Source organism: Paramicrobacterium fandaimingii (genome assembly GCF_011751745.2).
Lineage (GTDB): Bacteria > Actinomycetota > Actinomycetes > Actinomycetales > Microbacteriaceae > Paramicrobacterium > Paramicrobacterium fandaimingii.
Genome location: NZ_CP061170.1, coordinates 2566369 through 2622835, shown reverse-complemented (window position 1 = coordinate 2622835; position 56467 = coordinate 2566369). Strand labels below are relative to the sequence as shown.

The following is a 56467-nucleotide window of genomic DNA, read 5'->3' as shown; positions in this document are numbered from 1 at the left end:
ACGCCCCGAGGGCGCCCGGATGCTGAGGGGCGATCAGATGCGGGGCGGTCAGCGACCGTCGGGCGGTGGCGCCGTTGTCGCCCTCTGGATCAGTGACGTGGCGAGGCGAATGTGTGCGGCATCCGTCGTCTCGCCGTTCATCAACGAGAGCAGCAGCGTCACCGCCTCGCTGCCGAGGCGCTGCATTGACTGGCGAACCGTCGTGAGCGGCGTGCTGATCTGCGACGCTTCGGGAATGTCGTCGAAGCCGACGACCGAAAGGTCGCGGGGAACGCTGAGGCCCATGCTCGCTGCCAGCTTGAGAACGGCGATCGCCGAGATGTCGTTTGCCGCGAAGATCGCCGTTGGCGGATTCGGGTTCGCCAGAAGCGTTGTTGTGTGTTCCCTCGCTTCGCCGGGTTCGTAACGCCCGACGCGCACGAGTTCTGGCGTGAACGGAATGTCTGCCTCGCGCAGCGCCTGTCTGTAGCCTGCCTCGCGCAGTATCGACGAGCGCAGGTCGGGTCGCCCGGCGACGAAGCCGATGCGTCGGTGCCCGAGCTCGATCAGGTGACGTGTCGCCTGCAGCGCGCCGCCGAAGCTGTCTGACTCGACAGTGGGCAGGTCGGCGCGGCCGGTGTGCGGGTCGACAGCGACGATCGGAATGTCGGTCGACGCGCTGAGCACCGTCGGCGTGACCATGATCGCGCCATCGATGAGAGTTCCGCTGAGCCTGCTCAGCGATCGGCGTTCCCAGCCTTCGCTCTCACGCTGCCTCGTGCCGCTGTACGCCAGAAGATCAAGCTCCGAGTCGTGCAGGGCGGCACCGACTCCCTTGAGAATCTCGGCGCTGAACGGCTCGAAGTCGGCGACGAGCACGCCGACGACTCCGGTGCGGCGAGAACGCATGCTGCTGGCGACAAGACTCGACTCGTAGCCGAGCCGTTCGACCACCTCCATGACGCGCTTGATCGTCGCCGGAGCAATGCCGTAACGGCCGTTGACCGCTTTCGATACGGTGGCGACGGACACACCGGCTTCCGCTGCCACATCGTGAATCGTCGCGCGTCCTGTCATGGGCAGACAGTAGCACGGAAAAGGATTTCGAAAACGTTTGACAACGTTCTGAGGTCTTGTCAGTATCGGTCTACTCGCATCGTGTGAGCACAGCAGCGAAAACACGATTCGTGTGGCGACAGCACCCCAACGCTGGCGCAGCACCGCGTCCTCCCTTCCCATGAGGGACGTCGCTCAATGAAGAGAAAAGGTGAGACATGAAGACCAAGCGATGGCTCGCCGCGTCCGCGTCACTCGCGGCAGGTGCACTCCTGCTCAGCGGCTGCAGTGGAACCGGCGCAACAGACGATGGCAGCACAGAGATGACTCTGTGGCACAACTCCACGACCGGAGCGGGAAAGCAGTTTTGGGTCGACACTGCCGCGGCATTCGAAAAAGACCACGACAACGTCACGATCAAGATCCAGGCGCTTCAGAACGAAGATCTCGACGGCAAGCTCCAAACAGCGCTCAACTCGGGCAATGCACCCGACATCTTCCTGCAGCGTGGCGGCGGAAAGATGGCGGCGATGGTCGAAGCAGGCCAGCTGATGGACATCACGGGCGAGCTCTCCGACACCGCTCAGAACGAGATCGCAGACGCCGCGTATTCGGCCGAGACTCTCGACGGCAAGATCTATGCAATGCCGGTAGCGGTTCTGCCCGGAGGCATGTTCTATAGCCAAGACCTCTTTGAGGATGCGGGAATCACCGAGACGCCCAAGACCGTTGACGATCTTGTCGGCGCCGTGGAGAAGCTCAAAGATACAGGCGTCGCACCCATCGCGCTCGGGGCGAAAGACGCGTGGCCCGCGGCACACTGGTACTACTTCTTCGCACTGCGCGAGTGCTCGTCAGACACCATGTCGCAGGCGGCAGACGACATGGACTTCAGCGACGGATGCTGGCTGAAGGCAGCCCAGGACCTCGAAGACTTCGCGTCGAACGAGCCTTTCAACGAGGGCTTCCTCACGACATCCGCCCAGCAGGGCGCCGGCAGCTCGGCCGGTCTCGTTGCAAACCACAAGGCGGCAATGGAGCTCATGGGTGCGTGGGATCCGGGCGTGATCGGATCGCTCACTCCAGACGAGAAGCCTCTTCCTGACCTGGCATGGTTCCCGTTCCCAGAGCTCTCGGGTGGCAATGGCGAATCCGGCGCAATGATGGGCGGCGTCGACGGATACTCCTGCTCGGCAGATGCACCACCAGAGTGCGTTGAGTTTCTGAACTACCTGGCAACATCCGATGTTCAGGAGAACTACTACAAGGCATTCAACGCGCCCCCGGTGAACACCGTTGCGCAGGAGGCAGTGACCGAGCCCTACCTGAAGCAGATCCTCGAGGCCTACAACGAAGCACCGTTCGTCTCGCAGTGGCTCGACACGGTATACGGGCTCAACGTCGGAAACGCGCTGAACGTCGCCGTCGTCGATCTGCTGGCAGGCAATGGCACGCCAGAAGGCATCATCGATGCTGTGACCGCCGCCGCGAAGAAGGGCTAAGGCGCAGACATAATGACCATTCGAACGCACTCACCGTCACGACGACGCGTGAACGCAATCGATGAGTCGACGGGGGCCGGCGCGATTGTGCCGGCCCCCGCACGGCGCCGCTCGAAAGGGCAGAGCTGGAGGACTCGGCTCGAGATCACCGTTCTCGTCGGCCCTGCCCTCGTCATGTTCCTCTCCTTCGTGATCTTCCCCGTCGTGATGGCGGCCTATTATGGCTTCTTCCGGTGGAAGGGCTATGGCCCGCCAACCGACTTCGTCGGGCTGCAGAACTACCTCACGATCTTTCAGGACACTGCATTTCTGGAGGCGCTGAGCCACAACGGCATCATCGTCGTGCTCTCGCTTGTTCTGCAGGGGCCCGCCGCAATTCTGCTGGCGCTGCTGCTCAATCGCCGCATGCGGGGGCAGTCGGTCATTCGCGTGCTCATCTTCATTCCCTACGTGATCTCTGAGGTCGTCGTGGGAACCGGGTGGGGCCTGATGCTGCAGTCTGCAGGCGCGCTGAACGGCATGCTCGAGAAGATCGGCCTCGGCGCGTTGGCGCAAGACTGGCTCTCTGACCCGGCGATCGCCATGTGGACGCTGATGCTAATTATCACGTGGAAGTACATCGGCTTCGCCGTCATCATCTTCCTTGCCGGACTCCAGGGAATCCCAGACGAGCTCACCGAGGCCGCTCAGATCGACGGCGCCTCCTTCTGGCAGATTCAACGCCGCATTACGCTGCCGCTGCTCGGGCCGACGCTGCGCATCTGGGCATTCCTGTCGATCATCGGATCGCTGCAGCTCTTTGACCTTGTCTACATCGTGTGGGGCCAGTACATCGCGTCGACGGCTGGAACATCGACGATGGCGACGTACATGGTTGCGAGCGGCCGAAACTCGGGCAACTACGGCTTCGGCAACGCCGTTGCCGTCGTCATGTTCATCATTTCGCTTGTGATCGCCCTGCTGTACCAGCGCTACGTCATGAGACGCGACACCGAGGGCGCGATCACGGAAGGAGAGAAGTGATGGCAACGACAACGACAACGCTTCGCCCCGCTCTATCTCCCCGCCGTTCAGGCGAGAAGCTCCGCTGGGGAAACCCGGTCGTCTATTTCATCGCGCTCATCGTCATTGCGCTGATGCTCGCTCCGATCGCCTACATCATTCTGGGCGGCTTCCGCACAAACGCGCAGATCACGACAGACCCGTCCGGGTTCCCCGCACCGTGGGAGATCGGCAATTACCTTGACGTGCTGTTTGGCTCGGTGTTCTGGAGCCAGGTGCTCAACTCGACGATTGCCGCTGTCGCGACGACGCTCGGCGCCGTTGTGCTCGGTGTGATGGCGAGCTACGTCATCGCCCGCTACCCGTTCCGCGGTCGCGGCATCCTGTACTCGCTCTTCGCCGCCGGCCTGATGTTTCCCATCACCGTCGCGATCACACCGCTGTACATCGTGATCAAGAACCTCGGGCTGATGAACTCGCTCGTCGGAGTGATTCTTCCGCAGATCGCCTTCGCCCTGCCCGTGACGATCATCATTCTCGTTCCCTTTCTCCGGGCAATTCCGAAGGAGCTCGAGGAAGCGGCATTCATCGACGGATGCTCGCGAATCGGGTTCTTCTGGCGCATGGTCGTTCCGCTGGCGACACCGGGAGTCATCACGACAGGCATCCTCGCCTTCATCGGCAGCTGGAACGGCTACATCCTTCCGCTGTTCATCTTGAATGATCAGGCGACATTCACGTTGCCGCTTGGGGTGCAGGCGTTCGCCTCGCAGTATGCCGTCGACACGGCGAAGGTGCTTGCCTTCACATCGCTGTCGATGATTCCTGCGCTGGTGTTCTTCAGCCTGTTCGAACGGCGCATCGTTGGCGGCCTCACCGGTGCCGTCAAGGGGTAGACAGCGCTGTCACGGGCGAGCCCGCGCGCACTGACGATACCGACAATATTGACGTTGCTGACGTTTACGCATCACAGCAGAGAAGAGAAGAAGAAACATGGTTCACTCCGGGATGCCGGAGCTGTCGGCCCGTGTGCGTGCACTGCATGCTCGGATGACGCTCGAAGAGAAGCTTGCTCAGCTCGTAGGGTTCTGGGTTGACCAGGGCGGCGAGGTTGTGGCACCGATGGCCGATGAGATGGCGACGTCGGGCAAGTATGAAGAGGCGACCAAGCACGGCATCGGGCACCTCACGCGGGTGTATGGCACGAGACCGGTGGATGCCGGGGAGCGCGCGGCGTGGCTTGCCGGTGAGCAGAAGCGTCTGCAGACGCAGACCCGCCTCGGCATTCCAGCCCTCGTGCACGAGGAATGCCTCACGGGGCTTGCCGCATGGAAGGCAGCGACGTTCCCGACGCCGCTCGCGTGGGGTGCCGCCTTCGATGAGCAGCTCGTCGAGGAGATGGGGCACCGCATCGGCGAATCGATGCGCGCTCTCGGCATCCACCAGGGTCTCGCTCCCGTTCTCGATGTTGTGCGTGACCCGCGCTGGGGCCGCGTCGACGAGTGCATCTCCGAAGACCCCTATGTTGTTGGAATGCTCGGCACGGCATACGTTCGCGGACTGCAGGCCGAGGGCATCCACGCGACGCTCAAGCACTTCGTCGGGTACTCGGCATCCCAGTCGGGCAGAAACCACGCCCCCGTGCACGCCGGGCCCCGCGAGATCGCCGATGTGCTGCTTCCCCCGTTTGAGATGGCCGTGCGCGACGGCGGCGTTCGCTCGGTGATGAACTCGTATGCCGAGATCGACGGCGTTCCCGTCGCCTCGGACCCTGCCCTCTTCGAGGATCTGCTGCGCGGGCAGTGGGGCTTTGACGGTGTCGTCGTCTCTGACTACTTCGCCGTGGCGTTCCTTCACCTGATGCATGGAATCGCCGGGGGAAAGGGGCAGGCAGCCGAGCTTGCGCTGACAGCGGGCATCGACGTCGAGCTTCCCACAGGCGACGCGTACCTCGAGCCGCTCGCCGAGCGGATTCGGACGGGCGTCACGGACGATTCGATCGTCGACCGTGCCGTTCTGCGCGTCCTCGCGCAGAAGGAAGAGCTCGGCCTGCTTGACGACGACTTCTCGTTCACCCCGGAACCCGTCGATCTCGATTCTCCCGCGCACCGCGACGTCGCACGCCGACTCGCCGAAGGCTCCATCGTTCTGCTCACCAACGACGGAACGCTGCCGCTGGCACAGACCGAGGGTCGACGCGTCGCTCTCATCGGGCCGAACGCCGACTCCTCTGAAGCGCTCATGGGCTGCTACTCGTTCGCGAATCACGTGCTGGCCCACCACCCTGGGGTGCCGATCGGCTTCGAGATTCTGACGGTCGCCGACGCGATCACCGACGAGCTGACGGGAGCCGACATCACTCTCGTTCACGGAAGCGATGTCACAGGAACGGACAGCTCGGCGATCGACGAGGCCGTCGCTGCGGCACTCGACTCCGACGTCGCGATCATCGTTGCGGGCGACCGCGCCGGGCTGTTCGGCCGCGGCACGGTCGGCGAAGGCAACGACACCGAGAGCCTCGAGCTTCCGGGTGTGCAGCGTGAGCTCGTTGAGCGGGTCGTCGCCACCGGAACTCCCGTTGTGCTCGTGCTGCTGACCGGCAGACCCTACGCCATCGACTGGGCGATCACGGGACCCTCGCGACCGGTTGCCGTCGTTCAGGCGTTCTTCCCCGGCGAAGAGGGCGGCGCTGCGATCGCCGGTGTGCTGTCTGGGCGTGTGAACCCCTCGGGCCGTCTGCCGGTGTCGCTTCCCCGTTCGGCCGGAGCGCAGCCATACAGCTACCTGCACCCGACGCTCGGGGGAACGACAGACATCACCTCCGCGGCGAGCGACCCCGTGCTGCCCTTCGGCCACGGACTCTCGTATGCGTCGTTCGAGCACACGGCGCTCGCCGTCGACGACATGGTTGTCTCCACAGATGCCACGTTCTCTGCCCGCGTCACTGTGCGCAACACAGGCGAACGGCGCGGTGCCGACGTCGTGCAGCTGTATGCACACGATGAGCACGCAAGTGTGACGCGCCCCGTGGCGCAGCTCGTCGGCTACGCCCGGGTCGAGCTCGACGCAGGCGAGACCGCCGAGGTCTCATTTCAGGTGCCGCCGACCCGTCTCGCGTTCTCAGACAGGGCGCTGCGCAAGGTCGTCGAACCGGGGCGCATTCAGCTGTGGGTCGGATCGTCGTGCGCCGAGCGTGAGACAGAGACGAGCATCGAGCTCACGGGCGAGATCTACGAGACCACAGGCGAAGACGCGCGCGTCGTGCGCACTGAGGTGACGAGCGTCGTCGCCGTGTAGTCTCGCGCTCGCCACTGATCAGAGGACAATCATGACAACGGCCACAATTCTTGCCGACCCCGCGAACGTCGTCGCACCCATCAACCGCCGCATCTTCGGATCGTTCGCCGAGCACCTCGGACGGTGCATCTACGACGGAATCTCTGAGCCAGGGCATTCGACGGCGAACGACGACGGCTTTCGTCTCGACGTCGTCGACCTTGTGAAAGAACTCGGCGTCACAACGGTTCGCTACCCGGGCGGAAACTTCGTTTCGGGGTTTCGGTGGGAAGATAGCGTCGGGCCGCGCGCCACGCGCCCCGTGCGCCGCGACCTCGCGTGGCATTCGCTCGAGACGAACCAGGTGGGCCTCGACGAGTTCTCGCGCTGGCTTTCCCTCACCGGCTCAGAGCTCATGATGGCCGTCAACCTCGGAACCCGGGGAATCGAAGAGGCGCTCGATCTGCTGGAGTATTCAAACCACCCGTCGGGAACCGCTCTCAGCGACAAGCGCATTGCCTCGAGCTCGTCGTGTGCGGATCATCGGGATCGGGCATGCCCACGTTCGGCGACTGGGAACGCACGGTGCTTGAGCGCACCTATGAGCACGTCGACTTCATCTCGTGCCACGCGTACTACCAGGAGCGCGGGGGTGACATCGATTCGTACCTCGCGTCGTCGATCGACATGCAGTACGTCATCGACACTGTCGTCGCGACGGCCGACCACGTGGGAAGCAAGCTGCGCAGCTCGAAGAAGATTCAGCTCTCGTTCGACGAGTGGAACATCTGGTACCTCGACGAGCACAAGGAGTCCGACGAGGTGAACGACGAGTGGCGGTACGCGCCACGGCAGCTCGAAGACGTCTACTCTGTCGTCGACGCCGTCGTGCTCGGCAATCTCTTGATCACGCTGCTGAAGAATCACGACAGGGTGACGATCGATGTCTCTGAACTCGGCGTCTCGCGCATCAGCGAGGCTGTCACGCTGCACGATGACGACGTGTATGCGAAGAACACGCTCGCCGATCAGAATCGCGTTGGTCTTCGGCCGCTCGAGGGCGGGCAGATCGACGACGGACGCGTGCGCGTCACGCTGCCTCCGGTGTCGTGGTCGGCACTCGACCTTCGGTGAGTGGGGTGCGGATGCCGCGGTGCGTCCATCGGCTGGCAGAATTGACTCATGTATCGAACCCGCGATGACGCACTGCTTGCACACGCGAAGATTCGGCGGCTGTGGCCGCTGATCGGAGTGCTCGTCGCCCTGCTGCTCGTCGGCGCTCTCAGCTGGCTCGTGCTGCTGCACGGAACGCCGTTTGAAGCGGACACCGAATGGATGGCCTCGGTTCGCGAGAACCCGAACAGCTTTCTCATGTACGTGAGCTTCGTCATGAACTTTCTCGGCGGCGGCGTCATCGCGTGGGCGGTCATTCCCCTCGGTGGGGCGGCCGCCTTCTTCTTCGCGCGCAAGCCGGTCGCCGCGGTCTACTGGCTGATCTCGCTCGGGCTGAGCGCTGCAGCGGTGCAGGGCGTGAAGCAGCTGGTCGGGCGCGCCCGCCCCCTCGACATGCTCGTGATCTCCGATCATGGCTCATTTCCATCTGGCCACACGGCAAATGCCGCGACTGTCGCCGTCGTGCTCGGCATCGTGCTGCGCCGAACATGGGTCTGGGTCGTCGGGGTGCTCGGCATCGCCGTCATGGCGTTCACCCGCACATATCTCGGAGCGCACTGGATCACCGACACCCTCGCCGGCACACTCATCGGCGCGTGTGTCGCCATCATCGTCTGGGCGCCGTTCGGCGTGCCGCTGCTGAGAGAGCAGCTGAGACCGCACCATCAGAGGAGCTAAGCGTTGACACTCGACATCGGAACAAACTGGGCGGGCAACCTCGCCTATGGGGCGCAGCGCATCGTCGCTCCCGCCAGCATCGCCGAGGTGCAGGTGGTGCTCGCTGACGCAACGCAGGTGCGCGCCGTCGGCTCACGACACTCGTTCAACACGATCGCCGACACGACGGGCGTGCTGCTCGCGACATCGCGCCTTGACTCGGCGCCCGTGGTCGACGAGGCGGCTCGCACTGTCACGGTCGGGGCGGGCATGCGGTACGGCGAACTCGGTGCCGAGCTGCAGCGCGCGGGCTGGGCGCTGTCGAACCTCGCCTCGCTTCCGCACATCTCCGTTGCGGGGGCCATCGCAACGGGAACGCACGGGTCGGGCAATCGTGTGCCGTCGCTCGCCGCCGCCGTCGCAGGGCTCGAGCTCGTGACAGCATCCGGTGACTGCGTCACTCTGCGCCGGGGCGACGCCGATTTCGATGCCGCCGTCGTCTCGCTCGGTGCGCTCGGCATCGTCACGCGGGTGACGCTCGACATCGAGCCAACGTTCGAGGTGTCGCAGCACGTCTACGAAAAGCTTGCGCTCGATCGCGTGCTCGAGAACGTCGACGCGGTGACGAGCCTCGGCTACAGCGTGAGCATGTTCACAACATGGCGTGATGCCGACATGCTCGACCAGGTGTGGGTGAAAAGACGAGCGGATGCTGACGCGCCAGCGCCCGCGGACGTGCTCGGCGCCCAGCCGGCCACCGTCGCCCGCCACCCGCTGCCCGGCATCTCTGCAGAGTTCTGCACGGTGCAACTCGGCGTGCCTGGCGCCTGGATCGACAGGCTGCCGCACTTCAAGCTCAACTTCACGCCGTCAAACGGCGATGAGCTGCAGACCGAATACCTCGTGCCGCGCGCCCGCATCGCCGAGGCGCTCGACGTGATGCGCGACATGGCTCCGCGCGTTGCTCCGCTGCTGCAGGTGAACGAGATTCGCACCGTTCCCGCAGACGACCTGTGGTTGAGCCCGGCGTACGGGCACGATGTCGTTGGCCTGCACTTCACGTGGCTCCCCGCGCAGGCCGAGGTGGAGAAACTGCTCGCCGAGCTGGAAGAGCGGCTGCTGCCGCTCGGCGCGCGCCCGCACTGGGGCAAGCTCGCTGTCGCCGACTCGGCGGCGCTGCACGAGGCATACCCGAAGCTCGCCGAGTTTCGGGCCGTTGCCGAGCGCTACGACCCGAACGGCGTCTTTCGCAACGCCTTCGTGAACCGCGTCTTCGGCGACTCCTGACTCTTTCAGCGCCGCCGACCCGCAGAATCAGGGCGTGCCACTTTTTGCTGCTTTGACCGCGTCATCGTCGCCAGAAGTGGCACCCGACACGGAGCGTCACGGCGCGGCCGGAGCATCCACCTGCCACAGCACACCGAAGCTGTCGCGCACCTGCCCGTAGGTGTCGCCCCAGGGCGCCGCAAGAAACGGTATCTCGACGGTGCCGCCTGCCGCTGTGAAGGTGTCGATGAGCGCTTCGCCCTCGGCGACAGAGCCGACGGTGACGATCAGCGAGTAGGTGTCAGAGGTCACGGGCGACGGCTCGTCGCCGATGCTGTCGCCGGCCCGCAGGTCGAGGGCGCCTCCTGTGAGGCTCGCGTGTGCAACGGCATCCGGTTCGGGCTTCACGGGGAAGCCCTCGGTCGACATGCTGTCGTAGGTCAGCATCTCAAGCTCGCCGCCGAAAATGGATTGATAGAACGTCATTGCCTCGGCGGTGGTGCCGGGGAACGAGATGTACGGCGCTGTCGACAGTGACATGAGAGATCCTCTCGCGAAAGTTTTCTCCATCGTTGCACGATCTGGCCGCTCAAAAAGAAGCGAGCGTGAAGAGGTCAGAGGGAAAATGTGCCCTGCTCGATGCGCGTGGTGCGATCCGCGTTGCGCGAGGCTTCGAGAACGATGACGAGTGTGACCATGCATGCGGCGGCGACCGGCAGTGAGAAGGGAACCAGAGCAGACAGCCCGATCAGCGCTGCCAATGCCACGATGACGATGTTCGTCGCACGGCTCAGCACATGGCGCAACGTGAGCGCCCACGTGCCGAGCAGAAAAAGGCTGACAGGCACGGTGAGTGTGGCTGCCGCAGCAACACCTGCGACGTCGGCGGCGTTGGTATCGACGTCGATCGCCACCTCGATACCCGCCGACAGCGCGCCGGCAGCGGCGAAGACGACGAAGTGCCCGTAGCCGAAGGTGAGCGACGAGCCGAAGCTCGTGATGCTGTCCGAATGCTCGCGCGCAAAGTACGTCCACCACATTCCCGCGGCGAGAATGAGTCCGCACACCGCGACAATGATCAGCGAGGGCAGGTGCGCTGTGTGCTCCACGGAGTCGATCACGGCATTCGCGGAGGCCAGCACGGACTCGCCGATGAGAATAAGAGTGAACAGGCTGTAGCGCTCAGTGATGTGCTCGGGGTGCCACGGTGTGTGACGACGACGCTCGGCGATGATCGGCACGGTAAGCTCCCCGCCCATCAGCACGAGGAACGACACGACTCCTCCCTGCTCGGGCAGCCAGAGGCGGGCAATCCACAGCACCTGCATGATCGTGATGCCCACCGCATAGACCAGCGCTGTCTGGCGCAGATGGGGGACGGATGCTGCGGCACGCAGCCATTGAGCTACCATCGGCAGCCGCATCACGACGTAGCCGAGAGTCATGATCGTGAAGTCGCCCTCGGTCATAGCGCTGCCGGTGCCGGCAGCGAGAACGAGAGCTCCCGACATCTGCACGATCGTCAGCAGACGGTAAAACCAGTCATCGGTATCGAACGCTGTGGCGAACCAGGTGAAGTTCATCCACGCCCACCACACGGCGAGAAGCACCATGAGGTACGAGCCAACACCAGAGACGATGTGCGCGTCGGATTCTGCCGCATGAAGGTGGGACGACGACAGCGAGACCGAGACGACAAACACCAGGTCGAAAAACAGTTCAAGCGGACTCGCCACACGGTTCGGCTGCGACGGATCGCGTGGGTTCATGCGAATGAGGCCGAAACGAGTGCGCATGACGAACATTCTCGCGCAGGTTCGTCCGCGTCCGCGGTGGCCACGCCCGTAGACTCGCTGTGTGAGCAGCATCCGCCCCTATCGTGCCTCTGACATCGACGACGTGTATGACATCTGCGTGCGCACCGGCGACTCTGGCGGCGACGCGACGGGCAAGTTCTCACGGGGCACGCTGTTGGTCGACGTATACGCGGCGCCGTATCTTCGCCACGACCCAAGCCTCGCGTGGGTTGTCGATGACGGAGAACGGGTGATCGGGTACCTCATCGCCACGGCAGACACACGCGCGTTCGCGCGTTGGTTTGCCGACACCTGGTGGCCCGAGGTCGCGGGGCGCTACGAGCCGAACGAGAGCGAGAAGCCGGGGGAGCGTGGGCTGATCGATTCGGCCGCCGACCCCGATCGGCTGCTCGTGAGCGACGTCGACGCGTACCCCGCGCACCTGCACATCGATCTGCTTCCTGTCACGCAGGGGCAGGGCCTCGGGCGACGGCTCATCGACACGCTCGTCGCTGAGCTGACCGCGCGGGGAGTCACCGGTCTTCACCTGACGGCGGGGTCAGCGAACGCGGGGGCAATCGGGTTCTACGAGCGCATCGGGTTTCACCGTCTTGAGCGCGACGAGGGCAGCGTCACCTTCGGCATGAGGCTATGAAGCGGCTGCGCCACGTTCGCGTTCGGAGCCGCGCTGAGCTCGGAGCGAGCTAGTAGCTGCGCTGCGGACGCCGCTCGAACCACGTGAGCATGTCGGGGTTCGAGCGCTGAAGCTCGTCGAGCGTCACCGTGTTCTGCACATGCTCGACGGGGGCCGTCACCAGACGGGACGCAACGCGGTTGATCGACTCGTCCGTCCAGAATTCACCGCGCATGCGCAGCAGCAGGGCACCCTCACCGTCGAGCACGAACATCTGCAGAACGGGTTCGGTCGCGCCGGGGCGACGCAGGCGCAACACAATGGCGCGGGCGACGTCGATCAGCTCGACGTCTCGACTTCGGGGAAGAAACGGCACGACTCCCAAGCGTGATGCCGAGATCGACACCTTCATCATCGCGAAGCGCACGCCGACAACGACGAGAACCGCCATCAGCAGAACCTGCGCCGCGAGAACCCACCAGCCGGCGCCGACCGGAACGGCGAGCCAGTAGAGAGTGAGCAGAAGCGGTACCGCGATGACCGCCACGACAAGCAGCCCCTGCCACAGCAGAGACCGTCGTGTCCGCACGACGGTCGAATCCATCAGCGCCGTTTCCCCCATCAATCCTCCTTGTCTATCTTGGTACGGATCGACGCTCCTGTCGTGTCCTCACTTTGGAGGACACACAGGTACGCAATGTCATCTGCACGGGGAATGGAGGCAGACGACGATGAAAATGCTATTTCTTCTTATTGCCGGGCTGAGGTGCCGGGTCGGTCGACGTCGATGCTTCCACTCGCTGTGACGAGCGTTTTGAGGCCGAACGTGCAGTGATTCGACGCAACACGAGGAAAGTGACGAAGATCGCGCCGGCGACAAGGGCAACGAGCGCAACGGGACTCGTAGCGAAGATCGTGAACGATCCGTCAGATATGAGAAGGCTTCGACGGAAGTTGGACTCGAGAAGCGGGCCAAGAACGAATGCCAGAGCAAGAGGCGCGGGTTCGAACCCGTACTTCTTGAGGACGTATCCGACGATTCCGAAGCCAAGTGCGACCCAGACATCGAACATCGTGTTGTTGACGCTGTACACACCGACGAGCGTGACGACAAGCGTAATCGGAGCAAGATAGCGCAATGGTGCACTGAGGAGTCGCGTGAAGATCTTCACAAGGGGGATGTTGAGGGCAAGAAGCACGATATTGCCGATGAACATCGACACGATCACGCCCCAGAAGACTTCAGGGTGGCTACTCACCAGGAGCGGACCAGGAGTGATTCCCTGCAGGAGAAGTGCCCCGAAGATCACGGCCATCGTTGTGTTTGCGGGAATCCCCAGACTGAGTAGCGGGATGAACGAGGAGTTTGCTGCCGCGTTATTCGCTGTCTCCGGTCCGGCCACGCCTTCAATCGCGCCTTGCCCAAAGCGACTGCGATCCTTGCCGAGTCGCTTCTCGAGCCCGTACGACGCCATCGATGCAATTGTCGCACCTCCGCCAGGAAGCACTCCGAGCAAGAATCCGATAATCGACCCTCGCGCGATGGGCCCACCCGATGCTCGCATCTCCGCGCGGTTCGGCAACACACGTCCGTAGCCCAGTGCGGTCTGCGACGTGCCTTTTGACCCCTCGACCGTCGAGATAAGCTCGCCGATTCCGAAGAGACCCATGGCTACGGCCGCGAACGAGATTCCGCTGGCAAGGTCGGGAACGCCGAAAGTGAAACGGTTCGCGCCCGTCACGGGATCCTGCCCGATTGTCGCGAGGAGAAGGCCGAGGCCGGCCACGAGGGCTCCGCGAAGAAAGGCTCCGTTGGTGAGATAGGAGACGAGGATGATTCCTGCGAAAGCGAGAAGTGCATATTCGGGCGGTCCGAACTCGAGAGCAAGCTTTGCGAACGGAGCCGCGAGGAACAGCAGTCCGATGATGGCGACGGTTCCTCCGATAAACGAACCGATGGCCGAGATGCCCAGAGCCACGCCGCCCTGGCCCTTCTTCGCCATTGCGTGGCCGTCGAAGGTCGTCACGATTGTTGTTGCTTCGCCTGGGATCTTCAGGAGCACCGACGTGATTGTTCCGCCGTACGCGGAGCCGTAGAAGATCCCGGCAAGCATAATGATTGCCGATTCGGGAGGCAGCGCGTATGTGATCGGAAGGAGCAGGGCGATGGTTCCTGCTGAGCCGAGGCCCGGCAGCACTCCGATGAGGTTCCCCGCAAGAACCCCAATCAGCACCATGAGAAGGTTCTCTAGTGTTAATGCCGTTTGAAGGCCGATAAGAAGTGAGTCGAGCACGAAGACCTCAGAACTGAATAGGTGGAACGCCAGTCATACGCGCGGTGTTGGAACGCCGAGCAAGATGAAGAAAAGGAACCAGCAGGCGGCCGATGTGATGACTGTCACGGCGGTGATTTTGATCCAACTCCGCTCGCCCGCAAGAATCTGTCCGATCGTCAGGAGGAATGCCGACGCGACGATGAAGTGAACATAGGTCATGAGAACGATGAACACTGCCACTGCACCGATGAGGCTGATGCCCGTGAGCGAATCGCGGCTGAAGCGCTCGCCTTTGCCATCCCGGTTCACCACGACGAAGACGATTGCAGCGGCGATGATGCTCAGGCCAAGCACGAACGGCCAGAACCCGGGGCCAGGCGCATCTGGTGTTCCGATTCCAATCGAAACAGTCCAAGCACACGCGCCGGCCCCGAGAATGGTGAAGCCGATTGTCGCGGCGAGACGGCGAGGCATTTCCCCAGAGCGCGACTGAGCGGACTGCGCAGAATCGACCACGTCGCTCGTGTCCTCGCTTGATGAGGCTATGTTCTCGCTTCGCTCGCTGCTGTCAGACATGGGTTAGAGAAGTCCCAGCTCTTCAAACAGCGTTTCGTTGGTTTTCCGTTCCTTCTTGAGCTGCGAGATCATGTCGCCCGTCGTCGTCGCTGCGCGAGCAGAGTAAAGCGAATCGAGGGTTTCCGTAAACTCATCAGATGCAGCGGCCTTCTCGAAGATGTCCGTGAGCTCTGTCAGCGCGGCCTTCTCGAGTTCGTCATTGACGTAGAGTCCCTTCCAGATCGACATATTGACATCGACGTCTTGCTCAAGCGCTGTGGGGACGTCTTCGAGATATTGTGAACGTTCCTCGCTGAATACCGCGACGGCCGTGAGATCTCCCGATTCGATGTACTGAAGAACCTCGCCCGGGTGGGCAGCGACGACGTCAACCTGATTTCCGAGGAGTGCAGTGAGCGCGGGGGCATTTCCCTCAAAGGGAACTCCTGTTGCGTCAAGGCCCAGTTTGTCGAATGTCTGGGCTTGAGCCAATTGGGTATAGCTGCCTCCTCCTGTGGTGCCGTAGTTGAAGCGATGCGATTTGTCCGAAGCAAGGTCGTCGAGTGATGTCCATCCGCTTTCGGAATTCACGACGAAGACAATGTCTTCCTGGTTGAGGGACGCTACAGCCGCAAAATCGTCTGGCGTGAACTGCACGTCCTGGAAGAACGGCATTGATGTGAAAGGGCCATTCGGAAGCATGATGGCTTCGCAGGCTTTTGGCTTCTTCTGCGCAACCTTGGTTGCCGCTGTGGTGCCGTTGGCTCCCGGTTGGTTGATCACGTTTACGGTGATCCCCGATTCATCTTCGGCAATCTTCGCGAGGGAGCGACCCGCCGTGTCGGAGCTTCCACCGGGGGAGTAAGGAACGATCAGATCAATCTGGTCGCAACCGGAATCTGATGCGCTTCCCGAACCTGATGCGCAGCCAGCAAGCACACTGACCAGGGCGCATGCTGCAAATGCTGCACCGGCCTTCTTGTGCCACTGCCGTGAAACGGGCGCTCCGCTCGCTGCGGTATATCGCGAGACATAACTACCGGAAATAATCTTCATCATCGAAGCTCCTGACCTGAATGCTGTTCTGAGTACTGAACGTTAGCGAATGAAACCCGCAATATCAAGCCAACTTGAATTTGTGTCCAGTATGCTGAATAGTGTTCAGGAATATTGGTCTTCGACGAGGAAGTGTAGAGAAATGACGGACGGACGACCGAACGTAGTCTTCATCATCACCGACCAGCAGCGGTTCGACACCATCGCGGCACTCGGATATTCGCATGCGAAAACGCCGAATCTTGATCGATTGGTGAAGGAAGGTACCGCGTTCACGCGCACCTACGTGACAGCACCGTCATGCGCGCCGTCCCGGGCAAGTCTCTTCACTGGCCTGTATCCGCATACGACGGGGGTGCTGAGAAACGATGACCCCTGGAATCATTCATGGGTTGAGCAGCTTGCCGAAGCGGGGTATCGCTGCGTGAATGTCGGCAAAATGCACACCTATCCGTATGAGACGTCGGTGGGATTTCACGAACGACATGTTGTGGAGAACAAAGATCGGTCGAACCCGAAGCTTCCGTTCTTTCTGGATCAGTGGGATAAAGCGTTCATGGCGCGAGGGCTGATCAAGCCTGACCGCAGAACAAAGTATCGCGCGATGCCTGACTACGAGGATCGCCTCGGCGCATTCGTGTGGGAAGCCCCCGAAGATCTTCATGCAGACAATTTTGTTGGCGGGTTCGCCGTGCATTGGCTCGACACGTATCCAGGAGACGAGCCCTTTTTCCTTCAAATTGGATTCCCCGGACCGCACCCTCCCTACGATCCGACCCCTCGGCACCTTGATGCGTACGAGGGTGAACGAATGCCAGAACCTGCAATGACGGAGACCGATATCGAGAGCCAGCCTCATGCTCTCAAGGAACTTCGGCAGGACCATCTCGATATCGATCACGACGGCGTCGTTCATCTCGAGCACCCCACTGACGAGCAGACGCAGAGACAACGGCGGCATTACATGGCAAATGTCTCGATGATCGACGAACAGGTGGGTCACGTCATTGATGCGCTCGAGAAGCGCGGCGTTCTCGAAGAGACAATCATCATCTTCACGTCAGACCACGGGGACTGCCTGAATGACCACGGGCACTCGCAGAAGTGGACGATGTACGAGCCAAGTGTTCGCGTTCCTGCAATCGTGTGGGGGCCAACGGTGGCACCGGGTCAGGTTCTCAACGGACTCGTCGCTCACATGGATCTTGGTCCGACGGTTCTCGAGCTTGCGGGGCTTGAGCCTCCGGCGTGGATGGAAGCTGAGTCACTCGCGCCGGCGTTGAGAGGAGAGGCTTGGCGAGGCAGAGAAGCTGTGTTCTCAGAGCATGCTCGTGATGTCATTCTCTTCGGCACTGAATTGATGACGATGGTGCGCGACGATCAGTTCAAGCTCGTGGAATTCATTGATGACGACTACGGTCAGCTCTTCGATCTGCATGCAGATCCGAGCGAGGAGGTGAACCTGTGGGATGACCCGACGCATCATGCGACGCGATCCAGACTCAGTACGGTGATCTCCCGATGGCGGGCAGAGAGCGAGCTCAAGACCTCTACCTGGGCAAAGGCCTTCCGGTGACGGAGGCGTCATCGCCGATTGCATCGATAACGGTCATCAGGTGCCACAATGTTGTAACAAGGTCAGTATGCTGAATCAGTTTCTCTTGACGGAAGGGGCATTGTGAAGGATGCTTCCACTTCGCGCTCGGTGGTGCCCGCGCTCTCCAAAGCGATCTCGATCCTAGATTTTCTCGCTGAGTCGAGAGGTGGAAAGAGCCTGACGGAGATTGCGGAGGCCATCTCATCTGCGAAATCGACAACGTCGAATCTCTGCAGGGAGCTTGAAGAAAGTCGTCTCATCACACGAGTTCCTGAAGGCTACGAGTTGGGCAGACGCACGGTTGAGCTTGGTGGAGCATATTTGTCCAACTATGACCAACTTCGTGACTTCTATGCTGCATGCTCGGAACTCCCGCATATGCGCCACGAGCTCGTCAAGGTGGCGGTTCTCGACGGCACGGACGTTCTCTACCTGGCTCGCCATGAGGGTCGGGCGCCGCTGCGTTTGTCGGCGAGCATCGGCGACCGATTTCCCGCAGCATCGACGGCCGTCGGGAACGCGCTTCTCGCAGAGCTTTCGACGGACGAGGTGGAGAGACGCTTCAGCGCAGACGACGCCTTCCCGGCGTGGACAGGACTGAGTACTCGGAATCTGGAGGATCTGCAGGGGAAGCTCGCGCTCGTTCGCGAACGAGGATTCGCCGTGGAAGATGGTGCTGTACTTCCTGGCGTACACGGTATTGCCGTGAGCCTTCCTGCCGGCAGGGTCGGGCAAGCCCCACTCGGGCTGGGAGTTTCGTTTGTCGGCGCAACAACAGCAGCCGAGACGCGTCAGGAACTCCATGACGAACTTCTCGAACTTCGAGCGCGCCTTGTCAACCCTCTCCACATACTCTCGAACAGGGTGACAGCCGAACGTGGAGAGTCACCTGACGCTTATCGAGCTTCGTCTGCCTGAGTGCGACGAATGATCTCTCGTGCGACAGTGGCGGCATCGTCCCCTTGCCTTCGCTGCACATGGTGAGCAAGGTCGAGGTGAAGTCCAACATCCTCCATGCTCGCATGGCTTTCGCTGAGGATATTCATGTTGCGCTCGTGCAAGCTTTCGCGAATCACGCCCGACAGCCTGAGAAACATCGAGTTGCCGGAAGCGTGGAGGATGAGGCGGTGGAAGAGTGCATCGTTGCGCGAGAACTCGTCAGCGTTGCCCTCGATGCCGCATGTCCACAACGCGCCGGCCACGCTGATGATCTGCCCGGCGAGCTCGGCTGATCCGGTCTCGCTTGCCAGTCGTGCTGCGTCGGGCTCGATGGCCAATCGAACATCGAGCAGCTCTCGAATCTGCCGGGCTCGGTCTGAGGATTCGAGTCGCCAACGGATGACCTGTGGATCGAAGACATTCCACTCGCTTTCCGGCAAGATCCGAAGACCCACGCGTTTTTTCGCCTGAAGGAGTCCAAGCGAACCGAGCACTCGAGCAGACTCGCGTACGACGCTCCTCGACGTGCCCGTGGCGACTTCGAGATCGTCAACTGTGATCACTGCGTTCTCACGAAGACGACGATCGCAGATTGCCTTCCCGAGAAGTTCGTGGACGTGAACGTAGGACGTCGCAAGGCTGGACTCAGGGGTGTTGTCGGGAAAGAGCGATCGTCGGAGATCGACGGGGGACACCCTCCCACCAGTAGGCCGTGCCGCGCGGCTCACGCGGCACTCACGGGAGTGATTACCAGCTCGTTCAGGCAGATGTTCTGTGGAGCGTCGAGCACGAACTGCACGGTCATAGCAATGTCGTCTGGAGTGAGCATCGTGGCCCGTTCCTCCGTGCCAGGCACGTTTGGTCTGAGCGAGAGGAAGTCTGTGTCGACGACACCGGGGCACAGGTGGCATGCGCGAATCCCCTGACTGTTGAGCTCCCCGTTGAGCGTCTTGGTCAAGGAGCTGACTGCCGTCTTGCTTGCACTGTATGCGACACCGGCATCTTTCGCGTATCGCCAGCCGGCAACGGAAGAGATGAAGACGATTGTGCCGTGACCGATCTGCCGCATGCCGGGAAGCACCGAATCTACGACCAGTGCGGCCCCGGTCAGATTCGTCTGAACCACCGACGTGAATTCCTGCATCGATTGATCTTGCCAGTAGCGTTGCACGCTATTGAGACCAGCCGACAGCGCAACGTGAGTCACGGTGCCCCATTCCCTCTCAATTGTTGAGTGCGCATGCTTGACGCTCTCGGGGTCGGAGGTGTCCATCGCGACAGTCAAGCTCGTTCCTCCCCGCTCGGAGACTATCCGAGCGACGCCCGCAAGCGAGGCGAGGCGGCGCCCAGAGAGAGCAACCTTGTAACCGCGCTCCGCCGCAGCGAGAGCGATCGCTCGACCCATCCCGCTTCCCGCACCCGTGACCCACAAGACCGGTGTCGACGCTTCCGTATGCATTGGTTTGCTCTCCTTCATGGCTCTCCAGCATCCTATAAAGTATGCTTTTATTAGAGCATAACTATATAAAGTAAGAGTTATTCAAATTTACGTGGATCGTGACAGAAGGAGCAGTACGCCTCATGCAGATTGATTTCACGGGCAAGGTCGTTGTCATAACGGGGGCAGCGACGGGTATCGGGCGAGAGATCGCGAGACGTTTCAAGGGTGAAGGTGCCACTGTCGTTCCTCTCGATGTGAACGTCGACGGATTGCGCGCGTTGGCAACAGATTTCCCTGGCGAGGGGTGGGACAACGCTGGCGTTGTTTGTGATGTGCGAGATACAGACGGTGTTCACGAGGCCATCGACGGCATTGTCGCCGCGCATGGGCGAATCGACGTTCTCGTCAACAACGCCGGGGTGAACGCCGTGGGTCTCGTGGAAAATCTGGAGCGCGACGTCTGGGATCGCTGCTTCGACATCAACGTGCGGGGCGTGTTCAACACATGCAAGGCTGTCGCACCCGTGATGAAGAATCAGAACTACGGCCGCATCATCAACGCTGCATCGTTCGCAGCGATAATGCCAAGCATCGGCGCGTCGGCGTACGCTGCATCAAAGGCCGCCGTCGTTCAGTTCTCGCGAACGTTGGCGGGTGAGCTTGGTCCGTGGGGGATTACGGTCAATTCGTATGCCCCGGGAATGATTCCGACGGCAATGAATGGCTTTGCCGACCTGCCAGATGGCGAACAGTCGAAGCGTCTGGACATGCTTACTGTTCGTCGATGGGGCAAGCCAGATGATATTGCTGATCTTCTGTGTTTCCTTGCCAGCGACTTCGCCGGGTACATCACCGGAACGCTGACAGATGTCAGTGGTGGAAAATTCAGCACACAAGCGCCGAGCCGCGCTTATGGCGAAAACTGAGATGAGCATTGACGACGGCTCGGCTAGCGAGCGACGTTGCGTCAACGAGTACTCGCAGAAATTTGGCGGAGAATGGGGTGTCTGAGGTCAGGACATCGTTCATACCTGTCTCGCGACATCGTTCATAAGAGATAGTTCCGCGATGTTTCACGACATCGTTCTCTAGAGACAGTTCACCGGTGTCTCACGACATCGTGCACTCGCCTTCGCCATGGCCCGGAAAACCGGAGAACACGCGGCCTGGCCGACCTTGCAACCGAGCACCGCTAACTGCCTCAAACGCCTGTGAGACAAGCACAGAGAGGCGTGCGATCGCCTTGGACCGATGTCATCGCGAAGTGTGACCAGCGCCGGTGAGAGCTCGCCTGCTCCTCAGCGAATCAACACCGGGGGCGAGCTGATCCGGTACCGCCGAAACCACCCTGACAGCAAGCCAGAAACACAATTAAGTGAACGATGTCTCGCGACATATAGGAACTATGTCGCGAGACATCACAATGGCGGAGAATGGGGGATTCGAACCCCCGAGGGCGTTAACCCAACACGCTTTCCAAGCGTGCGCCATAGGCCACTAGGCGAATTCTCCACGGCCGCGAAAAGCGGCCTTGGTTATCTTACCCGAGACCGAGCGGTGGTGCCGACCACGCCGTGTGCGGGGCCGGTTCGACGGCACGGTTTCGGTCTGTACAATGGATGCTGGCTCCTCGCGTGGCGCCATCCAGGCCAAATCCCCCAGGACGGAAACGTAGCAAGGGTAACCGGGCTCTGGCGGGTGCGCGAGGGGTCACTTTTGTCTGAGGCGCAGAACAGGCTAGAAGCGCTTTTGCTTCGGCGTCTTCTCTGGCAGGTTCGAGCCCTCCCAGCCGCGGCGGATCGACCGCGAACCGCGGTGCTCGTCGCGTGAGCGGTACACGATGTACGGCCGGAACAGATAGCCGATCGGTGCAGAGAACACGTGCACGAGGCGCGTGAACGGCCACAGGATGAACAGCAGCGTGGCGCTGATCGCGTGCAGCTGGAACAGCAGCGGTGCGTCGATCATGAGCGCCGGGTCCGGTTGAAAGAAGAGGATGCTGCGCACCCACGGCGAGATGGTCTCGCGATAGTTGTAACCCCCGCCGATGATCTGATGCGCGATCGTCGCCGCGGTGCCGATCGCGATGGTGAGCGACAGGAACACGTACATGACCTTGTCCATCACTGTCGTGGCAAGAAACACTGTGCCCACCGTGCGGCGCCGGAAGATCAGAATCGCCAGCCCGGCAACGAGCATCGCTGCTGCGGCAGAGCCGAGTACAGTCGCTCCCCAGTGGTACATGTGCTCGTCGATGCCGATGGCGTAGAGCCACTCCCGGGGAATCAGAAGCCCGACAATGTGCCCTCCGAGAACTAACAGCGCCCCGAAGTGGAACATGGGCGATCCCAAACGCAGCAGACGGGTCTCGTACACCTCGCTCGAGCGGCTCGTCCAGCCGAACTGGTCATAGCGGTACCGCCAGATGTGCCCGACGATAAAGACAGCGATGCCCGCGTAGGGCAGCGCGACCCAGAGAACGAAGTCGAGGGCGTTCATGCCCCGACCTCCTCGCGTGCGGAGTAGGGCTTCAAGTCGCCGAGGAAGGTCAGCCCGACCAACTCGGTCGGCGGTCCGTCGTTGACAAGACTCAGGTAGCGATCGCGCGTTTCGGCGTCGATCTCGGGCAGCGACGCCGCAACCGCCTCGATCAGATGCCGGTAAGGGCTCTGCATGCCGGTGAGCGCCGCCCGCAGCACCTCGATGCCGTCGCGGTGCGCCGCCAGCAGATCGATCGCAATGTCAGACGCGCTCGCCGCCGAGAACTCCAGCACGGCGGGGAGGTAATCCGGAAGCTCCTCATCGCCCGGCTCGCAGCCGGCGGCCCGGTACGCCTCGATGAAGCGCACGAGGGCCATGCCGCGCTTGCGCGTGTCTCCGGCCGCGTAGTACGTGAGGTACATGGCGCACTTGCGCTTCAGATCGAACGTGGCGACGTAGTTTTGCTCCAGCTCTTCGGCCTCAGCATCCGCCATCGCCGTCAGAAAATGGAGAAACCGCTCAGCGATCGAGATCGGGAGGCTCCCGACGGCGTCGGCGACGGCAGGCCAGGCCGCACGCCGTTGCGCATCGGGGTAATCGAGCAGAATGGATGCCGCCATATGGGCGATGCGCCGCTGGTCTGGCGTGAGTTGCAACGGCGGAACAGGCTCGGGCAGCGGCTTGACGGGACTCATTGCTCGTCTTTCTTCTTGTCGGGCGGGAACATGCCGTCTGGGCGGCCATTGCCGTCCCAATTGAGTAGGTTCACCCGGCCGGGCGATGATGGCCGGTCGGCCGTCTGGCGATCCTTCAGCACATGGAAGTTCTCGACGGCGACGGGCTCGGGGCCGTGGCCGCTCGAGAGGCCGAGCGGGCCCGCCCCGCCCATTCCAGGGCCGCCCTCGTAGTCGAGCGAGCAGGCAAGCTCGTCGAGCTCGCGCGCCTGCTCCGAGTGCGCCTGCGGAATGACGTAGCGCTCCTCGTACTTTGCGATCGCGAGAAGCCGATACATTTTCTCCATCTCGGTTCCCGTCATGCCGACAGCTTCGGCGATCGACTCGTCTCGCCCCTCGTCGAGGTTGATGCCGCGCATGTACGAGCGCATGGCCGCCAGCTTCTGCAGCGACTCCGTCACGGGGCCCAGGTCGCCCGCGCTGAACAACCCGGCGAGGTACTCCATGGGAATGCGCAGCTGGTCGATGGCGGCGAAGAGGTTGTTCGCGTCTTCGCCGTCGTTGCCGCTTCCCGCGACGACGTCGACAACGGGTGACAGCGGTGGGATGTACCAGACCATCGGCATTGTGCGGTATTCCGGATGCAGCGGCAGAGCGACGCGGTACTCGTTGATGAGCTTGTAGATCGGGCTGTTCTGAGCTGCCTCGATCCAGTCCTCGGGAATCTCTTCTGCACGCGCCGCTTCGATGACGGCCGGGTCGTGCGGATCGAGAATGATGTCGCGCTGCGCCTCGAGAAGATCTTTCTCATCTTCGACGCTCGCGGCGTCGAGAACGCGGTCGGCATCGTAGAGCACGAGCCCGAGGTAGCGCAGCCGCCCGACGCAGGTCTCGCTGCACACGGTGGGCAGCCCCACCTCGAGGCGCGGGTAGCACAGCGTGCACTTCTCCGCTTTGCCTGTCTTGTGGTTGAAGTAGACCTTCTTGTAGGGGCACCCCGACACGCACATGCGCCAGCCGCGGCACTGATCCTGGTCGACGAGCACGATGCCGTCTTCGCTGCGCTTGTACATGGCGCCAGACGGGCACGAGGCGACGCACGACGGGTTGAGGCAGTGCTCGCAGATGCGCGGAAGGTAGAACATGAACGACTGCTCGAACTCCATGGCGACGTGGTCGCTCATGTGCTTGAGAATCGGATCGTTCTGCACCGTCTCGGGCGAGCCGCCCAGGTTGTCGTCCCAGTTGGCCGACCAGCCGATCTTCATGTCATCGCCGGTGAGCAGCGACTTCGGCTTGGCGACGGGCGTATGTTCGCCCGCAGGGGCGTTCAGCAGCATGTCGTAGTCGTACGTCCAGGGCTCGTAGTAGTCCTCGATCTCGGGCAGCTTCGGGTTGTAGAAGATGCTCGCGAGCTTCTGAATGCGCCCGCCCGAGCGCAGCTTGAGCCGCCCGCGCTTGGTGCGCACCCAGCCGCCGCCCCACTTCTCCTGGTCTTCGTATTCGCGCGGATATCCGACGCCGGGTTTCGTCTCGACGTTGTTGAACCACACGTACTCGACACCGGTTCGGTTCGTCCACGCCTGCTTGCAGGTGACAGAGCAGGTGTGGCACCCGATGCATTTGTCGATGTTCATCACCATTGACATCTGAGCCATGACGCGCATCAGTATTCGACCTCCTGGCTGCGACGGCGAATCACCGTCACCTCGTCTCGCTGGTTTCCTGTTGGTCCGAGATAGTTGAATGCAAACGAGAGCTGCGCGTAGCCGCCGATGAGGTGGCTCGGCTTCAGCAGCACGCGTGTGAGTGAGTTGTGGATGCCGCCGCGCAGACCGCTCGTCTCGGTCTTCGGAACATCCACCGTGCGGTCCTTTGCGTGGTACATGAACACAGTGCCTTCCGGCATCCGGTGCGACACGATGGCGCGGGCGACGACGACGCCATTGCGGTTGTACGACTCGATCCACTCGTTGTCGCGCACGCCGATCTTGTCGGCATCCTGAGGCGACATCCAGATGGTCGGGCCGCCGCGGCTGAGCGAGAGCATGAACAGGTTGTCTTGGTACTCGGAGTGAATCGACCATTTCGAGTGCGGAGTCAGGTAGCGCACCGCGACCTCGGCCCTCCCGTGGGATCCCGGAGCTCCCGTCGGTGCCGTCGACCCGACCTGAGAATCGCCGTACAGCCGGTAGAGGTCGAGCGGCGGACGGTAGATCGGCAGCGCCTCGCCGAGCTCGAGCATCCAGTCGTGATCGAGGTAGAAGTGCATGCGTCCCGTGAGCGTGTGCCACGGCTTCTTGTGCTCGACGTTCACAGCGAACGCCGTGTAGCGGCGCCCGCCGTGCTCGGAGCCCGACCACTCGGGGGAGGTGACGACGGCCACAGGTCGCGCCTGCACGTCGGGGAACGTGATGCGGGTCTCTTCCGACCCCGCTGCGAGCTCCTCGAGGCTCGACTGCCCCGTGTGGGCACCGAGCTTCTCGAAGCCCTGCAGCGCGAGCCTGCCGTTCGTCGTTCCCGAGAACGCCAGCACCATCTCGCACGCGCGCACATCGGTGTCGAGGCGAACACTGCCGGCAAACGGGCCGTCCTGCACGAGTCCGTTCACGCGGCCGAGCTTCTCGATCTCGGGCGTCGGATCGTAGGTGATTCCCTTCGTCTGCATTCCCAGCTTCGCCGTGAGCGGCCCGAGGGCGCTCATCTGCTCGGCGAGCTTCGTGTAGTCGCGCTCGACGACGATGAGCTTCGGCATGCTCACGCCGGGAACGAGCGGCGCATCATCGGTGACCGTGCCGTTTGGCGTCGCCATGGCGTCTGCCGTGTCGTGCAGGAGCGGGGCGGCGACGAGGTCTTCGCGCACGCCCAGATGCGTGACTGCCATGTCGCTCATCTTCTTCGCGAGCGTGTGGAAGATGTCGAAGTCAGTGCGCGTCTGCCACGGCGGCTGAATTGCCGGGTTGAACGAGTGCACGAACGGGTGCATGTCTGTCGACGAGAGATCGTGCTTCTCGTACCAGGTGGCTGCGGGGAGCACGACGTCAGAGAACAGCGTCGTGCTCGTCATGCGGAAGTCGGCGGTGAAGAGCAGATCGAGCTTGCCCTCCGGTGCTTCGTCGTGCCACGTCATTGTGCGCGGGCGCCTGTCGCCCTCCGCCTCGGGAGCGCGCACCGCGGCATCCGTTCCCAAGAGGTGCTTGAGGAAGTATTCGTTTCCCTTGCCGGAGGAGCCCAGAATGTTTCCGCGCCAGATGCTGAGAACTCGGGGAAAGTTCTCGGGGCTGTCTGGGTCTTCGCAGGCGAAGTGCAGGCTGCCGTCTTTCAGGCTGTCGATCACGTACTGCTGCGGTTCGACGCCTGTGGCTCGAGCCTCGTCGACGATGTCGAGCGGGTTCTTGTCGAAGGTGGGGTAGCTGGGCATCCACCCGCGCTTTGCCGACTCCACCATGCAGTCAGCCGTGGTGCGATCGGCGAACTGGCCTTTCGCGAGCGGCGAGGCAAGCTGATCGGCCGGCAGTCCGTCGTAGCGCCACTGGTCTGTGGCGAGGTACCAGAACGCTGTGCCGATCATGTTGCGCGCGGGGCGCACCCAGTCGGCGGCGAGCTGATACTGGTTGTAGCCGGTGAGCGGCCGCACCTTCTCCTGCCCGACGTAGTGTGCCCATCCGCCCCCGTTGACTCCCTGGCATCCGGTGATCGTCGTGAGCGTGAGGAAGGTTCTGTAGATGGTGTCCGAGTGGAACCAGTGGTTGGTGCCCGCGCCCATGATGATCATGGAGCGGCCGTTGCTGCGCTCGGCGTTGTCGGCGAACTCGCGGCCGATGCGGGCGACCTGCTCGGCGTTCACCGAGGTGATCTCCTCTTGCCACGCGGGGGTTCCGGGGGTTGACGGGTCGTCGTACCCTGTGGGCCACTGACCGGGGAGGCCGTCGCGCCCGACGCCGTACTGCGCGAGCAGCAGGTCGAACACCGTCGTGACCGTCTGACCGGCGATGGATGCTGTCGGCACGCCGCGGCGCACGACTCCGGAGCCGCCTGTGTGCGCGTCGCTCGCGCTGTCTCCATTGTCTGTGCCGAATGTGTTGCCTGTGCCGTCTGCCGCGCCGTCTGTCGGCGTCAAATCGAACCGCGGCAGGTCGATCGCCGCGGCTTCTCCCGACCAGGCGGGCGAATGCATGATCGACAGCAGCGGGTCGACGTCGCCGAGGTCGAGGTTCCACTTTCCGGTGTCAGCCTCGCTGAAGCGGTGACCGAGCGAACCATTCGGAACGACGGGGGAGCCGCTCTGATCGAGCAGCACCGTCTTGAAGGCGGGGTTCGCCGTTTCGGCATCCGCCCCACCGAGATCGGCGGCAGTGATGAACTTGCCGGGAACCCAGGCGTCGCCGCGTTTCTGCAGGGCAACGAGATACGGCGCATCGGCGAAGCGCTTGAGGTAATCGTTGAAGCGCGGCGTCTCGCGGTCGACGAAGAACTCTTTCAGAATCACGTGGCCCATGGCCATGGCCAGAGCCCCGTCGGTTCCGGGGTGCGGTGCGAGCCACTCGTCGGCGAACTTCGAGTTGTCTGCGTAGTCGGGCGAGACGGTGATCACCTTCTGCCCGCGATACCGCGCCTCGGTCATGAAGTGCGCGTCTGGCGTGCGGGTGACCGGCACGTTGGAGCCCCACATCATGAGGTAGGCGGCGTTGAACCAGTCAGCCGACTCGGGAACATCGGTTTGGTCGCCGAAAACCTGCGGGCTGGCAACGGGCAGGTCGGCGTACCAGTCGTAGAACGACTGCATCGTGCCGCCGATGAGATTGACGAAGCGGGCGCCGACGCCGTGCGAGACCATGCTCATCGCGGGAATCGGCGAGAACCCGGCGACGCGGTCTGGGCCGTACTTCTTGATCGTGTGCACGTGGGCTGCGGCGATGATCTCGGCAGCTTCGTCCCACTCGGCGCGCACAAGACCGCCCTTGCCGCGTGCCCGCTTGTAGGTCTTCGCCTTCTCGGGGTCGCTGGTGATCTCGTCCCACGCGGCGACCGGGTCGCCGAGGCGCTGCTTTGCCTCCCGGTACATCTGCAGCAGCACACCACGCACGTAGGGGTAGCGCACGCGCGTCGGCGAGTAGGTGTACCAGCTGAACGCGGCGCCTCGGGGGCATCCGCGTGGCTCGTACTCGGGCATGTCGGGGCCGACAGACGGGTAATCGGTCTGCTGGGTCTCCCACGTGATGATGCCGTCTTTCACGTACACCTTCCACGAGCAGGAGCCCGTGCAGTTGACGCCGTGCGTCGAGCGAACGACCTTGTCGTGCGACCAGCGATCGCGGTAGAAGGAGTCGCCGGCGCGCCCGCCCTTCAGATACACGGAACGCAGATCGTCTGACACCTCGCCCGGGCGAAGGTAGCGCCCGAGGTTCACAAGCGAGTCGGCGAGCGGCCCGTCGGTGCGGGCTCCGCTGTCGACCCGGTGCGGTGCGGTGCGTGTGCGCTTCGCCATCTGATCCTTACCTTTCATCGTTCGTCGTGCCCGAGCATCCGGTGCTGGCTTCTGCGTGCCTCAACTCGGCTTCTCCGCCCCGGGTCTCGCGTAGTACCACCAGGCGAGCCCGGTGCAGAAGCCGCACCAGGCCGCGCAGATGATGAAGAACGTCGTGGGGCTCATCACCGAGAGGGCCATGCCGACGAGAAACGGACCAAACGAGCCAATGGATGCTGTCCAGCCGATCGTTCCGCCCGCCTGCACCTTCGTGAAGATCATGGGCATCTGCTTGAACGTTCCCGCGTTGGCGAAGCCCGAGAAGAAGAAGACGAGCAGCATGCCGGTGAGGAATCCCCAGAACTCGTTCACGCTCGACGGCGAGAGGAAGAACAGGGTGACGATGGTGCCCGCCGTCATACCGAGGCCGCCGGTGAATGTGAACTTCGCACCGCCCCACTTGTCACAGAGCGGCCCGCACGCGGCGCGGACGCCGGCGCCGAGCAGCGGGCCGATCCATGCCCACGCGAGGGGGTTCGGCGCGTTGTCGAAGCCGCCGAAGACGTCGCCGATGATGAGCCCAGTCTGCGCGGCGAGGCCAGAGAACGCCCCGAACGACATGAGGTAGAGCGCCGACATGATCCAGGTGTGCTTCAGCCCGAAGATGTTCATCTGCTGCCGAAAGTTCGCTTTCACCGGAACCCGGCGCAAGAACACGATCGCGGCGATCGCGGCGAGCAGCACCCACGGCACCATCACGAGGCCGCCGTTGTGCAGCCAGACGAGGGTGCCGTCTGTCTGCGACTGCGGCGTCAGCGCGGCGGTGCCGAGCAGGCCGAAGCCCACGACCCAGGGCACGAGAAACTGAACGATGCCGATGCCGAAGTTGCCGATTCCGGCTTGCAGTCCGAGCGCTGTTCCCGAGAGACGTTTGGGAAAGAAGTAGCTCGTCGAGGCCATGAGGCCGCTGAAACTGCCTCCGCCGACACCGGCGCTGAACGACAGAAGCATCAGAAACCAGAACGGAATCGTCGGGTCGCGCACGACCACCGTCCACCCGAGCAGCGGAATCAAGAGAAGAAACGCCGACAGGGCGACGATGGTGCGGGTGCCGAGAAGCGGCGGAAGAAACATGAACAGCAGGCGAATGAGGCCGCCCGCCAGCCCGGGGAGCGCGACAAGCCAGTAGAGCTCCTGGTCGGTGAGCGAGTAGCCAATGTCGTTGAGGCGCGGCGCGATGGCACTCACGAGATACCACGTGGCGAACGCCAGGATCATCGTGAATGTCGTGATCCAGAGGGTGCGCCAGGCGCGTGCGCTGTCCCAGGTCTCGGGCTGCTCAGGATCCCAGTTCGATAAGTCCGGCTTCAGGCGGAGGACATTCTCGTTCGTATCCGTCGTCGCGTCCACGTTTCCTCCTCCAACCACGTAACGCTGTAGCCGAAATCAGCACCTGTGCCTTGACTGTGGAGCCTATCGAGGGGCCACTGGGTTAGGACAGGCTAACTTCTCTGAGCTACCGGCCGGGAAATACCCCCGGCTGCTTCGAGTTTTGCCGGTAATCAGGCTGTCCGCGTGCGAAACCACCGTGTTTAATCAGACGTTCATCAGGCGGGCCGACAGAAGTCGTGGGCACGGGCATTGTGCAGGGCTGCGGATATCGTGCAGGGGTGTGCGGATGCACGTTGTCCGTGAGCGTGCACGTTTCACGGAGGCGGGCGCGCGCACCGCGCAGCGACGGCGGGCATTGCCTACACTTGCGGTATGGATCACGCCCCATCGAGCAGAGTCGCCCGGGTCATTACGGTGTCGGATCGCGCCAGCACCGGGCAGCGCGAAGACAGGTCGGGGCCCGCCGCCGTGTCGCTGCTCGTGGAGGCCGGATGGACGGCCGACGTGCGGGTGGTTCCCGACGACATCGACGCGATTGCGGGCAGCATCCGCTCGGGTATCGACATCGGAGCTCGACTGATCGTGACGACGGGCGGCACGGGCGTTGCCCCTCGAGATGTCACACCGCAGGCGACGGTTCCGCTTCTGCGGCTGAGTCTTCCGGGCATTGCCGAGCAGATTCGCCGGGTGGGGGCCGAGAATGTGGCGGGCGCCATTCTCTCGCGCGGCGTCGCCGGCGTGATCGGCCCGGCGCTGGTTGTGAACCTCGCCGGCTCGACAGGGGCGGTGCGCGACGGCATCCCGGTGATTCTCTCGGTCGCTGATCACGTGCTGAGCCAGCTTGACGGAGGAGACCACTGATGATTCGCACAGCGAGCGTCTCTGAGAGCGCCCTCGACGTCACAGGGCACATGGATGCTGTCGCGCACGCGCAGCAGGGGGCGAGCGCACTGTTCGTGGGAACTGTGCGCGACAACGACCCGGATGCCGTGGGGCGCGTCGTCGAGCTGGAGTACAGTGCGCATCCGGATGCCGAGGCGGTTCTTGCCGAGCTCGCTGCGGCGGTGGACGCCGACGGACTGCGCATCGCCGTGAGCCACCGCGTCGGCAGTCTCGGCATCGGCGATGCGGCGATCGTCTGCGCCGTGTCGAGCGTTCATCGGGCAGAGGCCTTCGACGTCTGCCGCGCACTCGTTGAATCGGTGAAGGCCGAGCTTCCGGTGTGGAAGAAGCAGATCGAGGCCGACGGCAGCTACGGCTGGGTGGGCCTCGGCCGTCTTGCGTAACAGCGCGATCGCCGCCGGGTGCTGCGCAGCATCCGGTGATGGGGTTTTCATCGTCGGAGGCTTGGCGTAGCGTGTCGCGCATGAACGACTGGGCGAAGTCTCGTGACGATGCCGCGCCGAGCGCAGCGGTTCTCGATTGGATGCTCGATACCGACCCTGCGCTGCGATGGCAGGTCGAGCGTGACATCGCCGGAGCTCCGCCCGAGATCTGGCAGGCGACGCGATCGCGTGTGGCGATCGAGGGCTTCGGCGCCCGGCTGCTGGCGGAGCAAGACACCGATGGGCAGTGGGCGGGAGGGGCATATTTTCCCGCCGGGTTCTTCGGCAGTGCCGAGGCAGACGAGCCCGGGCAGCCGTGGACGGCGACGACGTGGTCGCTCAAGGACCTGCGCGAATGGGGCCTCGATGCCGATGGGCTAGCAGGAACGGCGGCGAAGCTGGAGGCGAACAGTCGCTGGGAGTACGACGATCTGCCGTACTGGGGCGGCGAGGTCGACGTGTGCATCAACGCGTTCACACTCGCGACCGGCGCATGGCTCGGCGCTGACGTCTCGCAGCTTGCCGCGTGGTTTCCTGCACATCGCCTCGCCGATGGTGGCTGGAACTGCGAGGCGGAAGAAGGGAACTCGACGCGGTCATCGTTCCACTCCACCCTGAACGCGATCCGCGGGATGCTGCACTACGAGAAGATCAGCGGCGACGAGAGCCTCCGGGATGCGCGCCACGGCGGTGAGGAGTACCTGCTGAAACGGCGCCTGCTGTCTCGAGAGTCGACGGGTGAGCCAGTCGGCGATTTCGTCGAGCAGTTCACCTACCCGAACCGTTATCAGTACAGTGCACTGGCCGCACTCGAGCACTTTCGAGAGGTCTCGCTTTATGAGGGGCGCTCGCCAGACCCTCGTCTCGCTGACGCCGTTGACTTGGTCAGGACGCAGCGACAGCCCGACGGCACGTGGTTGCAGGGCGGCCGGATGCCGGGGCGCGCCTGGTTCGACATCGATGTTCCCGTGGGCGAACCGTCACCGTGGCTCACGATGATGGGCATCCGGGTTCTCGATTGGTGGGATCGCGCATCGTGAGTTCGCGAACCGTTCGCTCGTGAACGCGGGGGGAGCGGGTGCACACCTCGCCCGACGATGAGTGCATTTATCAGCATCCGTGTCATATTTCATTTGTTGCACGTAACACGCGTGACAAACAGTGGTTGTCGGTGCAAGTATTTTGACATGATCACTTCGCTCCCCATTCTCGACATGTCCCGTCTCAACGCTGGTGCTGATGAGGCCGCCGCGTTCTGCGCCGAACTGCGCGACGTGACGCACGAGGTCGGCTTCTTCTACCTGGTGGGGCACGGCGTTCCGCAAGAGCTCATCGATGACGTGCTCGACGTGTCGCGCCGGTTCTTCGACCTGCCCGCCCAGCAGAAGCTCGCCATCGAGAACGTGAACAGCCCGCAGTTTCGCGGCTACACCCGCATGGGCGGCGAATTGACGGCAGGCGAGGTGGACTGGCGCGAGCAGATCGACGTGGGCCCCGAGCGCGCTGCGGTGGCCGATGCTGACGGCGTTGCGGACTATTGGCGCCTCGAGGGGCCGAACCAGTGGCCATCGGAGCTCCCTGAGCTTCAGAAGACCGTGACCGAGTGGACGGACCGACTCAATGAGGTTGCGCTGCGGCTGCTGCGCACGTGGGCGGTGTCGCTCGGCGCCCCCGAGAACGTGTTCGACGAGGCCTTCGCGACAGATCCGTTCTCTGTGCTGAAGATCGTGCGGTACCCCGGCGAGTCCGATCCGGAGCCCAAGCAGGGCGTCGGCCACCACCGTGACGGCGGCGTACTGACGCTTCTGCTCGTCGAAGAGGGCAAGGACGGCCTGCAGGTGGAGCACGAGGGGGAGTGGATCGACGCTCCCAGCGTGCCCGGCGCGTTCGTCGTGAACATCGGCGAGATGCTCGAGCTGGCAACGGGCGGCTACCTCAAGGCGACCCTGCACCGCGTGATCTCGCCGCTCAAGGGCACAGACCGCATCTCGCTGCCGTTCTTCTTCAACCCGCACCTCGACACGCGAATGCCCCAGCTTGAGCTCAGCCCCGAGCTCGCCGCCGAGGCGCGAGGACTCTCCGTCGATCCGACGAACAGCCCGATTCTCGAGACCTACGGCGACAACGCGCTGCGCTACCGCATGCGGGCGCACCCGAACGTCGTTGAGGCGCACCACAAAGACCTGCTCGCCCGCCTGTAGCGGCCGGCGCACAGAGACGAGGGCGGGGTGCTGACCAGCATCCCGCCCTCATCTTTCGCGCTATCGCTCGCGTCTCTTGCGAGGCTCCTTTTTCGGCGGATCCTCGGCCTGCTTGGGAGCCCTCGGGCGCACGACCCCGGTGGTGCGGGAGATTCGATAGTCGATGCGGTCGTCGATGTAGCTTCGCAGCTGGGGAATCTCTGGAATCGTCTCCGTCATTCTGCCGGTGATGTGCGAGGTTACGCGGTCGAGCCGCGCAAGCCTCTCGGCGTAGTCCATCATCCGTCGCTCGTAGGTGAGCCCGCGCACCGTCGCAATGCACATGATGACGAGGATGATGCTGAACGGCAGCGCGGTGATGAGCGATCCCGCTTGCAGTGACTCGAGACCGCCCGCGATGAGCAGTGCGATGGCGACGGCACCCTCGAGCACAGCCCACAGTACGCGCGACCAGGTCGGCGGGTTCGGGTGTCCTCCCGAGGCCAGCATGTCGACGACGAGGGATCCCGAGTCGGACGATGTGATGAAGAAGATCGCGACGAGAAGAATCGCAATCACCGAGAGGATGTTGCCAAGCGGCAGACCCTCCAGTACCTGGAACAGTGACCCCTCCGCCGAGACCGCGCCATCTGTGACGAGATCACCCGCGCCGTAGAACTGCCGGAACAAGCCGGAACCGCCCAGCACCGAGAACCACAGCATCCCGACGATGGTGGGGACGAGAAGCACGCCGGCGATGAACTGGCGAACGGTGCGGCCGCGAGAGATGCGGGCGATGAAAACTCCGACAAACGGGGCCCAGGCGATCCACCAGCCCCAGTAGAAGATGGTCCACGTGGAGAGCCATTCCTGCCCTTCCGCGCCGGTGTATGCGCCGACATCGAATGTCATGTTCAGCACGTTGGCCAGGTAGACGCCGAGCGACTGCACAAGGTTTCGCAGCAGGAACAGCGTCGGGCCGAGAATGAGCATCGTCACCATCAGCAGGCCGGCAAGACTGAGGTTGATGTTCGAGAGCCACTTGATGCCCGCGCCGACGCCGCTCACGACGGAGAGCGTCGCCAGGAACGTGATCACGATGATCAGCACGATGAGAATCGTGTTGTTGACCTCGCCGATCACACCGATGGCGTGCAGGCCGGACGAGATCTGCTTGACTCCGAGTCCCAGTGATGTGGCGATGCCGAAGACCGTGCCGAAGATCGCGAGAATGTCGATCACATCGCCTGGCCACGACTTGACCTTGTCGCCGAAGAGCGGTTCAAGCGCCCATCGAATAGAGACGGGGCGCCCGCGCCTGTGAATCGCATAGGCGAGGGCGAGACCGATGACGGCATAGACGGCCCACGGGTGGAGGCCCCAATGCACGAAGGTCTGTGCCATGGCGAGGCCGGCGATGTCACTCTGGTCGCCCTCCCAGCCGGGCTTCGGGCTCACTGTCGCATAGGTGAGCGGTTCACCGACGCCGTAGAACACGAGGCCGATCCCCATACCGGCGGCGAAGAGCATGGCGAACCACGACATGACGCCGAACTCGGGTTTATCTTCGTCTCGGCCGAGCTTCACCGCGCCGAGGCGTGAGAACGCCAGGACGATCATGAAGGCGACGAAGCCTCCGATGACGAGCATGTAGTACCAGCCGACATTCGCGACGATCCAACCCTGAGCGTCGCTGAATACCTTCGCCGTTCCTTTGGGGAAGGCGACGGCAAGCACCACGACCGCGACGATGATGATCAGCGCTGGCCAGAACACCCGCGGCGCGATCAGGCCCTTGCCCAGACGCACTCCCTGCCGTTTGAGCTTTTCGGTGATCTGGTCGTCTGTGTCATTCTCGGCGATGTGCATGTGCTGAGGGACCGGCGTCAATGACAGGTCTTCCTCGGGCGCGCCAGGAATGCTCTGAGGCGCAGCGTGGTGATGCTTTTCCTGCTCGTCTGGCGCTGAGGCGTCGACGTTCTGTGCGTCGTTTTCTGGTGTGTCGTTCTCTACGCTCATCACTTTCCGTTCCGTCGGCATCGATGGTGCGGTACTTCATACTGGTCGCAAATCGGGTCACAATCAAAGTGACAGCTCAGGTTTTGCTGCTGATCGTGCGGCGCGATATGCGTGAGAATGCCGGAGTCGGAGAGTAAAAGGATAATAATTCGGTAAAATCTGGTGCGGCCCGAATCCGTGCACTTCTGCATTCTGAGCCATGAACGGCGAGCCCGTCTCGTTCGGGCACGGAGTGCCGCTTCGACTGCGCAATGAGGTGCAACTCGGGTTCAAGCTTGTGAAATGGATTCGGCTATCGGCAGTCGATTTAGCGCGGTCGCTGTCACGCGGCCGGTTTGAGGCCCGTCAGTCGGCGGTGTTCTGCGGAGGGAGCGAGGCGACAAGCGGAGTGTCGCTTCCCACGGCACCGACCTTGGCTGCGCCTCCGGGGGACCCGATGGGCGAGGCCTGCCCCGGCAGCTGCATGGTGAAGAATTCCGCGTTGTCGTGCAGATAATCGGCCCACTCGCTGGGAAGGTCGTCTTCGTAGTAGATCGCCTCAACGGGGCAGACGGGTTCGCATGCGCCGCAGTCGATGCATTCGTCCGGGTGAATGTAGAGAGCGCGTTCGCCCTCATAGATGCAGTCAACGGGGCACTCGTCGACGCACGCCCTGTCGACGACGTCAATGCATGGTTGGGCGATGACGTAGGTCACTTTCGTTCCCTCCCTGAGCTGAGGTGGCGGATAATGGGTATAAACCGCACCATCTTCCGGTTAATTGTACGCGGGAAACCTCGCCGAACGGATCGTCTGAAAGAACAACGATATTTGTGAAGCCACGACAGTATTCTGAAGCGATGACGGTCCACGAGAACGGTGAGGACAGGCACTCGGCACTTGCCTCTCCGATCCGACGCGAGATTCTGCGTGTGCTGCAGGAAACGTCACAGCCCGTCGACGCCGCTGTCATCGCCGAACGGTTCGACATCCATATTACGACCGCCCGATTTCACCTCGATCAGCTGGAGCGGGCGTCGCTCGTGCGCCGTGAAGTTCACCATGGCGGGCAGAGGGGGCGACCGAGGATTGCCTTTCTCGCCGTTCCGGAGGCTCGAGACGAGGATGCTCAGCGGCAGCTCAACGACGTGCTCGCTGACGCCCTAGCCAGCAATGGCGACGCGGCATCGCCGCGAGCGTACGACGCTGGCGACAGGTGGGCCCGACTATATGACCGCGACGTCGACGACGCAGCCGGCGGCATCGAGGAGCCGCTCATGCGTGTGTTCGACGCCATCGGCTTCGCCCCTGAGATGCAGGGAGGCGACTCCGATGCAACGATCGCGCTGCACGCCTGTCCGTTCCGTGACGTGGCGGCGGCGCATCCCGAGGTTGTCTGCGCTGCTCACCGCGGCTTGCTTGATGGCATCGTGCGTCGGCTCGGCCGAGAGACGAACGAGACGACGCTGCTTCCCTTTGTCGAATCAGAATTGTGTCTCGTTCGGCTGCATCGCCCCGCGGTCTCCGAGTAACGCAAAGCGCGGCGCGGAGTCAGGCCGCGGTTCGCGGGTGGGTGCGCGCTCGAGCAGCGAGCGGAGCTACTGCTGCCTCGGCGGCGAGTTCTGATTCGCCGGAGTCTCCTCCCGATCCGATCTGTATGCCGAGTTCGGGCTTGGCCTCGAGGCCTGCCTTCACAACCTTCTCGACGAGGCGTCGGCGGGGCGGCGGGTGCCGAATGTGCTGTCGTACGGAGCGCGGATCTCGGTGATGCTGTCTGCGCCGGTGACAGCCGGCCGCATCGATCCGCTGGTCCGGCCGGGTCTGGGCATCGCCTCCCTCTCTGCCCCTGAGCGAGTTGATGCCGGTGCCGGCGACTGTGCCTAGCCGCCGGCGAAGGGCGGCAGCACGTCGACCGTCGCGGCATCCGGAATCGCCGCATCGTCGCCGAGGCGCGACCCGTTCACCATGAGCGAGCATCGCCCCAGCACGCCGGCGAACTCGGCGCCGTGCGACTCGGCAAGGTGCCGTTTGAGGGCACCGACCGTCGACGCCGCGTCGAGGTGCATTTCGTCGCGGCCCGCGGCATCCGCCGCTCCGGCGAAGTAGCGAACGCGAATCATGCTGTTCTCCGTTCCACAAGCTCGCGCGTGGTGCGCACGGCCTCATCCAGAGGTATTCCGCGCGCGACGGCGATGCCGACGAGATACGTCGATACGGGTCCGGCCGGGCGCGTGATTCCGTGCGCGACATCGCGGGTGAGGTCGAGAAGCTCCGACGTCGGCACCGTGCTTGCGTCAATGCCAAGCGCCGTGGCGAGCTCGGTGGTCCACTCGTCGAGCTCAGCAGGTGTGTCAGCCATGGGTGTCCTCTCTCTTGCTTCGATAGTCGTCGATCGCCGCCCAGGTATCAAGGTCGACGCTTGCGCCGAACTCATCCGGCACCTCATGCACGCGGATGCCGGCGAGCAGCTGCCGCATGGAAGCCCCCGCGGTGTCGGGCAGCGCGCCCACCGCTGAGCGCAGCGACGCCGTGCGGTAGCGGCCCGCGAGCCACTGCCGCTTGCCCCGCGCGTCGACGAGAACGGCAGCGTCGAAGCCCGGGGGAATCGGGGTGCTCAGCAGCGCGACAACCTCGGCGGCGCGCGGCAGATCGCAGGCGAGCAGCCACGTTTCGGCGGGCGTATCGCGCTGCGGCAGGCTCGGCTGTACGAACTCCGCAGAGTGCCGGGACGAGGGCATTGTGCTGGCAGGAGGATGTTTCGGCAAATTCGTCCTCGTGCCGGCACAGTTCCCTTCTCCGGGCACAGTGCCACTCTCACGTGCAGTGCCGCCCTCACGTGCAGTGCCGCCCTCAGGTGCGGTGCCGCCCTCGAGTGCAGCGAACGCCGCCTCGATGGCCGCAACGGGGCCCGTGAACGGCGGGTCTTCGCGAACGAGGGTCATCGCTCCGCGACCGGGCTCGTGTGCGAGGTGCGTCGGCCCGACGACGATCGTCGAGCACCCCTCCACCGCAGCGAGCACGTGGTCGAGCAGCATCCGTCCGTCTACCTCGACGCTCGCTTTGTCCGCACCGTCGAGTCGTGTGGCGCGGCCGCCCGCAAGGATGATCGCCGCGTGTGGCTGCGCCGCGGCATCCGGTGCTGTCGTCGTGCTTGCTCCGGGGTGGCCGCGATCAGCCACCGCGCACCCAGTCGCCACTTTTGCCGCCCGTCTTGCGGAGCAGCTCGATGTTCTCGATCGACGTTGCCTTGTCGAGCCCCTTCACCATGTCGACGACGGTGAGGGCGGCGACGCTCACGGCGGTGAACGCCTCCATCTCGACGCCCGTGCGGTCGGCGGTGCGCACCGTCGCCTCGATCGCGACGCCGTGCTCGCGCACGTCAAGCTCGACAGCGGCGCCGTGCACGCCGATCACGTGGGCGAGGGGCAGCAGGTCTGGGGTGCGCTTTGCCGCCTGGATGCCGGCGATTCGGGCAACGGCGAGAACGTCGCCCTTGGGCGCGGTGCCCTCCCGAAGGGCAGCGATGACGTGGGGCGCGCAGCGCACGAAGCCGCGGGCGGTAGCGCTGCGGACTGTCGGCTTCTTCTCTGTGACGTCGACCATGCGCGCTTGGCCGCGTTCGTCGAGATGGGTGAACGGCTGGTCGGGTGTTTCGGGATTCGGAGTTTCTGGCGACACGCCGTGTGGGGAAGCGGTTTCCTCGGCGTGTCGCTCAAAATCTCCAAATGCGTGCACGCGCTCGTCGGGCCGAGCACCGTTGTCGTTCACGAGAGCACCATCACTGTCACCGCGTCTCCTTCGTCAACATGGTCGACATCGGCGGGCACAATTGCGAGCCCCTCGGCATCGGCGAGCGAGCTCACCAGATGAGAACCGCTGCCGCCGCGCGACGCGGGCTGCACGATCTGGTCGTTGAAGATCGCCGGCAGAATCTGCGTGCGTCCGGCGGGGGTGCGCCAGCCGACGGCGGCGGTGCGGGTGACGCGCGGTCTGTCGATGTCGGCGTGCCCGGCCATGGCGCGCAGGGCGGGACGCACGAACATCTCAAACGACGCGGCGACACTCACGGGGTTACCCGGAAGGCAGAACACGAGTGTGCCGTCTATACGTCCGAAGCCCTGCGGTTTGCCCGGCTGCATCGACACGCGGTCAAAGCGAATGGATGCTGCGCCATCAAGCACAGCCTTCACAACGTCGAAGGCGCCGACGCTGGCTCCGCCCGTCAGCACGATCGCATCGCTCACGGCGAGAGCTTCGTCGACGGCGGCCTGCAACGCGTCGTTGTCGTCGGGAACCGTCGTTGCCAACGTCACCTCGACGTTCGAGGCGCGCAGCGCCGCCGACAGCAGAATGGAGTTGGACTCGGGAATCTGCCCGCGCACGGGGGTCGCCGCGGGATCGATCAGTTCTGAGCCGGTGGAGATCACGGCGACGCGGGGGCGGCGATGCACCGAGATGGTGGCGTGCCCGGCGGCGGCGATGGACGACAGCTGCCACGCGCCGAGCTCGACGCCCGCGCTCACGGCGATGCTTCCGGCTTCGGCGTCGCTGCCCTCGAGGCGAATGTGCGCCGAGGGTTTCGGCTGCTCGGTGATGGTGATGAACTCCGGCGGCGTCTCGGTGATCGCCGTGCCGATGTCGGTGCTCTCGAGCGGCACGATCGCATCGGCGGCCGTTGGCAGCGGCGCGCCCGTCATGATGCGCACGGCTTCGCCTGCCCCGAACGACGGGTCTTCGGACGAGCCTGCCGCGACATCGGCGACGACGCGCAGCCGCGCTCCGGCGACAGCATCCGCTCGGCGCACGGCGTAGCCGTCCATCGCCGAGTTGTCGAAAAGTGGAACGGGCCAGCGGTTCTGCACGTCGTCCGCCAGCACGAGGCCGAGGGCGTCGCGCAGCACGACGGAATGCGTCGGCAGCACGCGCGCTTCGGCGAGAATGCGCTGCCGATGCGCGTCGACGCTGGTCAGCCGGGTGTCGGCGGTGCGCGTGGTGGCTGCGTCGTGCGCGTGCTGTGCATGAGTGTCGTGCTCCGTTCCGCTCATGCGTGGCTCCTCTCAGACAGCTCAGACAGCCCTGAACGGTCAGTGCGTTCTGAACGGTCAGTGCGTTCTGAACGGTCAGTGCGTTCTGAACGGTCAGTGCGTTCTGAACGCTCAGAAGCCTCAGCGCGCTCGGCCCACGCAGCATAGCCGCCGTCGAGCAGCCGAATGTCAACGTCGGGGTGGGCTGCCGCCAGGGCGCGCGCGGCGGAGCGGGCGCGCGGCCCCACCTCGCAGAACACGACGACCGAGTCGTCGAGCTCAACGGATGCCGGGTCGGCGAGCACCCGCGACAGGGGAACAGAGACGGCGCCGGGGATGCTGCCACGGGCAAACTCGTACGGCTCGCGCACGTCGAGCAGCGTGGCGTCCCCCACATCGTCGAGCTCATCGAGCGCGACGTGGGTGTGGCGCTGCGCTGCCTGGCTCGGCGTCGCTGGGGCAGCAGCTGGTGCCGCGGCATCCGGAACCAAGGGAACTTCGCGCTGGCGTTGGCCGAGTGCATCGAGCACGAGCATGCGGCCGAGCAGCGTGTCGCCGATGCCGCAGATGAGCTTCACGGCTTCGGTGACGAGAATGCCGCCGAGCTGACCGCAGAGCGCGCCGAGCACTCCCGCCTCGGCGCACGACGGCACCTCGCCTGGTGCAGGCGCGACGGGAAAGACGTCGCGCAGCGTGACGGACGGCCCGGTCGGCGGCCGCGACCAGAACACCGTGGCCTGTGCGTCAAAGCGCAGCACGGAGCCCCACACGAGAGGGATGCCGAGGGCAGCGCACGCGTCGGCGACGGCATAGCGCGTGTCAAATGTGTCGCTGCCGTCGATGATGAGGTCGTAGCCGACGAAGATCGATGCCGCATTGTCGGCGGTGAGATGCTCGCGATGCTCGATCACCCGCGTGTGCGGTGACAACGACCGGATGCGGTCGGCCGCGACTCCCGCCTTCGGCTTGCCGACATCTGCCGACGAGAAGATCACCTGTCGCTGGAGGTTGCTGGCGTCAACAACGTCATCGTCGACAATGCCAATGGTGCCCACGCCCGCCGAGGCGAGGTAGAGCAGCACGGGGGAGCCGAGGCCGCCCGCGCCAAGAACGCCGACGCGTGCGGCGAAGAGGCGGCGCTGCCCCGGCTCCCCAAGCTCGGGCAGGCGCAGCTGACGGGCGGCGCGATCGCGTTCGCCCGGGGGCAGCTGGTCTGCCGGCGTGACGAGAGGGGGAAGAACCATGCATCAACGCTAGCGCGAACGGTCGCGGAAAGCCCGTGATGAGGCCGTGAATAACGTCAGCGCCGTGCTCTCAGAGTTTTGCATAATGAAAGTGCAATTCCAGAATGCGTGCGCCATTTCTGGATAGTTCCGCAAATGCGGTGTTATTCTGCTCATATGACCGCATTTCGCATCAGCGAGGCCGCGCCGCTTTTGGGCGTGAGTGATGACACGTTACGTCGGTGGATCGACTCGGGGCAGCTGGCATCCGCTCGTGACAGTGCAGGTCGCATTGTTGTGGAGGGCGCAGACCTCGCCACGCATCTGCGTGACTCCGCCCACGGTCCGCACGATCCGGTGCAGCGGGCGTCGAGCGCGCGCAACCGCTTCGTCGGCATCGTCACAAACGTGATCGCCGATACCGTGATGGCGCAGGTCGAGCTGCAGTGCGGCCCGCACCGCGTCGTCTCGCTCATGTCGAGCGAGGCCGTGCGTGACCTCGGCCTCGAGGTCGGCTCGCTCGCCACGGCCGTCGTGAAGTCGACGACGGTGATTGTCGAAACGGCGAAAGAGAGCTGACGGATGCGCTCGAGACAACGCAGGGCGGCAGCCGCTGTCGTCAGCACAGCCGTCGCCGCGCTGCTGCTTGCCGGATGCTCGAACACGGCGTCGCCGCAAGAAGACAGCGCGACGGCATCCTTCCCCCTTGTCATCTTCGCGGCGGCGTCGCTGCAGGGCTCGTTCGACGAGCTTGCCGAGGAGTTCGAGGCGGAGCATCCGGAATACCCCGTCGACCCCATCGTCTACGACGGCTCTCAGGCCCTCGCGACGCAGATCGTCGACGGTGCAGACGTCGACGTTATCGCCTTCGCGAACGAGCCCAGCTTTGAGCCCGTCACCGATGCCGGTGCGGCAGACGAGAGCACGATCTTCGCCACGAATACACTGCAGATCGCCGTGGCTCCGGGCAATCCGAAGGGAATCGACACCCTCGCCGATCTCGCGAGCGACGACCTCTCTGTTGTGCTGTGCGCCGCAGAGGTGCCGTGCGGTGCGGCATCGCACACGCTCCTCGACGACGCCGGAGTCAGTGTGACGCCCGTGAGCGAAGAGACGAACGTCACGAGCGTCGTCACTCGGGTGAAGAACGGCGAGGCGGATGCCGGGCTCGTCTACGCAACGGATGTCGCCGCCGCGGGCGACGCCCTCGAGGGCATCACTCCCGCGAACGCCGATGCCGCCGTCAACCGGTACCCGGTCGCGGTGTCGAACAACGCTCCGTCGCCTGAGGCGGCCAAGGCGTTCGTCGACTATGTGCTCTCTGACGCGGGGCAGAAGATTCTCGCCTCCTACGGCTTCGGGGCGCCGTGACCATTCCGCGCGGGCTTTACATTCCGGCGATCGCCGCGCTGGCGCTGCTGGTGCTGCCGATCGTCGGCTTGATCTCGCGTGTGCGCTGGCAGACCCTTCCGGGCGATCTCTTCTCTGCCGAAGCTCTCACGGCGCTGTGGCTCTCGGTGTCGACGGGCGCGGTCGCCACGGTGATCTGCCTCATCGTCGGGGCGCCGCTCGCGGTGATCATCGCGCGCTCCAGCATCCGTACCGCCGCTGTTCTGCGCACGATCGTGCTGATTCCCCTCGTGCTTCCGCCGCTCGTCGGCGGCCTCGCTCTCATCTCACTGCTCGGCCGGTCGGGGCTCATCGGCCAGCCGATCTTCGAGGCAACCGGCCTCAGCCTTCCGTACACAACGGGCGCCGTCGTCGTGGCGCAGACGTTCGTCTCGATGCCGTTTCTCGTGATCACCCTCGAGGGCGCCATTCGCACCTCGGGCACATCGCACGAGCAGATCGCGTCGACGCTCGGGGCCGGGCGCTGGCGGGTGCTCAGCCGCGTGACGCTGCCGCTCATCATGCCGGGACTCGTCGGCGGAACCGTGCTCTGCTTCGCCCGCGCCATCGGCGAGTTCGGTGCTACTGCGCTGTTCGCCGGCAATGCTGAGGGCGTCACGCGCACCATGCCGCTTGCCATCTACACGGCGTTCAACGGCGTCGGCGTCTCGCAGGACTCCGCCGTCGCGCTGTCGCTTCTGCTGCTTGTCTGCGCCGTCGTCATCGTGGGCGGAATGCGCTCGTGGCGAGAGGATGCTGTGCGATGACCGGCTCCGATGTGCAGAGATTCGGAGATCCGGAGCGACACGCCGACAGAACCGCCGAAAATGCGGCGCGTCGCGGTGGTTCTCCGAATGCTTGCACGCCGGATCCTCCTGCGCCCACCGCAGAGCGGTATCTTGCGGCGCACATCGTGGTGCAGCGCGCCGATTTCACCGTCGATGTGGAGCTCGACGTTGCTGCGGGGCATTGCCTCGCGGTGCTCGGCCACAATGGTGCGGGCAAGTCGACGCTGCTGCACGCGATCGCCGGTCTTCTCGCGCTCGACGACGGCCACGTGCGGCTCGACGGCCGCGATCTGGAGTCCACTGGCGCATCGCGCGTGCAGCCGCAGCATCGTCAGATCGGGCTGCTCGACCAGAAGCCGCGCCTCTTTCCCCACCTCGACATCGAGCACAACGTCGCCTTCGGGCCACGCTCGCAGGGCAGCGGCCGTCGAGAATCGCTCGCGATCGCGCACGACTGGCTGCAGCGCATCGGTCTTGCGCACCGCTCCTCGGCGAAGCCGCATCAGCTCTCGGGAGGGCAGCAGCAGCGCGTCGCCATCGCTCGCGCGTTTGCCGCACAGCCGCGTGTGCTGCTGCTCGACGAGCCGTTTGCGGCGCTCGATGCCGAGAGCGCCCCGATGGTGCGGCGCATGCTCGTCGACGAATTGTCGCGCACGCAGACGACGAGCATCCTCGTCACCCACGACCTTGCCGATGCCTGGCAGCTTGCCGACGACTGCGTTGTGCTCTCGGAGGGCACCGCCGTCGACAGGGGAGCTCCCGATCGGCTGGCCGCCCTGCCGCGGCATCCGTTCACCGCTGCGCTCGCGGGCTTCGCCGTTGTACGGGGAGTCTGGCGCTCGGGTGCACTCTGGGTCGGTGACCGGATGCTTGTGGGCTCCGCCGCCGAGCCGCTCGCCGACGGGCAGCCGGTGATCGGCATTGTCGCGCCCTCGAGCGTCGCGGTGACGAGCACCGCAGTGTCTCCGGGCGACGGTGCATGGAGGGCGACCCTGTCTGCGGTGTCGACGCGGGGCGGCGTCGTGCGCTTCGAAGACGCATCGGGTCTCGCCGCCGAGCTTCCGTTCGCCGCTGCCCGCACTCTCGCGGGCGGCCATCTGCCGGCACCGGGCGACGAGCTCTGGTTCTCGCCCGACGCGTCGCAGCTGCGCATGCTCCCTGCTTGATGCCTTGCTTGGCCGACCATTCGTCGGTCTGCCCGTAGACAACGCTGCGCCGTGCTGGCACGATCTTTACGTGGCACGTGCCCAAGGTGATGCAGAGCAGCGTGCGAGAGATCTCGCGCTGCTCCGCCGTGTGCGCGACCGCATCGACCGCGAGTTTGCGCGGCCCCTCGACGTTGAGGCCCTCGCCCGTGGCGTCAACATCTCGGCCGGCCACCTCAGCCGCCAATTCAAGCGTGCCTACGGCGAATCGCCGTACTCCTACCTCATGACGCGACGCGTCGAACGCGCTATGGCGCTGCTGCGTCGCGGCGATGTCAGCGTCACCGACGCCTGCTTCGAGGTGGGCTTCTCGTCGCTGGGAACCTTCAGCACGCGCTTCACCGAACTGGTGGGCATGTCCCCAAAGCGCTACAAGGTGTCGGCAGACCGGCACGAGGGTGTGCCCGCCTGCATTGTGAAGCAGGTTTCACGACCGATCAGAAATCGAGAAGTATCGAAAGAGGCGCCGCTCTAGGCTGACGACCATGACGATCACCATTGACACGACAGTCCTGCCGCACACCAACCCCGACGAATCGCTGGCGTTTTACCGAGACGTTCTCGACTTCGAGATTCGCAACGACGTGGGCAACGGCACCATGCGCTGGATCTCCGTCGGCCCGCACGGCCAGCCCGACGTGACTCTGCTGCTAGCTCCGCCGGCCATTGACCCCGGCCTCACAGACGACGAGCGCCGCGTCATCTCTGAGATGATGGCGAAGGGCACCTACGGCTGGCTTCTGCTGGCCTCCGACGATCTCGACGGCCTGTTCGAACGGGTGCAGGCAACGGACACGGAGATTGTGCAGGAGCCCACTGACCAACCGTACGGAGAGCGCGACTGCGCGTTTCGCGACCCGGCGGGCAACCTCATTCGCATCAAGCAGGCGCGCTGAGGCAGTGGGCGGTCATCGACAGCATCCGACAAGCCGAAAGAGAAGAAACGATGAGCACTGAGTCGTCTGAGAACGGCATTGCCGCCGCGGATCGCCACGACACCATTCGCGTCGTCGGCGCGCGCGAGAACAACCTCAAGAACATCTCCGTCGAGATTCCGAAGCGGCGTCTCACTGTCTTCACGGGCGTGTCGGGCTCGGGCAAGAGCTCGCTGGTATTCTCGACGATCGCGGCCGAATCTCAGCGCATGATCAACGAGACCTACAGCTCGTTCGTGCAGGGCTTCATGCCGAATCTGCCGCGCCCCGACGTTGACGTACTCGAGGGCCTCACGACGGCGATCATCGTCAACCAAGAGCGCATCGGCTCCGATCCGCGGTCAACGGTCGGCACGGCAACCGACACGGGTGCGATGCTGCGCATTCTGTTCAGCCGCCTCGGTGACCCCCACATCGGTTCGCCTCAGGCGTTCTCGTTCAACGTCGCCTCGATCAGCGGAGCGGGCGCCGTCGCGTTCGAGCGCGGAGGCAAGACGGTGAAGGAACGACGCGACTTCAACATCGTGGGAGGCATGTGCCCGCGATGCGAGGGCAGGGGCCAGGTGAGCGATTTCGATCTGACGGCGCTTTTCGACGAGACGAAGTCGCTGAATGAGAGCGCGCTGCTCGTTCCGGGGTACACGGCAGACAGCTGGTATGGCCGCATCTACCGAGGCAGCGGCTATTTCAACAACGACAAGCCCATCAAAGACTTCTCGACGAAGCAGCGCGACGACCTGCTCTACAAGCCGGCGACCCGCATCAAGGTCGAGGGCGTCAACGTCTGGTACGAGGGTCTGATCCCGAAGATTCAGAACTCGATGCTGTCGAAAGACCGCGAGGCGATGCAGCCGCACATTCGCCGGTTCGTCGACAGTGCCATCACGTTCGACACCTGCCCGGAGTGCGAGGGGACACGGCTCAGCGACACAGCGCGGTCGTCACAGATCCGTGGGCTGAGCATCGCCGACGTCAACGCCATGCAGATCAGCGATCTGGCCGAATGGATGCGGCAGCTCGACGAACCGTCGGTAGCCCCGCTCGTCACGGCGCTGTCTGAGACGCTCGATGCCTTCGTCACGATCGGCCTCGGCTATCTCTCGCTCGGCCGGCCTGCGGGAACGCTCTCGGGCGGTGAAGCGCAGCGCACAAAGATGATCAGGCACCTGGGCTCGAGCCTCACCGACGTCACGTACGTGTTCGATGAACCATCCATCGGCCTGCACCCCCACGACGTCGCGCGCATGAACACGCTGCTGGTTCAACTGCGCGACAAGGGAAACACTGTGCTCGTCGTCGAGCACAAGCCCGAGCTCATCGGCATCGCCGACCACGCTGTCGACTTGGGCCCGCTCGCGGGCACCGAGGGCGGCACGATCATGTTCGAGGGAACCGTCGACGATCTTCGCACGAGTGACACCGTCACGGGCAGGCATCTCGACGACCGGTCGCGTGTGAAAGACACGGTCAGAAAATCACCGGATGCTCTCGAGATTCGCGGTGCCAGCACAAACAACCTGCAGAACGTCGACGTCGACATTCCGCTCGGCGTGTTGTGTGTGCTGACGGGCGTCGCCGGTTCGGGCAAGAGCTCGCTCGTCACCGGTTCACTCGCGAAGCACGACGACGTCGTGCTTGTCGACCAGCAGCCCATCAAGGGGTCGCGCCGCAGCAACCCAGCGACATATTCGGGAATGCTCGAGCCGATCCGCAAGGCATTTGCCAAGGCAAACGGCGTGAAGCCCGGCCTGTTCTCCGCCAACTCAGAGGGCGCGTGCCCCCTGTGCAACGGCGCCGGCGTCATCTTCACCGATCTCGGGGTGATGGCGAGCGTCGAGTCGACGTGCGAGCTGTGCGAGGGCAAGCGGTTTCAGGCAGACGTGCTGGAATACCTCTTCGGCGGCAAGAACATCAGCGAGGTTCTGCAGATGTCGGTCACCCAGGCCGCCGAGTTCTTCGCACGAGACGACGCCAAGGTGCCTGCCGCCCACAAGATCCTCGAGCGCATGGTCGACGTCGGCCTCGGCTACCTCACCATCGGGCAGCCGCTCACCACGCTTTCGGGCGGGGAGCGGCAGCGGCTCAAGCTCGCCATTCAGCTGGGCGACAAAGGCGGCATCCTGGTTCTTGATGAACCGACCACCGGGCTGCACCTTGCCGACGTCGAGAACATGCTCGCCTTGCTTGACCGGCTCGTCGACTCGGGCAAATCGGTGATCGTGATCGAGCACCACCAGGCGGTGATGGCGCATGGCGACTGGATCATCGACCTCGGCCCGGGTGCCGGGCACGACGGCGGGCGCGTGGTGTTCGAGGGAACTCCCGCCGACCTTGTCGCGCAGAAACCGACGCTCACGGGCGAGCACCTGGCGGAGTACGTGCAAGCCTGAGCTACGGACATGAGCGCTCAAGGGTGTAAGCCTGAGCATCCGCCTTGCTTTACGCATTTCTACAGTCGGTAGAAGCGTGTACGTTTAAGGGAGACCACGCGTACGTGAGGGGTGAGGGTGTCTCGTTCGATCTACATCACGTCGGCCGAAGGATATTCGGGCAAGTCGACTGTTGCGCTGGGAGCTCTCGACACCCTGACGCACCAGGTGAAGCGGGTCGGAGTCTTTCGCCCGATCGCGCGTTCCATCGACAAGCGAGACTACGTTCTCGAGCTGCTGCTCGGCCACGACGGCGTCGACCTCAGCTACGACGAGTGCATCGGCGTCACCTACGACGATGTGCACGCCGACCCCGAGGCGGCTCTCTCGACGATCGTGAGCCGCTATAAGGCCGTCGAAGAGAAATGCGACGCCGTCGTGATCGTGGGAAGCGACTTCACCGACGTCGGAAGCCCAACCGAGCTCGGCTACAACGCGCGCATCGCCGCCAACCTTGGTGCCCCCGTTCTGCTTGTGCTCGGCGGCCGTGAGGGACAGGGGCACGGCGAACGTCTCGGCCTGGCCGAGGGGCGCACGGCAAGCGAGATGCGCCAGATCGCCGACCTCGCCCTTGTTGAGCTGAACGATGCGTTCGCTTCTCTGCTCGCCATCGTCGCCAACCGCGCGGACCCCGACCACCTCGATGAGATCACCCGCGCCATCGGAGAGGTCACGGCCGGTGCCCCGGTGTGGGCGATCCCCGAGGAGCCGTATCTCGTCGCCCCGACGATCGGCCTCATCAAGGATGCTGTCGCTGGCACGCTCATCAAGGGGGAAGAAGAGCTGCTCACCCGCGAGGCGCTCGGCGTCGTGATCGCGGGAATGAGCATGGAGAACGTGCTGCCTCGGCTCACTGAGGGCGCCGTCGTCGTCGTCGCTGGCGACCGCACTGAGACGCTGCTTGCCGTGCTGCTGTCGCAGCAGTCTGCCGCGTTCCCCTCGATCTCGGGAGTCGTGCTCAACGGCGGCTTCGAGCTGCCCGAGTCGATAAACAAGCTCATCGAGGGGCTCACGGTGAAGCTGCCGATCATCGCAACGGAGTGGGGAACGTATGACACGGTCATGCGCATCACCCACACGCGCGGCCGACTCGCGGCCGAGTCGCAGCGCAAGTTCGACTCGGCGCTCTCGCTCTTCGAGAAGCACGTCGACAAAGAGGCGCTCGTGAGCATGCTCGACGTCGCGAAGACCGATGTTGTGACGCCGCTGATGTTCGAGTTCAGCCTGCTCGACCAGGCGCGGCGCCGGCCTCGCCACATCGTCTTGCCCGAGGGCGACGAAGATCGTGTGCTTCGGGCTGCGCACACGCTTCTTGCGCGTGAGGTTGCGCAGCTGACGATTCTCGGCGAGAAGTTCGAGGTGATGTCGCGGTCGATCGAGCTGGGCCTCGACATCTCGGGCGCCGACGTGCTCTCACCGCATGACCCCGTGCTCAGTATGAAGTTTGCGCAGGAGTACCACCGCCTCCGTGAGCACAAGGGCATCACGCTTGAGCAGGCGCGCGAGGTCGTCACCGACGTCTCGTACTTCGGCACGATGATGGTGCACATGGGGCTCGCTGACGGCATGGTCTCGGGGGCCGCGCACACAACCGCGCACACCATCCGTCCCGGCTTCGAGATCATCAAGACGAAGCCGGGCACCTCGGTTGTGTCGAGCGTGTTTCTCATGGCTCTCGAAGACCGCGTTCTCGTCTATGGGGACTGCGCCGTCATTCCCGACCCCACGGCCGACCAGCTCTGCGACATCGCCATCTCGTCGACGGTGACGGCCGAGCGCTTCGGCATCGACCCCCGCGTCGCCATGCTCTCGTATTCGACGGGGGAGTCCGGCACGGGCGCCGACGTCGACAAGGTGCGTCAGGCGACGGCTCTCGTGCGCGAGCGCATGCCCGAGATTCTCGTTGAGGGGCCGATTCAATACGATGCCGCCGCCGACGCAGCGGTTGCGGCAACGAAGCTGCCGCAGTCCGACGTTGCCGGGCGCGCGACAGTGTTCATCTTCCCCGACCTCAACACCGGCAACAATACGTATAAGGCGGTGCAGCGTTCGGCAGGCGCCGTGGCGATCGGCCCGGTGCTGCAGGGCCTCAACAAACCCATCAACGATCTCTCTCGAGGAGCGCTCGTGCAAGACATCGTCAACACTGTCGCGATCACCGCGATTCAGGCGGCGTCCTCATGACCGCGGTGCTCGTCATCAACTCGGGCTCGTCGTCGTTCAAGTACCAGCTGATCGAGATGGATGCCGAGGCGACGCTCGCTCGCGGGCTGGTGGAGCGCATTGGGGCGGACGAGTCCCGCATCGTGCACGAGGTCATGGGCGACGACGGCACCGCCACGTCGCACGAGCAGATAACGCAGATTCACGACCACACTGCCGGATTTCAGGCGATGCTCGATGCGTTTGCCGAACACGGGCCGTCGCTGACGGAGCATCCGCCTGTTGCCGTCGGCCACCGCGTCGTGCACGGGGGAGCACGCTTCTTCGAACCCACAGTCGTTACGAACCTGGTGACCATCAACATTCAAGATCTCTCCGAGCTGGCGCCGCTGCATAACCCGGCGAACGTCGAGGGAATCACCGCGGCGCAAGAAGCATTCGGCGATGTTCCGCACGTCGCCGTCTTCGATACGGCGTTTCACCAGACGCTGCCTCCCGAGGCGTACACCTACGCACTCGATGCCGCAACGGCGGAGCGTTACCGTGTGCGCAAGTACGGCTTTCACGGCACGAGTCACAAGTTCGTCTCTGAGGAGGCTGCACGGTTTCTCGGCCGCGACAACGCGAGCCTCAACCAGATTGTTCTTCACCTCGGCAACGGCGCCTCGATGACGGCGGTGCGCGGCGGGCGGTCTGTTGACACGTCGATGGGTCTGACCCCGCTTGAGGGCCTGGTGATGGGAACGCGCACGGGCGACATCGACCCAGCAGTCGTGTTCCACCTGCATCGTCGTGCCGACATGGGCGTTGCCGAGCTCGACGAGCTGTTCAACTCCAAGAGCGGAATCTACGGCCTGTCGGGGCTGAAGGACATGCGCGATCTCACCGAGCAGGCGAACACCGGAAACGAGAAGGCGCGTGCGGCACTCGACGTGTACGTGCACAGGCTCAAGCAGTACCTCGGCGGTTACGTCTTTCAGCTCGGCCGGGTTGACACCATCGTGTTCACAGCGGGTATCGGTGAGAACAGTGCTCAGGTGCGTGCGGAGACGCTCGCGGGGCTTGAGAACTTCGGAATTCGGGTGGATGCTGCTCGCAATGAGCAGCGCTCACGCGGCATCCGGGTGATCTCTGCCGATGACTCGGCCGTCACTGTTCTCGTCGTGCCCACGAACGAAGAGCTCGAGATCGCGCGGCAAACTCTCTCGGCGATCTGAGGCTCGCTGCTACCGAGCGCCGAACCACCGACTGATCGCGGCATCGGAGCATCTGCGCCAGGTCGTCGGCGAAGCTGGATGCCTCGGTCGCTGTCACGCCCTCAACGGCGACACGTCGCCTGCCAGACGGGTTGTTGTGAAGAATCTGGTCAGCGATGCGGCCAAGCACGCTGTCTCTGCTCTCGGGTGTTGCGACCATGGCTTCAGAGTACGCCCGAATCATGAGCAGATTCAGGCACTCGAGCGCTTCTGGGAGCGCACGGCAATGCCCGCGATCAGCAGCCCGAGTACGATCGCGCAGATCGCGAAGCCGAGAGCGGGCCACACATCGGGGCCCGTCTTCGGCGGCGTCGACGCCTCGGCGCTGCCAACGATGGTTTCGCCGTTGGCGGTGACCTGAATGTCGGCTGTCGTGGACCCGTGTGCGTCGCCCGGTGACGTCACGGTGAAGAGGAGCCACCGCTGCTCGTCTGTCGGCATCGACAGAAGCTCGATGTTCTTCTGATCGCCTGTCAGCTTCGTGACGTCGGCAACGCGCGCTTCGTCTCCGGGGCAGGTGTCGTCGACCCATTTGATCGTGCATGCTCGAATCGACATATCGAGGTCGAGATCGCCGTGTGACGAGAGAGCGATGTCGGCTTCGTCTGCGCTGGGGCTGTCAACGGACACCCCGACTTGCCAGGCGACGGAGACGCCCGGTGCCAGAGAGCGCAGAGCGTGCGTGTCGGCGACCGTCGTGAGGGTGATGTGGTCGCCGGCTGTGATCGTCTGGTCAGAGGCCATGGCGTTCGCCGACGAGGCCGGTGCCGCCGCGAGAGCGATTGCTCCCGCGAGGGCACCGAGAGTCAGCAGCACCCTGCTCAGGACACTGCTGACGCGTCGCGACGTGCCGTCGATGATTCCCCCATGCGTACGACGTCGCGAGTCAGATCTCGCAAACGACGTCCTCATCAAAGATATTCAGGAATACGCCGCAGAACCGCTCTGCAACCGAAAATGCCACGCGTACTGGGGGTACGTGATTCCGGGCTCAGGAAAACTCGCTTGTCGCCACCGAGGCATGCTCTGCGTGCGGGGCTTCAATGGCCTCGCGTGCCGTTTTCGCCCACGCGGTTCGCCCGCTGAGTTGACGAATGACGCTCTGAACCAGAACAGGGAAGATCAGCCACGAATAGACCGTGTACGGCAGAACGGCGATTGCCGCGTACAGAATGTTCTTCGGTCCGCGCCCGCTCATGAGGAGAGTAGCGATTCCTGGGCCGAAACCGACGCTGACGAAGATGAGCGCGACGAGAAGGTTGCCTGGCAACAGCGCCACGTCAGACATCGTGGCCAGAAGCACTGCGCTCACGAATCCAATGCCGGTTGTGAGCTGCAGGGCGGGTGTCAAGAGGTAAAAGAGGCAGTCCACGCGTGCGAGAACAGTGACGCGGGAGCGACCCACCGAGGGCACAAGCCCGAGAGCCTGCCATGCTCCCTGAGCCCACCGCGTACGTTGGCGGTACAGGCGGCGGATGCTCCGCAGCCCCTGCTGTTCGATCGTCGCCTCATTGACCTGAACACCCTGCCAGCCTTGCTGGACCAGGCGAACTCCGAGATCTTGGTCTTCCGTGAGACGGTCACGCCACGGGCCGTCACCGTCGCTGACCTCCGCCAGCGCGGAGAATCGGTTGAACTGCCCATTGCCTCCCATGTTTGCCGTTCCCCAGTGGGCTCGTCCTGCCTGAAAGACGTATCCAAACGATCGAAACTCGATGTCCTGCGCCCACGTGAGGAGATGGCCTCTGTTGTAGATCCTCACGAGGCACTGAGCGCCGCCGACGCTGGGGTTCTCAAAGGAGGGACCAAGCTTCTGGCACGCGTTCGGGGACAGCCGACCGTCGGCATCGACGATTCCGAGGATCACTCGATCAGCGCTCCACTGTGCGTATTCGGACGAGGGGAGCAGCACGTCGCGCACGTAGCTGAATGCGTTGTTGAGGGCGGCAGCCTTGCCGCGCCTGGCATGGGGAGCGACCCGAGTGAGCACGGTGAGATCGGGTCCAGCGAGGGAGTCGAGCACCTCCCCCGTGCGGTCATCGGATCCGTCATTGATCACCAGAATCATGCGATGACGCACGTGAGTACGTCGCAGACGCGTCACACTGTCGGCGATCGTGACCTCCTCATTCAGCGCCGGCACCATGAAGATCCACAAGAAGTCGCTCTCAACATCGTTCGACGAGTGAGTATCGTCGTGAGCCATGCCGTAGCGTCGCGCGTTGACGATGAGTACCACAACCGACAGGCCGGAGCTCAGGGTGATCGTGAGCACGACCCAATAGAAGATCTGCACGTACAGCGGCAAGCCAGTGAACAGGTTGAGATCGGGGGCGTCAGCCAAATGCAACGTCATCGAGAGACTCCATCTCAGGCTGCGCGGCCACGACAGAGGCGGCTCCATAGCCGCCAGCGCGCAACACTGCCGACCGGTCGAAGATCGTTCCGAACTGCTCCGGTTCCTCGGTTCCGAAGGCTATGAATTCACAGGCTTGCACGATGCGCTGGGCAGCGTGCCCATCGCCATAGGGGTTTCCCTGGGTTGCGCGGCGACGGTAAAGAATGTCGTCCTCGAGAAGCATGGACGTCCGCGCGACGATTCGATCGACTGTCGTGCCAACGAGTTCCACAGTGCCGGCCTTGACACCCTCGCTTCTCTCCGTTGTGTCGCGAAGAACGAGCACAGGAGTGCCTAACGCCGGGGCCTCTTCCTGAACTCCTCCGGAATCCGTCAGGATGATGTGTGCGCGTTTGAGGAGGCGTGCAAAGGGAAGGTAATCAAGCGACGGTACGAGAAGCACATTCTCGTGCTGCTCGAGCATTGTGCGAAAGACAGACGATACTGCCGGGTTCGGGTGAAGAGGAACAACGAACCGGTCGTGAGGGTATGCGATGGCCAGTCGTGAGACAGCCTTGCTGATGCGCTCGATTCCGGGGCCCCAGTTTTCTCGTCTGTGTGCCGTCACGACGATGATGCGCGAATTCGGGCTCATGGTGTCGAGAACCGCGAGCTCGGGCACGTCAAAGGGCTGGTCGAGCTCAACGGCCAGCTGGAGCGCATCGATCGCGGTGTTTCCCGTGACGAGAATGCGTGACAGTTCCACGCCCTCGTGAATCAGATTCTCTCGGTTCTTGTGGGTTGGAGCAGCGTGAAAGGCTGCGATCCGCGAGATCAACTGGCGGTTCAACTCTTCGGGGAATGGCGAGAGTGTGTCAGATGTGCGCAGTCCCGCCTCAACGTGCACGACGGGGATCCGAAGGTGGAAGGACGCTAATGCCGCAGCTGCCGCACTTGACGTATCGCCGTGCACGAATGTCGTCACGGGGTACCCGGACGATGCCGCCGCTGCGGAATCCGCTGGAGGTTCGCCGAAGTTCGTCGCCACGTAGTTCTCAAGTGACGACATGACAGACGAGAAAAGATTGTTCAGAGACATGCCGGGACGCGTGGCATTGAGTTCGATGTCTGGGGCGAGCCCGAACGGGCGAAGCACCCGCCGCACGAGTTCCGCGTGTTGACCGGTTGAGATGACGATGGGAGTGATGCGCGAGCTCTGCGCAAACGCCAAAATGACGGGCACCATTTTGATCGCCTCTGGACGAGTGCCAACGACGATGAGAACTTTCGGGTCGGTGATCTCCGAGGTAGGGGACATGACCTCAGCATACGAACACCGTGTGGGCCAAATGGGGGACATGGGTGAATGCTCGCATGTCCTTGCGCCAATCTTGAGTCTTTCAACTCATGATGGCGTGCGGCGTGCGAGCGCGCGCTTCAGGGCGTTTTCGGCACCGGCATCGGACTGCGCCGCAGCAGCCTCGACGTTCTCTTTCCCCACGGCCTCGACAAGCTCTGCCCGCTGAATGCGCGTTTCGCGGGGAGCCTGAACGCCGATGCGCACGGTGTCGCCCTTGACATCGAGAACGGTGAGCTCGACGTCGTCGCCGATCAGTACGCGCTCGCCGATTCGTCTCGTCAACACCAGCATTGGTTCAGCCTATCGTCTCTGCCGATGCGACTGTGCCCGCTGACTCGGTCCGTTCCCGGCTGCGAGCCGGGGGAATGTGCCCGCGGGGAATGCCGAGCTGCGTCACCGTCGCGGGCGTTGCCGTCAGATTCTCCGCAATGACGAGCATTGCGTCAACGCGAATCGACTGAGACACCAGCTGCGCCCAGCGTTCGGTGTCGTCTGCTTTGTGCCGGGCATCGACGACGATCCACGTCTGGTCGGGCTGAAGGCGGGCGAGTTCGTCGAGCTCGCTGCTCACCGCGAGGGCGCTGCTCAGGCGCCATGCCAGATTGACCGGGACATTCTCTTCGACAGCGTCCGCG

The 56467-nt window shown here is 63.8% G+C and carries 51 protein-coding genes, 1 tRNA gene, 1 other RNA gene and 2 pseudogenes (1 of these 55 cut by a window edge); 27 read left to right on the top strand and 28 right to left on the bottom strand.

Translation table 11 applies throughout. The features are described 5' to 3' along the window. Positions 1 to 48 precede the first annotated feature (48 nt). Positions 49 to 1056, bottom strand: coding sequence for a LacI family DNA-binding transcriptional regulator (locus HCR84_RS12660; protein ID WP_166980492.1), 1008 nt, complete (start codon positions 1054 to 1056; stop codon positions 49 to 51). 197 nt (positions 1057 to 1253) lie between these two features. Here HCR84_RS12660 and HCR84_RS12655 point away from each other — a divergent pair, with 197 nt between their 5' ends. The 7 genes and pseudogenes from HCR84_RS12655 (at position 1254) to HCR84_RS12625 (ending at position 9932) form a co-directional block, all read left to right on the top strand. Then, on the top strand, positions 1254 to 2537 hold the full coding sequence (locus tag HCR84_RS12655) for an ABC transporter substrate-binding protein (protein WP_166980494.1): 1284 nt from the start codon (positions 1254 to 1256) through the stop codon (positions 2535 to 2537). 12 nt (positions 2538 to 2549) lie between these two features. Continuing rightward, entirely contained in the window at positions 2550 to 3560 is a 1011-nt protein-coding gene (locus HCR84_RS12650) for a carbohydrate ABC transporter permease (RefSeq protein WP_166980496.1), read from the top strand. Next, the gene (locus HCR84_RS12645; protein ID WP_166980498.1) at positions 3560 to 4435 is read left to right on the top strand and encodes a carbohydrate ABC transporter permease; all 876 of its coding nucleotides are present in this window, start codon (positions 3560 to 3562) and stop codon (positions 4433 to 4435) included. The genes HCR84_RS12650 and HCR84_RS12645 overlap by 1 nt, the downstream gene beginning before the upstream one ends. A 97-nt stretch (positions 4436 to 4532) precedes the next feature. Next, positions 4533 to 6836: a beta-xylosidase/alpha-l-arabinosidase gene (locus HCR84_RS12640; protein ID WP_166980500.1), complete on the top strand. Its 2304-nt coding sequence runs from the start codon at positions 4533 to 4535 to the stop codon at positions 6834 to 6836. Positions 6837 to 6867: 31 nt separating this feature from the next. Further along, a pseudogene (locus tag HCR84_RS12635) lies at positions 6868 to 7949 on the top strand (alpha-L-arabinofuranosidase C-terminal domain-containing protein). A 48-nt stretch (positions 7950 to 7997) separates the two neighbouring features. Further along, on the top strand, positions 7998 to 8666 hold the full coding sequence (locus tag HCR84_RS12630) for a phosphatase PAP2 family protein (protein ID WP_244972479.1): 669 nt from the start codon (positions 7998 to 8000) through the stop codon (positions 8664 to 8666). 3 nt (positions 8667 to 8669) lie between these two features. Next, positions 8670 to 9932, top strand: a complete 1263-nt coding sequence (locus HCR84_RS12625) for an FAD-binding protein (RefSeq protein ID WP_166980502.1) — start codon at positions 8670 to 8672, stop codon at positions 9930 to 9932. Positions 9933 to 10028: 96 nt separating this feature from the next. On the opposite strand, the gene HCR84_RS12620 is transcribed toward HCR84_RS12625, so the two are convergent. Further along, entirely contained in the window at positions 10029 to 10451 is a 423-nt protein-coding gene (locus HCR84_RS12620; RefSeq protein ID WP_166980504.1) for a VOC family protein, read from the bottom strand. A gap of 74 nt (positions 10452 to 10525) precedes the next feature. Continuing rightward, positions 10526 to 11707 carry a low temperature requirement protein A gene (locus HCR84_RS12615; RefSeq protein WP_235940676.1) on the bottom strand — a complete coding sequence of 394 codons (1182 nt, stop codon included), beginning with the start codon at positions 11705 to 11707 and terminating at the stop codon, positions 10526 to 10528. Positions 11708 to 11768: 61 nt separating this feature from the next. On the opposite strand from HCR84_RS12615, the gene HCR84_RS12610 reads away from it, so the two are divergent. Beyond that, positions 11769 to 12362, top strand: a complete 594-nt coding sequence (locus HCR84_RS12610) for a GNAT family N-acetyltransferase (RefSeq protein WP_166980507.1) — start codon at positions 11769 to 11771, stop codon at positions 12360 to 12362. A gap of 49 nt (positions 12363 to 12411) precedes the next feature. Here the strand turns inward: HCR84_RS12610 and HCR84_RS12605 are convergent, their stop codons facing one another. From HCR84_RS12605 to HCR84_RS12590, 4 genes are all read right to left on the bottom strand, one after another. Beyond that, positions 12412 to 12963, bottom strand: coding sequence for a hypothetical protein (locus tag HCR84_RS12605; protein ID WP_166980509.1), 552 nt, complete (start codon positions 12961 to 12963; stop codon positions 12412 to 12414). A gap of 118 nt (positions 12964 to 13081) precedes the next feature. Continuing rightward, positions 13082 to 14578 (bottom strand): tripartite tricarboxylate transporter permease, encoded by a 1497-nt coding sequence (locus HCR84_RS12600; protein WP_166980511.1) that lies wholly within the window; start codon positions 14576 to 14578, stop codon positions 13082 to 13084. A 90-nt stretch (positions 14579 to 14668) separates the two neighbouring features. Then, the gene (locus tag HCR84_RS12595; protein ID WP_166980512.1) at positions 14669 to 15193 is read right to left on the bottom strand and encodes a tripartite tricarboxylate transporter TctB family protein; all 525 of its coding nucleotides are present in this window, start codon (positions 15191 to 15193) and stop codon (positions 14669 to 14671) included. A 3-nt stretch (positions 15194 to 15196) separates the two neighbouring features. Beyond that, positions 15197 to 16231 (bottom strand): tripartite tricarboxylate transporter substrate binding protein, encoded by a 1035-nt coding sequence (locus tag HCR84_RS12590; RefSeq protein ID WP_166980514.1) that lies wholly within the window; start codon positions 16229 to 16231, stop codon positions 15197 to 15199. Between the two features lie 46 nt (positions 16232 to 16277). On the opposite strand from HCR84_RS12590, the gene HCR84_RS12585 reads away from it, so the two are divergent. Then, positions 16278 to 17804, top strand: coding sequence for a sulfatase family protein (locus HCR84_RS12585; protein ID WP_244972478.1), 1527 nt, complete (start codon positions 16278 to 16280; stop codon positions 17802 to 17804). 102 nt (positions 17805 to 17906) lie between these two features. Then, entirely contained in the window at positions 17907 to 18743 is an 837-nt protein-coding gene (locus tag HCR84_RS17835; protein WP_166980518.1) for an IclR family transcriptional regulator, read from the top strand. On the opposite strand, the gene HCR84_RS12575 is transcribed toward HCR84_RS17835, so the two are convergent. Further along, positions 18722 to 19459, bottom strand: coding sequence for a FadR/GntR family transcriptional regulator (locus HCR84_RS12575; RefSeq protein WP_166980520.1), 738 nt, complete (start codon positions 19457 to 19459; stop codon positions 18722 to 18724). The two genes, HCR84_RS17835 and HCR84_RS12575, sit on opposite strands and share 22 nt — an antisense overlap. 29 nt (positions 19460 to 19488) lie before the next feature. Next, entirely contained in the window at positions 19489 to 20223 is a 735-nt protein-coding gene (locus tag HCR84_RS12570; RefSeq protein WP_166980522.1) for an SDR family oxidoreductase, read from the bottom strand. Between the two features lie 122 nt (positions 20224 to 20345). Between HCR84_RS12570 and HCR84_RS12565 the strand changes: the two genes are divergently transcribed. Next, positions 20346 to 21131, top strand: a complete 786-nt coding sequence (locus HCR84_RS12565) for an SDR family NAD(P)-dependent oxidoreductase (RefSeq protein WP_166980524.1) — start codon at positions 20346 to 20348, stop codon at positions 21129 to 21131. Between the two features lie 498 nt (positions 21132 to 21629). On the opposite strand, the gene HCR84_RS12560 is transcribed toward HCR84_RS12565, so the two are convergent. Then, positions 21630 to 21717, bottom strand: a tRNA-Ser gene (locus tag HCR84_RS12560). Between the two features lie 109 nt (positions 21718 to 21826). On the opposite strand from HCR84_RS12560, the gene ffs reads away from it, so the two are divergent. Further along, positions 21827 to 21923, top strand: an RNA gene (gene ffs, locus HCR84_RS12555) — signal recognition particle sRNA small type. A gap of 19 nt (positions 21924 to 21942) precedes the next feature. Here ffs and narI read toward each other — a convergent pair. Genes narI through HCR84_RS12530 form a run of 5 tightly spaced genes read right to left on the bottom strand, consistent with a single transcriptional unit; the run spans position 21943 to position 30237 of the window. Further along, on the bottom strand, positions 21943 to 22704 hold the full coding sequence (gene narI, locus HCR84_RS12550) for a respiratory nitrate reductase subunit gamma (protein ID WP_166980525.1): 762 nt from the start codon (positions 22702 to 22704) through the stop codon (positions 21943 to 21945). Continuing rightward, positions 22701 to 23381: a nitrate reductase molybdenum cofactor assembly chaperone gene (gene narJ, locus HCR84_RS12545; RefSeq protein WP_166980527.1), complete on the bottom strand. Its 681-nt coding sequence runs from the start codon at positions 23379 to 23381 to the stop codon at positions 22701 to 22703. The genes narI and narJ overlap by 4 nt, the downstream gene beginning before the upstream one ends. After that, the gene (gene narH / locus HCR84_RS12540; RefSeq protein WP_166980529.1) at positions 23378 to 25027 is read right to left on the bottom strand and encodes a nitrate reductase subunit beta; all 1650 of its coding nucleotides are present in this window, start codon (positions 25025 to 25027) and stop codon (positions 23378 to 23380) included. The genes narJ and narH overlap by 4 nt, the downstream gene beginning before the upstream one ends. After that, on the bottom strand, positions 25027 to 28848 hold the full coding sequence (locus HCR84_RS12535) for a nitrate reductase subunit alpha (protein ID WP_166980531.1): 3822 nt from the start codon (positions 28846 to 28848) through the stop codon (positions 25027 to 25029). The genes narH and HCR84_RS12535 overlap by 1 nt, the downstream gene beginning before the upstream one ends. A gap of 60 nt (positions 28849 to 28908) precedes the next feature. Further along, positions 28909 to 30237, bottom strand: coding sequence for an MFS transporter (locus HCR84_RS12530; protein ID WP_244972476.1), 1329 nt, complete (start codon positions 30235 to 30237; stop codon positions 28909 to 28911). Positions 30238 to 30591: 354 nt separating this feature from the next. Between HCR84_RS12530 and HCR84_RS12525 the strand changes: the two genes are divergently transcribed. The 4 genes from HCR84_RS12525 (at position 30592) to HCR84_RS12510 (ending at position 33745) form a co-directional block, all read left to right on the top strand. Then, a complete protein-coding gene (locus tag HCR84_RS12525) occupies positions 30592 to 31080 on the top strand; it encodes a MogA/MoaB family molybdenum cofactor biosynthesis protein (RefSeq protein WP_166980533.1) in 489 nt (162 codons plus the stop codon). Further along, positions 31080 to 31505: a molybdenum cofactor biosynthesis protein MoaE gene (locus HCR84_RS12520; protein ID WP_166980535.1), complete on the top strand. Its 426-nt coding sequence runs from the start codon at positions 31080 to 31082 to the stop codon at positions 31503 to 31505. The genes HCR84_RS12525 and HCR84_RS12520 overlap by 1 nt, the downstream gene beginning before the upstream one ends. A gap of 80 nt (positions 31506 to 31585) precedes the next feature. Then, complete coding sequence (locus HCR84_RS12515; RefSeq protein ID WP_166980537.1) at positions 31586 to 32584, top strand: squalene cyclase; 999 nt, start codon at positions 31586 to 31588, stop codon at positions 32582 to 32584. 147 nt (positions 32585 to 32731) lie between these two features. Further along, positions 32732 to 33745 (top strand): isopenicillin N synthase family dioxygenase, encoded by a 1014-nt coding sequence (locus tag HCR84_RS12510; protein WP_195706643.1) that lies wholly within the window; start codon positions 32732 to 32734, stop codon positions 33743 to 33745. A gap of 60 nt (positions 33746 to 33805) precedes the next feature. Here HCR84_RS12510 and HCR84_RS12505 read toward each other — a convergent pair whose 3' ends face one another. Further along, positions 33806 to 35743: a BCCT family transporter gene (locus HCR84_RS12505; protein WP_166980540.1), complete on the bottom strand. Its 1938-nt coding sequence runs from the start codon at positions 35741 to 35743 to the stop codon at positions 33806 to 33808. Positions 35744 to 35942: 199 nt separating this feature from the next. On the opposite strand from HCR84_RS12505, the pseudogene HCR84_RS17830 reads away from it, so the two are divergent. Next, positions 35943 to 36023 (top strand): annotated as a pseudogene (locus HCR84_RS17830) (hypothetical protein); the annotation flags it as partial. Positions 36024 to 36088: 65 nt separating this feature from the next. Here HCR84_RS17830 and fdxA read toward each other — a convergent pair. Then, positions 36089 to 36439 (bottom strand): ferredoxin, encoded by a 351-nt coding sequence (gene fdxA, locus HCR84_RS12495; RefSeq protein WP_166980542.1) that lies wholly within the window; start codon positions 36437 to 36439, stop codon positions 36089 to 36091. Positions 36440 to 36582: 143 nt separating this feature from the next. On the opposite strand from fdxA, the gene HCR84_RS12490 reads away from it, so the two are divergent. Next, positions 36583 to 37254 (top strand): helix-turn-helix transcriptional regulator, encoded by a 672-nt coding sequence (locus tag HCR84_RS12490; protein ID WP_166980544.1) that lies wholly within the window; start codon positions 36583 to 36585, stop codon positions 37252 to 37254. Positions 37255 to 37602: 348 nt separating this feature from the next. Here HCR84_RS12490 and HCR84_RS12485 read toward each other — a convergent pair whose 3' ends face one another. The 6 genes from HCR84_RS12485 to HCR84_RS12460 form a co-directional block, all read right to left on the bottom strand. Continuing rightward, complete coding sequence (locus tag HCR84_RS12485) at positions 37603 to 37842, bottom strand: MoaD/ThiS family protein (protein WP_166980546.1); 240 nt, start codon at positions 37840 to 37842, stop codon at positions 37603 to 37605. Then, a complete protein-coding gene (locus HCR84_RS12480; RefSeq protein ID WP_166980548.1) occupies positions 37839 to 38081 on the bottom strand; it encodes a DUF6457 domain-containing protein in 243 nt (80 codons plus the stop codon). Before HCR84_RS12480 ends, HCR84_RS12485 begins: the two co-directional genes overlap by 4 nt. Next, positions 38074 to 38901, bottom strand: coding sequence for a molybdenum cofactor guanylyltransferase (gene mobA / locus HCR84_RS12475; RefSeq protein ID WP_166980550.1), 828 nt, complete (start codon positions 38899 to 38901; stop codon positions 38074 to 38076). The genes HCR84_RS12480 and mobA overlap by 8 nt, the downstream gene beginning before the upstream one ends. Continuing rightward, entirely contained in the window at positions 38894 to 39325 is a 432-nt protein-coding gene (moaC, locus tag HCR84_RS12470; RefSeq protein ID WP_166981953.1) for a cyclic pyranopterin monophosphate synthase MoaC, read from the bottom strand. Before moaC ends, mobA begins: the two co-directional genes overlap by 8 nt. Before the next feature lie 161 nt (positions 39326 to 39486). Next, positions 39487 to 40767, bottom strand: coding sequence for a molybdopterin molybdotransferase MoeA (locus tag HCR84_RS12465; RefSeq protein WP_166980552.1), 1281 nt, complete (start codon positions 40765 to 40767; stop codon positions 39487 to 39489). Beyond that, entirely contained in the window at positions 40764 to 41990 is a 1227-nt protein-coding gene (locus tag HCR84_RS12460) for a ThiF family adenylyltransferase (protein WP_166980553.1), read from the bottom strand. The genes HCR84_RS12465 and HCR84_RS12460 overlap by 4 nt, the downstream gene beginning before the upstream one ends. A gap of 156 nt (positions 41991 to 42146) precedes the next feature. On the opposite strand from HCR84_RS12460, the gene HCR84_RS12455 reads away from it, so the two are divergent. The 9 genes from HCR84_RS12455 to HCR84_RS12415 all read left to right on the top strand — a co-directional run bounded on the left by HCR84_RS12455 (position 42147) and on the right by HCR84_RS12415 (position 52095). Then, positions 42147 to 42548, top strand: coding sequence for a TOBE domain-containing protein (locus HCR84_RS12455; RefSeq protein ID WP_166980555.1), 402 nt, complete (start codon positions 42147 to 42149; stop codon positions 42546 to 42548). A 3-nt stretch (positions 42549 to 42551) separates the two neighbouring features. After that, positions 42552 to 43340 (top strand): molybdate ABC transporter substrate-binding protein, encoded by a 789-nt coding sequence (gene modA, locus HCR84_RS12450; RefSeq protein ID WP_166980557.1) that lies wholly within the window; start codon positions 42552 to 42554, stop codon positions 43338 to 43340. Beyond that, the gene (gene modB / locus HCR84_RS12445) at positions 43337 to 44125 is read left to right on the top strand and encodes a molybdate ABC transporter permease subunit (RefSeq protein WP_166980559.1); all 789 of its coding nucleotides are present in this window, start codon (positions 43337 to 43339) and stop codon (positions 44123 to 44125) included. Before modA ends, modB begins: the two co-directional genes overlap by 4 nt. Then, positions 44122 to 45312, top strand: coding sequence for a sulfate/molybdate ABC transporter ATP-binding protein (locus HCR84_RS12440; protein ID WP_166980561.1), 1191 nt, complete (start codon positions 44122 to 44124; stop codon positions 45310 to 45312). The genes modB and HCR84_RS12440 overlap by 4 nt, the downstream gene beginning before the upstream one ends. A 70-nt stretch (positions 45313 to 45382) precedes the next feature. Next, the gene (locus tag HCR84_RS12435; protein ID WP_166980563.1) at positions 45383 to 45826 is read left to right on the top strand and encodes a helix-turn-helix domain-containing protein; all 444 of its coding nucleotides are present in this window, start codon (positions 45383 to 45385) and stop codon (positions 45824 to 45826) included. Positions 45827 to 45836: 10 nt separating this feature from the next. Beyond that, a complete protein-coding gene (locus tag HCR84_RS12430; protein ID WP_166980565.1) occupies positions 45837 to 46247 on the top strand; it encodes a VOC family protein in 411 nt (136 codons plus the stop codon). A gap of 50 nt (positions 46248 to 46297) precedes the next feature. Then, positions 46298 to 48676 (top strand): ATP-binding cassette domain-containing protein, encoded by a 2379-nt coding sequence (locus HCR84_RS12425; RefSeq protein ID WP_166980567.1) that lies wholly within the window; start codon positions 46298 to 46300, stop codon positions 48674 to 48676. Positions 48677 to 48793: 117 nt separating this feature from the next. Then, entirely contained in the window at positions 48794 to 50899 is a 2106-nt protein-coding gene (gene pta / locus HCR84_RS12420) for a phosphate acetyltransferase (protein WP_166980569.1), read from the top strand. Next, on the top strand, positions 50896 to 52095 hold the full coding sequence (locus HCR84_RS12415) for an acetate/propionate family kinase (protein WP_166980570.1): 1200 nt from the start codon (positions 50896 to 50898) through the stop codon (positions 52093 to 52095). The genes pta and HCR84_RS12415 overlap by 4 nt, the downstream gene beginning before the upstream one ends. A gap of 231 nt (positions 52096 to 52326) precedes the next feature. Here HCR84_RS12415 and HCR84_RS12410 read toward each other — a convergent pair whose 3' ends face one another. The 5 genes from HCR84_RS12410 to HCR84_RS12390 form a co-directional block, all read right to left on the bottom strand. Beyond that, complete coding sequence (locus HCR84_RS12410) at positions 52327 to 53046, bottom strand: hypothetical protein (RefSeq protein ID WP_166980572.1); 720 nt, start codon at positions 53044 to 53046, stop codon at positions 52327 to 52329. A 79-nt stretch (positions 53047 to 53125) separates the two neighbouring features. Next, positions 53126 to 54490 carry a glycosyltransferase gene (locus tag HCR84_RS12405; RefSeq protein ID WP_166980574.1) on the bottom strand — a complete coding sequence of 455 codons (1365 nt, stop codon included), beginning with the start codon at positions 54488 to 54490 and terminating at the stop codon, positions 53126 to 53128. Then, positions 54471 to 55790 carry a non-hydrolyzing UDP-N-acetylglucosamine 2-epimerase gene (gene wecB / locus HCR84_RS12400; RefSeq protein WP_166980576.1) on the bottom strand — a complete coding sequence of 440 codons (1320 nt, stop codon included), beginning with the start codon at positions 55788 to 55790 and terminating at the stop codon, positions 54471 to 54473. Before wecB ends, HCR84_RS12405 begins: the two co-directional genes overlap by 20 nt. 87 nt (positions 55791 to 55877) lie before the next feature. Then, the gene (csrA, locus tag HCR84_RS12395; protein ID WP_166980578.1) at positions 55878 to 56123 is read right to left on the bottom strand and encodes a carbon storage regulator CsrA; all 246 of its coding nucleotides are present in this window, start codon (positions 56121 to 56123) and stop codon (positions 55878 to 55880) included. A gap of 4 nt (positions 56124 to 56127) precedes the next feature. Beyond that, positions 56128 to 56467, bottom strand: the 3' end of a protein-coding gene (locus tag HCR84_RS12390) for a hypothetical protein (protein WP_166980580.1). It continues 623 nt past the right edge of the window; 340 of the gene's 963 nt are visible here — the last part of the coding sequence; its start codon lies beyond the right edge, outside the window; the stop codon is at positions 56128 to 56130.

Excerpts from the sequence above, each read along its gene's own strand:
- HCR84_RS12660 (WP_166980492.1), bottom strand. The coding sequence starts at position 1,056 with ATGACAGGACGCGCGACGATTCACGATGTGGCAGCGGAAGCCGGTGTG.
- HCR84_RS12655 (WP_166980494.1), top strand. The coding sequence starts at position 1,254 with ATGAAGACCAAGCGATGGCTCGCCGCGTCCGCGTCACTCGCGGCAGGT.
- HCR84_RS12650 (WP_166980496.1), top strand. The coding sequence starts at position 2,550 with ATGACCATTCGAACGCACTCACCGTCACGACGACGCGTGAACGCAATC.
- HCR84_RS12645 (WP_166980498.1), top strand. The coding sequence starts at position 3,560 with ATGGCAACGACAACGACAACGCTTCGCCCCGCTCTATCTCCCCGCCGT.
- HCR84_RS12640 (WP_166980500.1), top strand. The coding sequence starts at position 4,533 with ATGGTTCACTCCGGGATGCCGGAGCTGTCGGCCCGTGTGCGTGCACTG.
- HCR84_RS12630 (WP_244972479.1), top strand. The coding sequence starts at position 7,998 with ATGTATCGAACCCGCGATGACGCACTGCTTGCACACGCGAAGATTCGG.
- HCR84_RS12620 (WP_166980504.1), bottom strand. The coding sequence starts at position 10,451 with ATGTCACTGTCGACAGCGCCGTACATCTCGTTCCCCGGCACCACCGCC.
- HCR84_RS12615 (WP_235940676.1), bottom strand. The coding sequence starts at position 11,707 with ATGCGCACTCGTTTCGGCCTCATTCGCATGAACCCACGCGATCCGTCG.
- HCR84_RS12605 (WP_166980509.1), bottom strand. The coding sequence starts at position 12,963 with ATGGGGGAAACGGCGCTGATGGATTCGACCGTCGTGCGGACACGACGG.
- HCR84_RS12600 (WP_166980511.1), bottom strand. The coding sequence starts at position 14,578 with ATGGTGCTGATTGGGGTTCTTGCGGGGAACCTCATCGGAGTGCTGCCG.
- HCR84_RS12595 (WP_166980512.1), bottom strand. The coding sequence starts at position 15,193 with ATGTCTGACAGCAGCGAGCGAAGCGAGAACATAGCCTCATCAAGCGAG.
- HCR84_RS12590 (WP_166980514.1), bottom strand. The coding sequence starts at position 16,231 with ATGATGAAGATTATTTCCGGTAGTTATGTCTCGCGATATACCGCAGCG.
- HCR84_RS12585 (WP_244972478.1), top strand. The coding sequence starts at position 16,278 with ATGAAACCCGCAATATCAAGCCAACTTGAATTTGTGTCCAGTATGCTG.
- HCR84_RS12570 (WP_166980522.1), bottom strand. The coding sequence starts at position 20,223 with ATGCATACGGAAGCGTCGACACCGGTCTTGTGGGTCACGGGTGCGGGA.
- HCR84_RS12565 (WP_166980524.1), top strand. The coding sequence starts at position 20,346 with ATGCAGATTGATTTCACGGGCAAGGTCGTTGTCATAACGGGGGCAGCG.
- narI (WP_166980525.1), bottom strand. The coding sequence starts at position 22,704 with ATGAACGCCCTCGACTTCGTTCTCTGGGTCGCGCTGCCCTACGCGGGC.
- narJ (WP_166980527.1), bottom strand. The coding sequence starts at position 23,381 with ATGAGTCCCGTCAAGCCGCTGCCCGAGCCTGTTCCGCCGTTGCAACTC.
- narH (WP_166980529.1), bottom strand. The coding sequence starts at position 25,027 with ATGCGCGTCATGGCTCAGATGTCAATGGTGATGAACATCGACAAATGC.
- HCR84_RS12535 (WP_166980531.1), bottom strand. The coding sequence starts at position 28,848 with ATGGCGAAGCGCACACGCACCGCACCGCACCGGGTCGACAGCGGAGCC.
- HCR84_RS12525 (WP_166980533.1), top strand. The coding sequence starts at position 30,592 with ATGGATCACGCCCCATCGAGCAGAGTCGCCCGGGTCATTACGGTGTCG.
- HCR84_RS12520 (WP_166980535.1), top strand. The coding sequence starts at position 31,080 with ATGATTCGCACAGCGAGCGTCTCTGAGAGCGCCCTCGACGTCACAGGG.
- HCR84_RS12515 (WP_166980537.1), top strand. The coding sequence starts at position 31,586 with ATGAACGACTGGGCGAAGTCTCGTGACGATGCCGCGCCGAGCGCAGCG.
- HCR84_RS12510 (WP_195706643.1), top strand. The coding sequence starts at position 32,732 with ATGATCACTTCGCTCCCCATTCTCGACATGTCCCGTCTCAACGCTGGT.
- HCR84_RS12505 (WP_166980540.1), bottom strand. The coding sequence starts at position 35,743 with ATGAGCGTAGAGAACGACACACCAGAAAACGACGCACAGAACGTCGAC.
- HCR84_RS12490 (WP_166980544.1), top strand. The coding sequence starts at position 36,583 with ATGACGGTCCACGAGAACGGTGAGGACAGGCACTCGGCACTTGCCTCT.
- HCR84_RS12485 (WP_166980546.1), bottom strand. The coding sequence starts at position 37,842 with ATGATTCGCGTTCGCTACTTCGCCGGAGCGGCGGATGCCGCGGGCCGC.
- HCR84_RS12480 (WP_166980548.1), bottom strand. The coding sequence starts at position 38,081 with ATGGCTGACACACCTGCTGAGCTCGACGAGTGGACCACCGAGCTCGCC.
- moaC (WP_166981953.1), bottom strand. The coding sequence starts at position 39,325 with ATGGTCGACGTCACAGAGAAGAAGCCGACAGTCCGCAGCGCTACCGCC.
- HCR84_RS12465 (WP_166980552.1), bottom strand. The coding sequence starts at position 40,767 with ATGAGCGGAACGGAGCACGACACTCATGCACAGCACGCGCACGACGCA.
- HCR84_RS12460 (WP_166980553.1), bottom strand. The coding sequence starts at position 41,990 with ATGGTTCTTCCCCCTCTCGTCACGCCGGCAGACCAGCTGCCCCCGGGC.
- HCR84_RS12455 (WP_166980555.1), top strand. The coding sequence starts at position 42,147 with ATGACCGCATTTCGCATCAGCGAGGCCGCGCCGCTTTTGGGCGTGAGT.
- modA (WP_166980557.1), top strand. The coding sequence starts at position 42,552 with ATGCGCTCGAGACAACGCAGGGCGGCAGCCGCTGTCGTCAGCACAGCC.
- HCR84_RS12440 (WP_166980561.1), top strand. The coding sequence starts at position 44,122 with ATGACCGGCTCCGATGTGCAGAGATTCGGAGATCCGGAGCGACACGCC.
- HCR84_RS12430 (WP_166980565.1), top strand. The coding sequence starts at position 45,837 with ATGACGATCACCATTGACACGACAGTCCTGCCGCACACCAACCCCGAC.
- HCR84_RS12425 (WP_166980567.1), top strand. The coding sequence starts at position 46,298 with ATGAGCACTGAGTCGTCTGAGAACGGCATTGCCGCCGCGGATCGCCAC.
- HCR84_RS12415 (WP_166980570.1), top strand. The coding sequence starts at position 50,896 with ATGACCGCGGTGCTCGTCATCAACTCGGGCTCGTCGTCGTTCAAGTAC.
- HCR84_RS12410 (WP_166980572.1), bottom strand. The coding sequence starts at position 53,046 with ATGAGGACGTCGTTTGCGAGATCTGACTCGCGACGTCGTACGCATGGG.
- HCR84_RS12405 (WP_166980574.1), bottom strand. The coding sequence starts at position 54,490 with ATGACGTTGCATTTGGCTGACGCCCCCGATCTCAACCTGTTCACTGGC.
- wecB (WP_166980576.1), bottom strand. The coding sequence starts at position 55,790 with ATGTCCCCTACCTCGGAGATCACCGACCCGAAAGTTCTCATCGTCGTT.
- csrA (WP_166980578.1), bottom strand. The coding sequence starts at position 56,123 with ATGCTGGTGTTGACGAGACGAATCGGCGAGCGCGTACTGATCGGCGAC.